Origin of the sequence: Bacteroides sp. 519 (assembly GCF_010500955.1) — a bacterium.
Lineage (GTDB): Bacteria > Bacteroidota > Bacteroidia > Bacteroidales > Bacteroidaceae > Bacteroides.
The window spans coordinates 115,344-173,014 of sequence record NZ_QVMJ01000004.1; the positions used below are offsets into that span (position 1 = coordinate 115,344).

48 protein-coding genes (2 of these 48 cut by a window edge) are annotated in these 57,671 nt (G+C 38.9%); 22 read left to right on the forward strand and 26 right to left on the reverse strand.

The features are described 5' to 3' along the window. The 3 genes from D0T85_RS05335 to upp form a co-directional block, all read left to right on the forward strand. Nucleotides 1-798, forward strand: the 3' end of a protein-coding gene (locus tag D0T85_RS05335) for a peptidase domain-containing ABC transporter (RefSeq protein ID WP_163210983.1). It extends 1,368 nt beyond the left edge of the window; 798 of the gene's 2,166 nt are visible here — the last part of the coding sequence; the start codon falls outside the window, past its left edge; it ends in the stop codon at nucleotides 796-798. Beyond that, on the forward strand, nucleotides 792-2,015 hold the full coding sequence (locus D0T85_RS05340; RefSeq protein WP_163210985.1) for a hypothetical protein: 1,224 nt from the start codon (nucleotides 792-794) through the stop codon (nucleotides 2,013-2,015). Before D0T85_RS05335 ends, D0T85_RS05340 begins: the two co-directional genes overlap by 7 nt. 884 nt (nucleotides 2,016-2,899) lie before the next feature. Next, nucleotides 2,900-3,553, forward strand: a complete 654-nt coding sequence (gene upp, locus D0T85_RS05345; RefSeq protein WP_163210987.1) for a uracil phosphoribosyltransferase — start codon at nucleotides 2,900-2,902, stop codon at nucleotides 3,551-3,553. 67 nt (nucleotides 3,554-3,620) lie between these two features. On the opposite strand, the gene D0T85_RS05350 is transcribed toward upp, so the two are convergent. The 8 genes from D0T85_RS05350 to D0T85_RS05385 all read right to left on the reverse strand — a co-directional run bounded on the left by D0T85_RS05350 (nucleotide 3,621) and on the right by D0T85_RS05385 (nucleotide 13,267). Then, nucleotides 3,621-4,328 (reverse strand): TatD family hydrolase, encoded by a 708-nt coding sequence (locus tag D0T85_RS05350; protein WP_239060646.1) that lies wholly within the window; start codon nucleotides 4,326-4,328, stop codon nucleotides 3,621-3,623. Then, nucleotides 4,286-4,507: a membrane protein insertion efficiency factor YidD gene (yidD, locus tag D0T85_RS05355; protein ID WP_163210989.1), complete on the reverse strand. Its 222-nt coding sequence runs from the start codon at nucleotides 4,505-4,507 to the stop codon at nucleotides 4,286-4,288. The genes D0T85_RS05350 and yidD overlap by 43 nt, the downstream gene beginning before the upstream one ends. Further along, nucleotides 4,504-4,887: a ribonuclease P protein component gene (gene rnpA / locus D0T85_RS05360; RefSeq protein WP_203558418.1), complete on the reverse strand. Its 384-nt coding sequence runs from the start codon at nucleotides 4,885-4,887 to the stop codon at nucleotides 4,504-4,506. Before rnpA ends, yidD begins: the two co-directional genes overlap by 4 nt. A gap of 151 nt (nucleotides 4,888-5,038) precedes the next feature. Continuing rightward, on the reverse strand, nucleotides 5,039-5,785 hold the full coding sequence (locus D0T85_RS05365; RefSeq protein WP_163210991.1) for a uroporphyrinogen-III synthase: 747 nt from the start codon (nucleotides 5,783-5,785) through the stop codon (nucleotides 5,039-5,041). A 4-nt stretch (nucleotides 5,786-5,789) separates the two neighbouring features. Next, the gene (locus D0T85_RS05370) at nucleotides 5,790-6,488 is read right to left on the reverse strand and encodes a DUF4271 domain-containing protein (RefSeq protein ID WP_163210993.1); all 699 of its coding nucleotides are present in this window, start codon (nucleotides 6,486-6,488) and stop codon (nucleotides 5,790-5,792) included. Between the two features lie 119 nt (nucleotides 6,489-6,607). Next, on the reverse strand, nucleotides 6,608-7,900 hold the full coding sequence (gene metK, locus D0T85_RS05375; protein WP_163210995.1) for a methionine adenosyltransferase: 1,293 nt from the start codon (nucleotides 7,898-7,900) through the stop codon (nucleotides 6,608-6,610). 321 nt (nucleotides 7,901-8,221) lie between these two features. Next, nucleotides 8,222-9,859, reverse strand: coding sequence for a SusD/RagB family nutrient-binding outer membrane lipoprotein (locus D0T85_RS05380; RefSeq protein WP_163210997.1), 1,638 nt, complete (start codon nucleotides 9,857-9,859; stop codon nucleotides 8,222-8,224). A gap of 33 nt (nucleotides 9,860-9,892) precedes the next feature. Then, nucleotides 9,893-13,267: a SusC/RagA family TonB-linked outer membrane protein gene (locus D0T85_RS05385; RefSeq protein WP_163210999.1), complete on the reverse strand. Its 3,375-nt coding sequence runs from the start codon at nucleotides 13,265-13,267 to the stop codon at nucleotides 9,893-9,895. A gap of 240 nt (nucleotides 13,268-13,507) precedes the next feature. Here D0T85_RS05385 and D0T85_RS05390 point away from each other — a divergent pair, with 240 nt between their 5' ends. Further along, on the forward strand, nucleotides 13,508-17,491 hold the full coding sequence (locus D0T85_RS05390; protein WP_163211001.1) for a hybrid sensor histidine kinase/response regulator transcription factor: 3,984 nt from the start codon (nucleotides 13,508-13,510) through the stop codon (nucleotides 17,489-17,491). On the opposite strand, the gene folK is transcribed toward D0T85_RS05390, so the two are convergent. The 8 genes from folK to D0T85_RS05430 all read right to left on the reverse strand — a co-directional run bounded on the left by folK (nucleotide 17,486) and on the right by D0T85_RS05430 (nucleotide 23,586). Continuing rightward, a complete protein-coding gene (folK, locus tag D0T85_RS05395; RefSeq protein ID WP_163211003.1) occupies nucleotides 17,486-17,929 on the reverse strand; it encodes a 2-amino-4-hydroxy-6-hydroxymethyldihydropteridine diphosphokinase in 444 nt (147 codons plus the stop codon). The two genes, D0T85_RS05390 and folK, sit on opposite strands and share 6 nt — an antisense overlap. An 80-nt stretch (nucleotides 17,930-18,009) precedes the next feature. Further along, nucleotides 18,010-19,065, reverse strand: a complete 1,056-nt coding sequence (gene queA, locus D0T85_RS05400; RefSeq protein ID WP_163211005.1) for a tRNA preQ1(34) S-adenosylmethionine ribosyltransferase-isomerase QueA — start codon at nucleotides 19,063-19,065, stop codon at nucleotides 18,010-18,012. A 130-nt stretch (nucleotides 19,066-19,195) separates the two neighbouring features. Then, nucleotides 19,196-19,879 carry a tRNA pseudouridine(55) synthase TruB gene (gene truB / locus D0T85_RS05405; RefSeq protein WP_163211007.1) on the reverse strand — a complete coding sequence of 228 codons (684 nt, stop codon included), beginning with the start codon at nucleotides 19,877-19,879 and terminating at the stop codon, nucleotides 19,196-19,198. A 240-nt stretch (nucleotides 19,880-20,119) separates the two neighbouring features. Further along, nucleotides 20,120-20,914: an undecaprenyl-diphosphate phosphatase gene (locus D0T85_RS05410; protein ID WP_163211009.1), complete on the reverse strand. Its 795-nt coding sequence runs from the start codon at nucleotides 20,912-20,914 to the stop codon at nucleotides 20,120-20,122. Nucleotides 20,915-20,917: 3 nt separating this feature from the next. Next, nucleotides 20,918-21,148, reverse strand: coding sequence for a DUF3098 domain-containing protein (locus tag D0T85_RS05415; RefSeq protein ID WP_203558419.1), 231 nt, complete (start codon nucleotides 21,146-21,148; stop codon nucleotides 20,918-20,920). Nucleotides 21,149-21,247: 99 nt separating this feature from the next. After that, the gene (locus D0T85_RS05420) at nucleotides 21,248-22,129 is read right to left on the reverse strand and encodes an ABC transporter permease (RefSeq protein ID WP_163211011.1); all 882 of its coding nucleotides are present in this window, start codon (nucleotides 22,127-22,129) and stop codon (nucleotides 21,248-21,250) included. Beyond that, nucleotides 22,119-23,027, reverse strand: coding sequence for a bifunctional 2-polyprenyl-6-hydroxyphenol methylase/3-demethylubiquinol 3-O-methyltransferase UbiG (locus D0T85_RS05425; protein WP_163211013.1), 909 nt, complete (start codon nucleotides 23,025-23,027; stop codon nucleotides 22,119-22,121). The genes D0T85_RS05420 and D0T85_RS05425 overlap by 11 nt, the downstream gene beginning before the upstream one ends. 145 nt (nucleotides 23,028-23,172) lie before the next feature. Next, on the reverse strand, nucleotides 23,173-23,586 hold the full coding sequence (locus tag D0T85_RS05430; protein WP_163211015.1) for a hypothetical protein: 414 nt from the start codon (nucleotides 23,584-23,586) through the stop codon (nucleotides 23,173-23,175). Nucleotides 23,587-23,688: 102 nt separating this feature from the next. Here D0T85_RS05430 and metG point away from each other — a divergent pair, with 102 nt between their 5' ends. Beyond that, nucleotides 23,689-25,728, forward strand: a complete 2,040-nt coding sequence (metG, locus tag D0T85_RS05435; RefSeq protein WP_163211017.1) for a methionine--tRNA ligase — start codon at nucleotides 23,689-23,691, stop codon at nucleotides 25,726-25,728. A 323-nt stretch (nucleotides 25,729-26,051) separates the two neighbouring features. Next, a complete protein-coding gene (locus D0T85_RS05440; RefSeq protein WP_163211019.1) occupies nucleotides 26,052-26,543 on the forward strand; it encodes a DUF3836 domain-containing protein in 492 nt (163 codons plus the stop codon). Between the two features lie 205 nt (nucleotides 26,544-26,748). On the opposite strand, the gene pckA is transcribed toward D0T85_RS05440, so the two are convergent. After that, nucleotides 26,749-28,356, reverse strand: a complete 1,608-nt coding sequence (gene pckA / locus D0T85_RS05445; RefSeq protein WP_163211021.1) for a phosphoenolpyruvate carboxykinase (ATP) — start codon at nucleotides 28,354-28,356, stop codon at nucleotides 26,749-26,751. Between the two features lie 230 nt (nucleotides 28,357-28,586). Then, on the reverse strand, nucleotides 28,587-29,354 hold the full coding sequence (locus D0T85_RS05450) for a hypothetical protein (protein WP_163211023.1): 768 nt from the start codon (nucleotides 29,352-29,354) through the stop codon (nucleotides 28,587-28,589). Between the two features lie 846 nt (nucleotides 29,355-30,200). On the opposite strand from D0T85_RS05450, the gene D0T85_RS05455 reads away from it, so the two are divergent. After that, nucleotides 30,201-30,803, forward strand: coding sequence for a DUF4294 domain-containing protein (locus D0T85_RS05455; RefSeq protein WP_163211025.1), 603 nt, complete (start codon nucleotides 30,201-30,203; stop codon nucleotides 30,801-30,803). Nucleotides 30,804-30,806: 3 nt separating this feature from the next. On the opposite strand, the gene D0T85_RS05460 is transcribed toward D0T85_RS05455, so the two are convergent. The 5 genes from D0T85_RS05460 to aroQ form a co-directional block, all read right to left on the reverse strand. Next, nucleotides 30,807-32,033, reverse strand: a complete 1,227-nt coding sequence (locus D0T85_RS05460) for an FtsX-like permease family protein (protein WP_163211027.1) — start codon at nucleotides 32,031-32,033, stop codon at nucleotides 30,807-30,809. Next, nucleotides 32,030-32,362 (reverse strand): 30S ribosome-binding factor RbfA, encoded by a 333-nt coding sequence (gene rbfA, locus D0T85_RS05465; protein WP_163211029.1) that lies wholly within the window; start codon nucleotides 32,360-32,362, stop codon nucleotides 32,030-32,032. The genes D0T85_RS05460 and rbfA overlap by 4 nt, the downstream gene beginning before the upstream one ends. 122 nt (nucleotides 32,363-32,484) lie before the next feature. Beyond that, a complete protein-coding gene (locus D0T85_RS05470) occupies nucleotides 32,485-33,105 on the reverse strand; it encodes an O-methyltransferase (RefSeq protein ID WP_163211031.1) in 621 nt (206 codons plus the stop codon). A gap of 99 nt (nucleotides 33,106-33,204) precedes the next feature. Continuing rightward, nucleotides 33,205-34,659 carry a pyruvate kinase gene (pyk, locus tag D0T85_RS05475; RefSeq protein ID WP_163211033.1) on the reverse strand — a complete coding sequence of 485 codons (1,455 nt, stop codon included), beginning with the start codon at nucleotides 34,657-34,659 and terminating at the stop codon, nucleotides 33,205-33,207. A gap of 134 nt (nucleotides 34,660-34,793) precedes the next feature. After that, nucleotides 34,794-35,213 carry a type II 3-dehydroquinate dehydratase gene (gene aroQ, locus D0T85_RS05480; protein ID WP_163211035.1) on the reverse strand — a complete coding sequence of 140 codons (420 nt, stop codon included), beginning with the start codon at nucleotides 35,211-35,213 and terminating at the stop codon, nucleotides 34,794-34,796. A gap of 240 nt (nucleotides 35,214-35,453) precedes the next feature. Between aroQ and xerD the strand changes: the two genes are divergently transcribed. The 11 genes from xerD (at nucleotide 35,454) to D0T85_RS05535 (ending at nucleotide 51,999) form a co-directional block, all read left to right on the forward strand. Continuing rightward, nucleotides 35,454-36,353, forward strand: a complete 900-nt coding sequence (gene xerD / locus D0T85_RS05485) for a site-specific tyrosine recombinase XerD (protein WP_163211037.1) — start codon at nucleotides 35,454-35,456, stop codon at nucleotides 36,351-36,353. Between the two features lie 152 nt (nucleotides 36,354-36,505). Next, nucleotides 36,506-38,203 (forward strand): tetratricopeptide repeat protein, encoded by a 1,698-nt coding sequence (locus tag D0T85_RS05490; protein WP_163211039.1) that lies wholly within the window; start codon nucleotides 36,506-36,508, stop codon nucleotides 38,201-38,203. 136 nt (nucleotides 38,204-38,339) lie between these two features. Further along, on the forward strand, nucleotides 38,340-38,765 hold the full coding sequence (locus tag D0T85_RS05495; RefSeq protein WP_163211041.1) for a PH domain-containing protein: 426 nt from the start codon (nucleotides 38,340-38,342) through the stop codon (nucleotides 38,763-38,765). A gap of 81 nt (nucleotides 38,766-38,846) precedes the next feature. Beyond that, a complete protein-coding gene (gene lpdA, locus D0T85_RS05500) occupies nucleotides 38,847-40,190 on the forward strand; it encodes a dihydrolipoyl dehydrogenase (RefSeq protein WP_163211043.1) in 1,344 nt (447 codons plus the stop codon). Then, a complete protein-coding gene (gene dacB / locus D0T85_RS05505; RefSeq protein WP_163211045.1) occupies nucleotides 40,187-41,593 on the forward strand; it encodes a D-alanyl-D-alanine carboxypeptidase/D-alanyl-D-alanine-endopeptidase in 1,407 nt (468 codons plus the stop codon). Before lpdA ends, dacB begins: the two co-directional genes overlap by 4 nt. A gap of 412 nt (nucleotides 41,594-42,005) precedes the next feature. Further along, nucleotides 42,006-44,003, forward strand: a complete 1,998-nt coding sequence (locus D0T85_RS05510; RefSeq protein ID WP_163211047.1) for a DUF3857 domain-containing protein — start codon at nucleotides 42,006-42,008, stop codon at nucleotides 44,001-44,003. Beyond that, nucleotides 44,000-45,877: a DUF3857 domain-containing protein gene (locus D0T85_RS05515; protein ID WP_239060647.1), complete on the forward strand. Its 1,878-nt coding sequence runs from the start codon at nucleotides 44,000-44,002 to the stop codon at nucleotides 45,875-45,877. The genes D0T85_RS05510 and D0T85_RS05515 overlap by 4 nt, the downstream gene beginning before the upstream one ends. A 156-nt stretch (nucleotides 45,878-46,033) precedes the next feature. After that, nucleotides 46,034-48,181, forward strand: a complete 2,148-nt coding sequence (rnr, locus tag D0T85_RS05520; RefSeq protein ID WP_163211049.1) for a ribonuclease R — start codon at nucleotides 46,034-46,036, stop codon at nucleotides 48,179-48,181. Between the two features lie 378 nt (nucleotides 48,182-48,559). After that, nucleotides 48,560-49,267: a succinate dehydrogenase/fumarate reductase cytochrome b subunit gene (locus D0T85_RS05525; RefSeq protein WP_163211051.1), complete on the forward strand. Its 708-nt coding sequence runs from the start codon at nucleotides 48,560-48,562 to the stop codon at nucleotides 49,265-49,267. Nucleotides 49,268-49,300: 33 nt separating this feature from the next. After that, entirely contained in the window at nucleotides 49,301-51,244 is a 1,944-nt protein-coding gene (locus D0T85_RS05530) for a fumarate reductase/succinate dehydrogenase flavoprotein subunit (RefSeq protein WP_163211053.1), read from the forward strand. Beyond that, the gene (locus tag D0T85_RS05535; RefSeq protein ID WP_163211055.1) at nucleotides 51,244-51,999 is read left to right on the forward strand and encodes a succinate dehydrogenase/fumarate reductase iron-sulfur subunit; all 756 of its coding nucleotides are present in this window, start codon (nucleotides 51,244-51,246) and stop codon (nucleotides 51,997-51,999) included. The genes D0T85_RS05530 and D0T85_RS05535 overlap by 1 nt, the downstream gene beginning before the upstream one ends. Here the strand turns inward: D0T85_RS05535 and rhuM are convergent. Then, nucleotides 51,940-52,905, reverse strand: coding sequence for a Fic family protein (gene rhuM, locus D0T85_RS05540; protein WP_163211057.1), 966 nt, complete (start codon nucleotides 52,903-52,905; stop codon nucleotides 51,940-51,942). The genes D0T85_RS05535 and rhuM overlap by 60 nt on opposite strands. A 235-nt stretch (nucleotides 52,906-53,140) precedes the next feature. Between rhuM and D0T85_RS05545 the strand changes: the two genes are divergently transcribed. Both D0T85_RS05545 and D0T85_RS05550 read left to right on the forward strand, forming a co-directional pair. Then, entirely contained in the window at nucleotides 53,141-53,560 is a 420-nt protein-coding gene (locus tag D0T85_RS05545; RefSeq protein WP_163211059.1) for a SufE family protein, read from the forward strand. A gap of 149 nt (nucleotides 53,561-53,709) precedes the next feature. Beyond that, nucleotides 53,710-54,393, forward strand: coding sequence for an energy transducer TonB (locus D0T85_RS05550; RefSeq protein ID WP_163211061.1), 684 nt, complete (start codon nucleotides 53,710-53,712; stop codon nucleotides 54,391-54,393). Nucleotides 54,394-54,596: 203 nt separating this feature from the next. On the opposite strand, the gene argS is transcribed toward D0T85_RS05550, so the two are convergent. Both argS and D0T85_RS05560 read right to left on the reverse strand, forming a co-directional pair. After that, entirely contained in the window at nucleotides 54,597-56,390 is a 1,794-nt protein-coding gene (gene argS / locus D0T85_RS05555; RefSeq protein ID WP_163211063.1) for an arginine--tRNA ligase, read from the reverse strand. A gap of 82 nt (nucleotides 56,391-56,472) precedes the next feature. Further along, nucleotides 56,473-56,745 carry an HU family DNA-binding protein gene (locus D0T85_RS05560; protein WP_163211065.1) on the reverse strand — a complete coding sequence of 91 codons (273 nt, stop codon included), beginning with the start codon at nucleotides 56,743-56,745 and terminating at the stop codon, nucleotides 56,473-56,475. Between the two features lie 220 nt (nucleotides 56,746-56,965). On the opposite strand from D0T85_RS05560, the gene D0T85_RS05565 reads away from it, so the two are divergent. Both D0T85_RS05565 and D0T85_RS05570 read left to right on the forward strand, forming a co-directional pair. Continuing rightward, nucleotides 56,966-57,652, forward strand: a complete 687-nt coding sequence (locus D0T85_RS05565) for a rhomboid family intramembrane serine protease (protein ID WP_163211067.1) — start codon at nucleotides 56,966-56,968, stop codon at nucleotides 57,650-57,652. Continuing rightward, a protein-coding gene (locus tag D0T85_RS05570) for a rhomboid family intramembrane serine protease (RefSeq protein ID WP_163211385.1) crosses the window boundary here: on the forward strand, nucleotides 57,627-57,671 show its beginning. It continues 855 nt past the right edge of the window; the window shows 45 of its 900 coding nt (coding positions 1-45); the start codon lies at nucleotides 57,627-57,629; its stop codon lies beyond the right edge, outside the window. Before D0T85_RS05565 ends, D0T85_RS05570 begins: the two co-directional genes overlap by 26 nt.

Genomic DNA, 57,671 nt, shown 5'->3' on the forward strand with positions numbered 1-57,671 from the left:
ATGGATTTAGAACGGGAAGAAGATGATTCGCAGAAAATAAACCTTGAGGCAGATATGGTAGGCGATATTACGTTCGATAACGTAAAGTTCCGTTACGGATCGCGCAAACAGGTATTCGATGATTTAAACCTCAAGATACAGAAAGGAAAAACTACTGCTGTTATTGGCGAAAGCGGATCGGGTAAAACCACACTGGTGTCGTTATTGCAACATATTTACCCTATCCAATCCGGACAAATAAGGATTGGCAATTACGACATTGCTCAAATCAGCAACGAAAGTCTTCGTAAAAGGGTGGGTACAGTTCCGCAACAAATAGAACTGTTTGCCGGAACAATTATCGAGAACATTGCTATTGGTGATTTGCAACCTGATACTAAAAGAGTAATAGACCTTGTTGAACAACTGGGATTGAAAGAGTTTGTTGAGAAACTTCCTAAAGGTTATATGACTCATATTGGCGAACATGGAGCATCGTTATCGGGTGGCGAACGGCAAAGACTTGCCATTGCCCGTGCATTGTATAAAGAACCCGATATTTTAATATTCGACGAGGCTACTTCGTCGTTAGACTCCATCTCCGAGAAGTTTGTAAAGCAAACATTGAACACCTTGGCTAAACAAGGAAAAACAATTATTGTGATAGCCCACCGTTTAAGCACTGTGAAAAATGCAGATAGTATAGTAGTACTCGAAGAAGGCAAAGTATCCGAAATAGGTACTCACAATGAACTGTGTAAGTCGGGTGGTATGTATAGCAAATTGTGGAATGAACTGATTAATTTTAAATTATGTTGAAGTCTTTTTTTACTATATTAGTTGCTATTTTAGTTAGCCAAACATCTGTTGCACAGAATATTGAGGAGAAAGAATATTCTTTTCTTTTAATGGATTCTCCTGCTCGGCTGTTCAGTATGAGGCAATTTGATGAGTCTTCTTTAAGCTTATATCGTTTGGGAATGGAACATTTAAATAAAATAACATCGCGAAAAATCAGTATGTTAATTCAGGCTGGTGTTTCCGGACTTTTCTTTATTCCATTCACCCATGAAGAAGGACATCGTAGTATACTAACTCATCAGGAAATCGGTTCAATTTCTAAACCCTATTTCAATAAAAATTTTGCAGCTTATGTCACAGGAGTATCGAATAATGATTTGCTTAATTTGCGAAATAATAACATGCCTGTTTTTATTCGCTTACATACTGCTGGTTTAGAATCCGATTATGCTATGTTGCAACGAGAAGCTACCTTATTGAACCTTCACAAAGAGAGTAAAGATGTACTATGGGTTGAATACTTTCTACGGAAAACTTCATTGGTAACCTATTATGCAATGGGACTATTTAAGACTAAATTCGATCTGAAAGAAGAAACAAATGAATTAAAACGAGATATTGTTGGACACGATATATATGGTGCTATACGGCACCTCCATCGACCTGATATGGAATTTTCTCGCTATACTGATTACAAAGATCTTACTAAGGAAGAAAAAAGATTTGCAAAGAGAGTGGGTTGGCGCTCATTGTTAAATTTAATCGACCCACTTATTATTGGAAAAACTGGATTTTCTCTACAAAATGGCTCTACAATGAATTTTGCTTTTGGTTATGGCATGGTTCCTTTTGGTGATTATATTGATGAGCATATTTGGATAAATACACAAAAAATCAAAACGCATATATACATTAGACAATTTGAAAATCACAGCACTTGGTTTCCTGCTATTGGTGCAAACTTTCCAGAAATAAAAATACATTCCAATATAATTGCAAATCTAGGTATACATGGATGGCAACAACCACAAAATATGGAGTTTATACAAAGCAAAGGCAAATGGGGTGGTGCTGTTGATATATTGGTGAAATATAGATTCTCTCTTATAAGTAGTAAATTGAAAGGAATATCAGCAAATATTGGAACAACATTCAAAACCGAAGGTTTCTTACTTGAAGAAATGAATCTGGATAAACATATAGGCATACGGTTAGGTACTAGTTTGTGGTTCTAATTATACTGATCAGCTATGGACCAGATAGAAAAGAAAATTTATTCCACAGTGCCAGATAACCCCATATATAAAACCTGCTTTGAAACGCAGGTAAGAGGCGCATATTGATAAAAACAGGACAGGCAACAGATTTAATATACAGATGAATAAGGTTCTTATTTCTAAAAATGCAAAGTTCGACAAATGAAGGAGTAAAAATATGATGTTGCTACAATAAAACACATGTTTTGTGTAGTGAATTCTAAAAGAATTAATCTTCGATTCATTTAAAGTAACTGCAATAATTAGACAGATTAAGAGTACTAGTGTGAGTATGAAAAATAAGAATGACCAACCAAAGAGAAATTGAAAACAACAATAAACAATTCCACAAAATGATGCTGTTATCAAGTTGCTTCTTTTTATAATCAAAGGGAGTCTGAACATTAATTCTTCAAATAGCGGTCCGATAATCACTAAAACGCAAAAAGCGTATTGTCCATATATAGATACTATGTTTTGCATACTCCCACCCCCATATGGTGGAAGTTCGAATCCTATTTTTCTAAAAAATAAAATAAGTATCGAGATAGGAATATATAGTGTTAGTAATAGAAGATAAATCAATATGGCTTTACCAAAAACAGAAATGCCATCTTTAAGAGATACAATAGGTTTGATCTCTTGAGGATGGCTAAATAGATTATATAAATCTTTGAAGATTTCCATGTTACAAATGTATGCAACTTCCATGAAGTATAATGCATGGAAGAGAAATATATTGAAACGAATCTCCATGTTTCTGTGTTTAAAAATACGCCGCAGGGCAAATTTGTTCAACGAAGATTGGGAAAAATTGGTTAGTTGGCGTTATCTTTGCAATTTATAACCCGCAACTTAAAAATATGAAAGTAATAAATCTCAGTGAAAACAATTCAGTGCTAAATCAATATATAGCCGAAATCAGAGACGTAAATATACAGACAGATCGTTTAAGATTCAGGCGTAACATTGAGCGTATTGGCGAAATCATGGCTTACGAGATAAGTAAAACCCTCAACTATGCCAACAAAGAAGTTCAAACTCCTCTTGGGATTGCTCCAGCCAGTATTGCTACCAATCAGCTTGTTATCAGTACTATTTTGCGGGCTGGGATTCCGTTCCATCAGGGTTTCTTAAGTTATTTCGATTATGCCGAAAATGCTTTTGTTTCGGCTTACCGCAAATACAAAGACACGTTGAAGTTCGATATTCATATTGAGTACATTGCTTCTCCGCGAATAGATAACAAAACATTAATTATTACCGACCCAATGCTTGCCACAGGCGGATCAATGGAGCTTACTTATCAGGCAATGCTTACCAAAGGTAATCCGGCAGAGATTCATGTGGCTTCGGTTATTGCAAGTAAGCAGGCTATTGAGCATGTTATGAAGAAATTACCTGCCGATAAAACTACAATATGGTGTGCAGCTGTTGATCCGGAAATAGACAGTCATTCGTATATTGTTCCCGGTCTTGGCGATGCAGGAGATTTGGCCTACGGCGAAAAAGAATAATTTATCCCGGTAGCATGAGGCCTTTGCCCCGGTAGGATAAAGGCTTCATCCCGGTAGGAGAAACCGTTTATCCCGGTAGGACAAAGCCATTGTCCCGGTAGGATAAAATGTTTCGAATGTTACTTTGCACTTTTTTTATCAAATCCTCTACATCCATTCTCAAACAAATTGCTGCGCGTTGGTATAACACATGAATATCAACCTCACTTTCATCTGTTTCTATAAACAACCTATCTAAAGGAGTGCCCTTTAAGCTTTCCTCCTGATACTTCTCTCCAAAAGATAAATAAAACCCATGATCCAATAGCTGTTTGGCTAACTCTTTTTTTCCACGGAAACCATGTATAACCCAGGCAACAACAGGATTGAGTTCCTTTTTATAGCGAATAATCTCATTAAACGATTTTACACAATGTATAATCAGCGGTTTGTTTAGTTGGGATGCTATCTCTGCTTGTTTCAGGAATGCCTCTTCCTGAAGTTTCCAATCGGCAGTGGTTAGTTTATCAAGGCCGGATTCGCCTATAGCCAGCACTTGCGGTTGAGATACAAGTTTCTTAAACTCTTCCCAGTTCTTGCTTTTATCGCCGGAAAGATACCAGGGATGAAAACCAACAGAGCAATAACCTTTAAAATGGGGAGATAAATCCCACGGCATACAGTTTAGTATGGCTTCGTGAGGGTTGTTGTATAAACGATGGGTATGTATATCCAGCAGTTCCATAGCACCAATCAGGGAACAGGATCGTATCCGGAGCCACCCCAGGGATGGCATCGTAGTAGTCTTCTTACAGTGAGATAGAACCCTTTAAACGGGCCATGCTTTTTGATTGCTTCGACAGCGTATTGTGAACAGGTTGGAGTAAAGCGGCAGGAAGGACCGAGCATTGGAGATATGAATGACCGGTAGAAATAAATCGGCAACAGTAATATATACGATAGTATTTTTTTCATTCCAGCTTCTCTCCTATCTTGGCTAAAGCAATCTTCATTTTCTCTTCAATAACCGACGAATCAAACTCTTCAGCCGACAAGTAGATGAATGCCATAGCTATACCAAATTCATATTGATTTAAAACGTCTAGCAGTGCATATTTGTTCTTCCGGTAGGCTTCACGGATCTGCCGCTTTATGCGGTTTCGCTTTACTGCCCGTTTAAATCTTTTCTTTGGTACACTTATCAGTATGGATGCTGGGATTTCCTGTTTCTCTACCTGCATAAATACAACCCTGATAGGATAAATGGAGAAAGATTTAGATCCTCCTTCAAACATTTTATCAATCAGTAGTTTACTTGAGATGCGTTCGCTTTTATGAAGAGTGTATATTTTCAATAGTTGGTAAAGTTAATAAAGCACGTAAAGTTAATAAAGTTATAAAGCATGTTAAGTTAATAAAGCATGTTAAGTTATTAATAAACAAAGGAGATAAAATAGAAAAACATTTACTTTATCTCCTTTACCTCCTTTATTTACTTTATCTTCTTTACTTATTATGTTCTTTAATAAACATTTCCAAAGCGGCCGTCATTGACGGAGCTTTCACGGTAGGAGCTTCAAGATCTAACCGAAGTCCGGCATCGCGTACGGCCTGTGCAGTGGTTGTTCCAAATGTTCCGATCTTGATATCTTTCTGGTCGAAGTTCGGGAAATTTTTCTGCAACGAAGTAACTCCTGCCGGGCTAAAGAACAATAACATATCATAGTCAAAGTCTTCACCATCGGTAAAATCGTTACTTACAGTGCGATACATAACTGCTTCTGTATGCTTAACCTTCAGTTTGTCGAGCATGTTTTTTATATCATCCGTGTGCACATCAGACATTGGTGTGAGATACTTCTCGCCATTATGTTTGGTAATAGAAGGTATAAGGTCTTCTATTTTTCCGGTAGAACCAAAGAAGATCTTACGTTTTCGGTATTGCACGTATTTTTGAATATATAAGGCTACGGCTTCGGTTACACAGAAATATTTCATTGTTTCAGGAATCGATACTCTCAACTCCTGGCATAATCCAAAGAAATGATCAATGGCATGGCGGGATGTAAAAATGATGGCAGTATATTCGGGAATCGACACTTTTTGTTGTCTAAACTCCTTTGCGGTTACACCTTCGACCTTAATGAATGGGCGGAAATTTATCTTTACGCCATACTTCTCCGCAATATCGTAGTAGGGAGATTTCTCAGAAGCAGGTTTGGGCTGAGAAACAAGTACTTTTTTAATCTTCAACGTCTTAAAATTTTATAAGCAACAAACTATTGATATTCACCAACACCCTATAGTATATAAAACAGGGCATGATTTCAAGGGCACAAAAGTACAAAATTAAAAGGGAAAGCCCATAAATATTATTGAAAAAAAACTTTATCCACTTGTATAGCATCAATAATTTAGCGATTATTAAAATAACAAAGCCAAACGTTAGCATTATTTCAATGTCAAAATTGAAGTAAACAAGGAGCAAAACATACGGAAAAAGTATAAATCCGGCGTAGTAAACAAGTGTAAAATAAGCTTCTAGCCACAATGTTGTTGCATTTTTACCGAAGAAAACCCAACCTAAAAATGCATATATTGTTCGCTTCAAAAACACATAAACAAGGAATAATCCGGCATATACTCCAATTGGTAAATACGATGGAATTCCTTGTGCAAAATCCGGACATTTAAAGTTGAAGTAGCTCAAAAAAACGATCCCGATAAGCAACGACGTTTGCAGTATTACGACTAAAGAAAAGTATCTGTTTACCGAGGTAGATGCACCAAAAAGATTGGCTCGTTCTTTGTGCTGAATAAAAATACGGGCTTGTTGTAGCAGGTATTTTTTATTGCCGGCAAATATAAAAGATAACAAGAAAAAGCAAACCAGAATGATAGCCGAAACCAGATCATCCGATTTTAATGAATATGGTATGGGCATGTCTGGGTTCATATTGCAGCAAACTTACGTATGGATATATTGTTCATTTCTCTTAAGTAGTAAGAATATAGAATTAAGTAGTAAGAATCCATGCGGTATTATTCTTACTACTTACTCCTATATTCTAAATTCTATAAACCAAACGCTTCCTTTACCTTTTCCACATAGTCCAGTTTTTCCCATGTAAACAGTTCTACTTCAACAATCTTTTCGGGTTGATAGCGTGAGCAGAATCGTTTGGTAACTGTTTGTGGCTGACGGCCCATGTGTCCGTAAGCAGCGGTTTCACTATAGATAGGGTTACGAAGCTTTAAACGGTCTTCGATTGCTTTGGGACGAAGGTCGAATAGTTCATCTATCTTCTGTGCAATTTCTCCATCGGTCATGTTTACATGGCTCCGTCCGAAGGTATTAACAAAGATATTGATTGGACGGGCAACACCGATAGCGTACGATACCTGTACCAGCATTTCGTCGGCAACCCCGGCAGCTACCAGGTTCTTGGCGATGTGGCGTACAGCATACGCAGCGCTGCGGTCTACCTTGCTGGGGTCTTTCCCCGAGAAAGCACCACCACCATGAGCACCTTTACCGCCATACGTATCGACAATAATTTTACGACCTGTTAAGCCTGTATCCCCGTGAGGGCCACCAATAACAAACTTACCAGTAGGGTTTACATGATAAGTAATATTGGTATCGAACAATGCCAACACTTCCGGATGAGTGATTGATGCAATAACCCTTGGCATTAATATTTCAATAACATCTTTGCGGATGGTTGCAAGCATTTCTTCATCGGCTTTCAGCTGGGCCTCCAAAGAACAATCTACTGGCCCAATAAAATCATCGTGTTGGGTTGATACTACAATTGTATCAATGCGCACGGGTTTACCGTTATCATCGTATTCAATAGTTACCTGGCTTTTTGCATCAGGCCGCAGATACGTCATTTGTGTACCTTCGCGACGTATGTCGGCCAGTACCAGCAATATGCGGTGCGACAAATCCAGCGAAAGGGGCATGTAGTTCTCAGTTTCGTTTGTAGCATAGCCAAACATCATTCCCTGGTCGCCTGCCCCTTGATTCATTGGGTCCTGACGTTCAACTCCCCGGTTGATGTCGGCACTTTGCTCATGTATGGCCGAAAATACGCCACAAGAATTTCCTTCGAACATGTATTCGCCTTTTGTATAGCCAATACGGTTAATTACCTGCCGTGCGGTTTCTTGTAAATCAACGTAGGCTTCGGATTTCACTTCTCCTGCAAGCACTACCTGTCCGGTAGTTACCAACGTTTCGCAAGCTACTTTCGAACTGGGATCATACGCCAGTAGTTCGTCAAGTATAGCGTCTGATATTTGATCAGCCACTTTGTCGGGGTGCCCTTCAGACACCGATTCGGATGTGAATAAATAACTCATCTCTTTTGTAGTTAAAAGTTAGTAGTTAGTAGTCAGAATATGAAAGGAATTAACTTGCAGATTAAAACAGAAAGGGAACTGTGTTTTAGCATTTTTTTCTGTGGTTGCAAGCTACTTTCAAATCTTTCCACATTATATTTTGCAAAGATATTACATTGAATTGAAATATTACATTAAATGAAGGAAATTAACCTTTTTAACCTGACAAAAAATAAGTTTTTAAAAAGCAATGGGCTACCCTATCCGGGCAACCCATCACTAATAACCAATTGGTTCTACTAATTTGGATTTAAGGTTATCATAGTGTTTATATGGAGTGAATTATTTAGCCCAAAATAACTTAGTGTAATAGCTATCACCATCAGGCATCGTTTGAACTTGTTCTTGATATTTAGCTGTATTGTAACTGCGTTCAGAATTTGGGTACATTACTCTGTTTGGAGTTTCTTTCAAAACCTGAGCGGTTGGATCGCTTGGGCAATAAAGAGATGGATAACCAGTTCTACGAACCTCATTCCATGCCTGTCCACCTTGTAAGAATCCAAAATTCAGCCATTTTTGTATACCAATAATTTCTTCTTTATTAGCCGCTTTGTCCCACATTTTTTCTGCAAAAGCAATTATATCACTTTCGTTTGGCATTTCTACTTTTTTTATAGGCGATGTTGTTAGAAATGTGTTAACGGCCTCATTGTTCTGGTCGTAATAGAATTTAACTGACTCTAATACACCATCAACAAAAGCTTGTTTGGCATCACCATTTGCCCATCCTTTTTGATAAGCTTCGGCTTTCATCAAATTTACTTCGGCAGCGGTGATTATAGGACTTTTCATATTTCTATTGTATATAACCGTAGTAGAGTCTATGCGAGAATATACACGTTCAGATTCGGCTATTCCACTGGTGTTAGTTACTTGTTCATCATAAGTTTCATGAGTTGAGTAGCCTTTATATTCTCCTTTTGCATTTGTTGAATACATTACAACCAAACGCGGATCATTTTCGCCCAGTTCTTCTTTGGTAAGCATAACATCTAGCATTGCCTGATTAGCACGACTGTGATCTTTGAAGCCATCAAAAAAAGCATCACCATAGTTTAAACCAGCAGGATCGGCTGTAGATGAGGCATCGCTGTCATCTGATAATACCTGAATGTTTTCGGTTAACTGTTCAACCAAAGGATAGTTGTTGCTTAAAATTTCATTAATAACCGATTGTCCTTTCGATGCCAAGGTTCCTTGAGAGGCAACGCGTGTAGCCAAACGCAAACGAAGTGAATTACAATATTTCATCCATTTTGTAAGATCTCCACCATTAATAAAATCCTGCGCTGTTAAGTATGAAGTTGTAAGTGATGACATACTGCTGCTGAGTGATTTTAGCTCGGTATAAAGAGTTCCAAGATTATCAAGCATCATAGTATACAAGTCGGCAGCATTATCATAAGATGGATACGAAGTAACTACATCACCAGTAATTGCCAAATAACCAGCAGTACTAAAAGGCACATCACCAAAAACATCGATCACTTGCGACAGATGATCATACACAAATATTTCGGACAGTATAGAGAATACCCTGAATGTTGTTTTTCCTTCATCAGTTAATTTATCATATGTGTTTTGTAATACTCTGAATTGAGTCAGCACTTTATAAAAGTTTATCCAACGGTCATTTGCATAACTGTCATTGATTGAATAGACGCTTCCCTCCGAATTTGTAAAACCAATAGTTTGTGCATATTTGGATAACCCATTGTTTTCCCATGTCCACATGCGCCAATAAGAATTGTAGGTATATTGTGCCCCTGTGAAAAACACTCCTGTCATGAGCTTTTCACAAGAAACAGTTGCCGTTTGGCCCGGATTTGCATACTTTTTGGTATAGTCATCATCAGAACAAGCACTGAAACCGCATACCATCATCAACCCTAATAGTAGTGAAAATATATTTTTCATTTCTTTGTTTTTTTAGTTAAATAAATTTCTTTGCTAGAAACTTGCACGTAACGATACTCCAAACGAACGGGTAGTAGCAGTAGAGCCCCCAAGTTGTGTTTGCGAAATCCAATTAGTTGCATCAGATGCTTCTGCATCAAATGCAGGCATGTTTCTATAGATGTAGAACAGGTTGCGTCCGTAAATTGACACTTGTAAACTTCTACAAGCAAATTTTGAAAGCAATTTCGATGGCAAATTATAGCCAATAGAAAGTTCGCGTACTTTTATATAAGAATTATCAAAAACAGATTGTCCATAATATACTTTTCCTGACGGATTAGAGCCTCCCCAACCATAAGTATATGTATAATAACTATCTGCTCCAATCATAACATCGTTAGGGGTTCCATCTTCTTTCACACCATTAAGAATTACACCGTTGTCATATACTTTTTGTCCATTAGGTCCGGTTGTTCCAGTGTGAGGCACACAAGTTGTTCCATCCAGATAATAAGTTAAACCACCATGTTTGGTATCACGATATTTCATTGACTCAACTAAAGTACCCTGTCTCATCATGTATTGATAAGGAGTATTCATTACAGCACCACCCACACGATAATCGAGTGATAAATCGAAGAAGAAATCTTTGTAAGTTACAGTGGTTGCAAAACCTCCTGTAAATTTAGGCAATGCATTACCTACTCTTACAACCTCATCAGTTAGTTTGTAATATCCATCGGAAGTTACAATGTTATTGCCATTTTCATCTTTGGCAGGCATCAATGCATAAATGTCTCCCATTGGACGTCCTACAATAGAGTACATATAGGCCGAGCCACCATCCAGGTTCCAATGCTCTAGTTTATCAATACCTTCATTCAATTTCGTAACTTTGTTTCTATACCAAGAGAAGTTGGTGCGAAGTTCCCAGTTGAAGTCTTTGGTGCGAATAGGGCTACCATATAATGAGAGTTCAAAACCTTTGTTTTGTAACTCACCCACATTCATCCAAATACTTGTTCCACCAGATGAGCCAGGCATTGTGGTTTTCAAAATCTGATCTTCAATTCTGTTTGTATAGAAAGATGCATCGAACCCTAAACGGTTACCAAAGAACTTACCTTCTAAACCAATTTCCCATTCATATTTCTTTTCTGGTTTAACATTCTCGTTTCCTAACTCCTGACCTATTGTATTGTAGATGTAACCACCTGCTGATTTTTGTGTATAACCTTGAGTTGCTTTATAAATCTCTGGAGCATTACCTACTACACCATACGATAAACGGATTTTTCCATAATCATGCCATGTAGGTTTACTGTCTTTCATCAGCTCAGTATATACAATACTGGCATTTGCCGATGGGTAAAAGAACGAGTTGTTTCCTTTGGCTAAAGTAGAAATTTTTTCTTGCCGTGCAGTACCTTCTAAATAAGCCCAGTTATCATAAGAGAGGCTTAATGTTCCTAGCCAAGCTGTTTTAAGGAATTCTGATTTATACATGCTTGCCCCTTTGGGAGAAGGTCCGGCGCTTGCGTTCAGGTGAAACCAGTTCTCTACAGACAAACCACCAGATGTACCCACAGTGCTACTGAACGCGGTTTCAGTTCTACCTGTCCAGCCTACCATTGCGCTTAAATCCAATTTGTCGGTAAGTTTCATGTCATAGTTCAACATTATATCACCAAAAACAGTTTGATAGCGTGCGTTTTCAAGACCATAGTATCCACTATAGTTACCAAAAGAGAGAGATTGTTCTGTGCTTTCTTTTTTCTCTATTTTTTCTGTAGTATAATCTGTAGCAATACGTCCACGCAAAGTTAAGCCATTAATAATTTGCCAACTTGGAGCAATACTGGCTATTAAACGGTTACTGGTTTCCAATTGCTCTTTAGCAAGGATATTCCAATAATACTCTGACTGCAAAGAAGAAATATATGGTGTATACTCCAAACCTTCGTTGGGTGTTAATTGAGTTTCTGCATTATATAGTTGATTGAGATAACCTAAGCTAGTTCTTGTACTATTTCTTAAATATGCAATATCATCATACGGTCCAAACATACCTGTGAAGTTATTCGTCAAACGACTGATACGATAGGGACGGTTTTTAATATCTTGCAGAATATAGTTTGCTGTATAGTCAACCTTTAATGTTTCTGATATTTTGTGACTACCTGTTAGGTTGAAATTGTGTTTTTTATATGTAGAGTTATACTGAGTAGGTAGATTGTCCACATATGTATAAGATAAACGCATATTGCCTTTATCTGTACCATTTGTTATGGCAACATTGTATTGTTGATTGTATCCGGTACGGAATAATTCTTTCCATGGATTTTTATTAATCACCTGATATGAACGCATTGTTCCATCATAATATAATACTTCTTTGCTGCTATCATATTTAGGACCATAATAGTAACCTGTAGCCATAATAGAGTTACGTTCAATTCCATTTCTGTCTTTACGCAAGTACCAACCATCTTCCCAATCAGTGTGTCCGCCATTGTTGGTACTGCGTGCATTTACACGTGTACCTGGTCCATAAGTTGTTTGGTATTCAGGCATATAAGCTACATAATCGGCTGTAATGCTAGCGTTAAGGTCTACGCCAAAACCTTTACTTCCTTTACCGTTTTTTGTTGTAATCATTACCACCCCATTAGCAGCTTCCGAACCATATAATGCAGATGCAGACGCACCTTTCAAGATAGAAAGCGTTTCAATATCTTCCGGATTAATGTCGGCTAAACCGTTTGAGTTAATACGTTGGTCTGTCCAGTAGCCACTTTCATTGGCATTACCATTACGAATGGGTACACCATCAACTATGATAAGTGGTTGGTTGTTACCTGTAATAGAGTTCAATCCACGTACGTTAATAGAGATAGATCCTGTAGCACCACCTGGAGCGGTTTGAATACGTACCCCTGATGCTTTACCATAAAGGGCAGAACCTAGATTCTGAGATGCTGTTTTAGTTAACTCGCCTGCACCAATAGTGCTAACTGCGTAACCCAACTTCTTTGCGTCCTTCTTGATACCCAAAGCAGTTACTACCACTTCGTCTAGCGTTTGGGCATCTTCTTTCATGTTAACAATAAGATTACTTTGCCCGTTAACTTGAATTTCTTGTGTCTCATAGCCTGTAAATGAAACAACCAGTATTTGATTGTCACTTACTTCGATAGAAAACTTCCCGTCAAAATTAGTAATAGTACCTGTTGAAGTACCTTTCACTAATACAGATGCACCAATAACAGGACCATAATCGTCCAGTACTGTACCTGTAACTTTCCGCTTTTTTTGATCGATGGAATTAATTCCGAAAGTTTGTGAGTCCGTAGCAAATACACTCCCGGAAAAGCACACTGCCAGAACCAGCAAAAGTGTGCAATAAAACTTTTTCACTTTAAGCATAATTAGATCTTAAGTTAATAATAGTATTAGATAAAACTGTTTAGAAAAAACAGCATTAATCAATTGCTGCATTCTTCTGCTCCAAAACTATGAAGTATTCTTTTTACGAACGCATAAGTAAGTTCTTTTTGCATAGCGCCACTGTTCGTCGAACGATTTTAGGGTATAATCGAACGAAACTGTTATATAAACAACAGTAATTAGTACTAAAATTGTATATAAATATCCAAATTAACCTATATGAAAGCACAGTCACTTGCATTTTTACTTTTGTTTTTGTGTAATACTTTCGCTCTGTCTCGTAACATATATTTCCAGCAATTGGGAAGTATTGATGGGCTCTCACAATCATCAGCAGTCTCAATCTGGCAAGACACATTGGGCAGAATGTGGATAGGTAATGATGCATTAAACTGTTACGATGGAGAAAATGTGGAAACCTTTCGCCTATCTACTTACTTTAGAGGCGTTGAAGATGCTAATGTACATGCAATAACCGGAAATCATTCTTCACTGTTTGCGCTAGTAGAAGATAAACTTATAAGAATGGATCTCGAAACCAAAAAACTTCATCTTACAGATATAAAAACCAATTCTATTTATTGTTTAAATAATAGGGTGTACTATTTCGGGAATGGTGGATTTAATGAATACAACTGGGAAACAGGCGAGGTGAACCAGTTAGTTGTAATGCCCGATCACATCACTGGAGTGAAAGATATACTTTATGTAGGAAACGATGTGTTTTGGCTCGCATCGCCTCAGGGCATATTTATTGTAGATGTTCAGTTGAGAACAATTAGAATGAGAATGCTCGAAAACGAAAGTACTGATTGCTTATATAAAGATTCGAACAATTATATTTGGATTATAACACGCTCTGCAAAAATATACACCACAAGACCAGGTTCGTATATACCACAACTGCTCAAGATAGATACTGCCGGATATCAGGAACCTAGTACCATTTTTTGTGTAATGGAAGATAAAATTGGTTCTATCTGGTTGGGTACGCTGTCGGGGCTGTATCAAATTAAGAAGGATATATATGGAAATAACGAGCAGGCAACCATTGTAAATCATGTATTGCCCGAATCGAACATTTACGCACTTTGTTTAGACCAGCAGGGCAGTTTGTGGGTAGGGTCTTATTATGGTAATGTAAGGTACTTCAACCCTGAGGTAGATAATTATACATATTATGCAACTGATGAAAACCACCGCAAACGTTTACACGGAGCTGTAATTGGTAAAATGATTGAGGATGATAATCAAATCCTTTACATTGCCACAGAAGGCAGCGGTATAAATATAAAGCATGCCGACTTTGAAAGCTTTTATCATTTAAAGAAAAAGGATGGCTTACGCAATAATAAAATCAGGAGCTTATGGCTGGATAGAATAAATAAGCGTCTTTTCATCAGCGAGTATATGCAGGGAATCAGTTACTATAATCTGGAAAAAAAACAAATCCATTCAATTAATGATTCTATTTTAAACAGTGCTTATAAGAGGATTATTGAAGAAATGATTCCCTATAAACAATATCTTATATTAAGAACACAAGATGGCATATTTTGCCTTCATACCGGAACCTTGAAAATCAGCAGGTTGTTTGATGACGAAGAACTTCATAGTCTATGCTCAGGTATTACAAGAACTATTTTTGTTGACAAGAATGATGTTCTATGGGTTTCGTCTTACACTCATGGGCTATTTACAGTGAACTTAAAAACAAACCAGATTCTCAAGTATTATGGTGACGGCATTAAAAATAAGCAGCATATTCCAAGTGCAGTAGTTGACATCTGCGAACATAGCAAAAAAGGAATATTTATGGCCACACTCAATGCTGGTGTGCTTGCTTACGATAATAAAAAGGATGAATTCATTAGCTACATAGAAGAAAATAATCAGATTATAAGCAATATTGCTTATAATGTAAGGTTTTCATGGTACGATAATCTGATTGTAACCACCAATAGAGGAATATCCATATTGAATCTCACTACACGAGATCAAGTAAACTCCATACATCATATTCCTCTTTCCAACTCATACCCATTGGGTGCTTTGAGTGGAGATTGTGGAATACTCTCATCGCGTTTTTCAGACAGAATATATATTGGTGGGTTGTATGGCTTGTTGTGCTTTTCTGAAAAAGATCTAATAGTAGATAAGTCCGAGTATTCGCTTTACTTTTCATCTCTTTCCATAAATAACATTCCTATTGAGGTTTCGTCTGGTATTCTCCCAAAGCCTCTATTTAAAGCATCAAAGATATCTCTGCCATACAAACACAACACATTTACTATTGATTTTGCTATAACTAATTATCTTTCTACTAAAGAAAATGTGTTTGAGTATAAAATGGATGGGATTGATGAGCATTGGAATATTACTCAATATAAGAGTATTACATATAATTCACTTCCTCCAGGAAAGTATACATTACTTGTAAGAGAGAAAAATAATATCAACAAGACGATTGAACTTGATATTCATATTCAATCATCAGCATGGACATCTTTCCCTGCAATTATTGCATATTTAATTTTACTGGGTATAGTACTACTTTTCATTGTTCGTTTTGCAAAAAACAGAACCATTTTGTTAGCATCGCTGGCCAGCAAGAAAAATGAAATAACACAGATCGAAGAGATTAATAAAAACCGGATGGATCTCTTTATCAATCTGTCTAACGAGTTTCGTACTCCAGTAACATTAATACTTTCGCAAACCGAACGGTTAATTCGTGAAATGCCACACAATGTCCAAAAAAAGTTGGATAAGATAAAGGTGCAGACACTGCGGTTACAAGATCTTATCTCAGAGCTGAACGACATACGGAGGATTGAGCAGAACAACCTCAAACTTAATGTTGTAGCAATAGAGCTGAATCTTTTTCTTGAAAAAATCTATGATATCTATGTTGATTTTGCCAGCGACAAAAAAGTTACTTATAAATATTTACAATCCGAAGAATATATTTATGCATTTATAGACCTCAAACTCTTTCAGAAGGTTATCTACAATTTGCTTGCTTTTGTTTTTGATTTTGCAACAAAAAAAGATTCTATTTCTTTGTGCCTTAACAGAAAAAACGAACAAATTGAAGTATCAATAAAGTATAATGGTTTGGCTCTGCAAAAAGAAACATGCGATTATTTAACCAAATTGATGAATAGTGACACTGTACATATCAGTGAATTTTCCTCGCTCACTGGTGGAGGTATGAGCCTGCTGTTTAGTAAACGAATTATTATATTACACAAAGGAGAGATTCAATTGGAGGTAGGCGAGAATGAGTTAATTTTCACTATCAGGTTGAATATGGGAAACTCTCATTTCAAAAATGAAGAGATTCAGATTAATCATCTAAACCAAGAAGATTATTCTGTTGTGCAATTAAATAAACTACCAGAGGAAGAAGAATTGAAATCAGAACAAGAATCACAAACAGGTAAGCAAAGAATTAAATTGTTGCTTGTGGAAAATAACGATGATATACGGCTTCTTTTAAAAGAAATGTTTTCATTTAACTATGAAGTGATTGAAATGGATAATGCGAAAGAGGCTTACGAGTACGCAAGCAATCAGGAAATAGATATCATTATATCGGAGATTATGATTCCGGAAACAAATGGAATAGAGTTGTGTAATATGCTAAAGAACAACATACGTACGTTTCATATCCCAGTTATTTTACTGTCTTCCCAGCCTTCCGAAAAACAAGAGATTGAAAGTATCAGGGTTGGAGCCGATGAATATATTGTTAAGCCGTTTAATGTTGACATCTTGATATTAAAGTGCAATCAACTGGTGAAGAAAACGCAAAAGCTTTCGCACTATCATAATAGTCATGTACAGCAAACTGATGAGGAAATGACTACCAATAAGCGCGATAGGGAGTTTCTGGCACTTGCGCGCCAAGTAGTAGAGAATAATCTGAGTAATCCAAATTTCGACACTTCAATTTGGAGTAAGGAACTGGGGGTTGGAAGAACACGTTTGTTTAGCCAGATTAAAAACATCACAGGAATGACGCCGAATGATTATCTGTTACAGATGAAACTCAATAAATGCTTGGTGTTATTGAGTGAAAACGGATTGACTATTGGTGAGATTGCCTATCAACTGGGCTTTTCTAGTCCGGCTTATTTCAGTAAATGCTTTAAAAATCATTATGGCATTACACCAGCCGACTACCGGAAGAAACTATAGTTCTTTCATTGTTTTTAATAATACCGGATGAATTACATCGGGAGCAATCTCCACAAGTGGTTCCATAACAAAGGAGCGTTGTGTCATTAACGGATGGGGCAATACCAGCTCGTTGGTGTTTAAAATAAGGTCGTTGTAGAGAAGAATATCAATATCGATTATGCGGTCGGCATAAGATTTATTTATGCTTTTGGCTGTTCTGCCCAATTGCTTTTCTATTTTTTTGGTTACAGCAAGAAGCTCGAAAGGCGACAGTTTGGTATCGACAGCTAAGGCCGCATTCAGAAAAGTGTTATCCGAGTCAAATCCCCAAGGCTCGGTTTCATAAAAAGCGGATAGGGATACAACATTCCCTACCCGCTTATTTATTTCGTCCACAGCATTCCGAAGATTTTCTTCTTTGTTGCCTAAATTGGTTCCTAGACTGAGGTATATCATAAGTTAGGAGTAGTGAGTTATGAGTTTTGAGTACTATGCAGAATAAAACTCATAACTCACTACTCATCACTCATTACTTTTTAATCAACAATCAACATTGCATCGCCATACGTACCGAAGCGGTAATCTTCTTTCAGGGCGGTGTTGTATGAATCCATAATCAGATCGTATCCTCCAAAAGCGGCAGTAATCATCAACAGGGTCGATAATGGCATGTGGAAGTTCGATATCATGCTGTTGGCCACAGTGAAGTCGTACGGTGGGAAGATAAATTTGTTTGTCCAGCCTTCGTACGATTTAAGATGCCCGTCGGTACTAACTGTACTTTCAATGGCCCTCATTACTGTTGTACCTACAGCACATACATTTTTATGAATGTCTTTTGCATTATTAATAATAGAAACTGCTTCGGGTGTTACAGTCATTTGCTCCGAGTCCATTTTGTGCTTCGTTAGGTCTTCTACATCAATATCGCGGAAGTTTCCTAAACCGGCATGCAAAGTTACATAAGCAAAGTTGATACCTTTAATTTCTAAACGTTTCAATAATTCACGGCTAAAGTGCAGGTTTGCAGTTGGTGCAGTTACGGCTCCTTCATTGCGTGCAAAAATAGATTGGAAACGGTCGGCATCTTCCGGCTCAACCGGACGGTTAATAATGGTACGTGGTAGTGGAGTTTCGCCTAAAGCATACAATGCTTTTTTGAATTCATCGTGTGGACCATCGTACAAGAAACGCAATGTACGTCCGCGCGATGTGGTATTGTCTATTACTTCGGCCACCATTGAGTCGTCATCGCCAAAATAGAGTTTGTTTCCTATTCTTATTTTACGAGCGGGGTCTACCAATACATCCCATAAGCGAAGTTCTTCATTCAGCTCGCGCAACAAGAACACTTCAATACGGGCACCTGTTTTTTCCTTGTTTCCATAAAGGCGGGCAGGGAATACCTTAGTGTCGTTAAAAACAAAGACATCATCTTCATTAAAATACTCCAGGATATCCTTAAAGATTTTGTGCTCTACTTTACCTGTTTTTCTGTGAACAACCATCAAGCGAGATTCATCCCTGTATTTGGTAGGATGCAACGCTATTTTCTCTTCGGGGAGCTTAAATTTGAATTGCGACAGTTTCATATTATTTAAGTTTTTGAGTTTATAGTTTTTAAGTTTATAAGTTGAGTTTATAGTTTTTAAGTTTATAAGTTTATAGTTTTGAATTGCCTTCTATGCCGCATCGTAACTTAAAAACTATAAACTTAAAAACTTATAAACTCAAAAGCCATTCGGCGAATTGATCAACATTCATACAATCATCCAGTTTAACATCTCCAATCCGCGTACGTATTAATCCGGTTAGATGGGCGCCACTGTTCAGGGCTTCACCAATATCTCTTGCCAGTGCACGTATATACGTTCCTTTGCTACAAACAACTCTTATTTTTATTTCGGGCAGGTTACATTCAAGTAACTCTATTTCATCAATAACCAATAGTTTTGGTTTAAGTTCAACCTCTTCACCTTTACGGGCAAGATCGTAAGCCCGTTTACCATCTATTTTACATGCCGAAAAAGCTGGTGGTACCTGCTGTATTTCGCCTATAAACTTCTTTAGAGTTTCTTCAACCATCTCACAGGTTATGTGTTCTGTGGGATATGTGGCATCTATCTCTTTTTCCAAGTCGAACGACGGGGTAGTTGCCCCAAGCCGCAGAGTAGCTATGTACTCTTTGGTATGATATTGAAACTCTTCTATTCGTTTGGTAGCTTTACCTGTACAGATAATCATTACACCTGTTGCCAGAGGATCGAGAGTACCTGCATGACCAACTTTCAACTTCTTTACGTTTAACTTTCTACACAACTGATACCGTATCCGGTTTACCAGATTGAAGGAGGTCCATTCGTATGGTTTGTCCAGATAGAGAACCTCGCCTGCTTTAAAATCCATTGTTTTTAATGTGCCAGTGTGCCAATATGCCAATGTGCCAATTGGCTGGCGCGTTATTATATTATTATACAATCTTACTATTACTAAAATTATTCATACTATAGAATGGCAGGAGTTATCGCTTCGCTAGGAGTTAAAGGAGTTAAAGCTTTAGATGCTCTGAAGTATCTTAGAGCTATAACTCCTAAGGAGCGAAGCTCCTGATAACTCCCTTTAACTACTTCCATTCTGGAATTCAGTTTAGAATAATGAATATACAAGGGTTACCACCCCTGCTATGGCACAGTAAATTGCAAAATAAATCAGTTTTCCTTTCTTCACTATATTAATCATCCACTTACAGGCAAAACAACCGGATATGAAAGCTGCCAGAAAACCTATCACTAACGATATAGTAGGTATGCCTGATGCTTCGGCACTGAAACCGCCTTTCATTAAATCGAGGAATGCTTCGCCCAGAATAGGAACCAATACCATCAAGAAAGAGAACTGTGCAATGTTTTCTTTCTTGTTGCCTAACAATAGGCCGGTTGCAATGGTAGTACCCGAGCGCGACAGTCCGGGAAATATAGCGCAAGCCTGTGAAATACCAATTATGAAAGCATCTTTCATTGATATTTTTTCTTTCTGCCGGGGTTTATAGTAATAAGAGAAAGAAAGCAATGCGGCTGTTACCAACAACATGCAACCAACTATCAATAAACCCTCGCCAAAGATGGCAGAAACTTCGTCTTTAAAAAACACTCCTACAATACCTATTGGTATCATCGAAATAATAATGTTTGTTACATAGCGGGTTTCGTCGTTCCACTGAAACTTAAATAAACCTTTAAACAACCATTCTATTTCTTTCCACAGAACTACAATTGTACTTAATACCGTTGCGGCGTGTACAGCTATGGCAAAGGTTAGATTCTCTTCTCCACTAATACCAAAAAGAGCAGAACCTATTGCCAAGTGCCCACTACTACTTACCGGAAGATATTCGGTTAACCCCTGAATAAGTCCCAGTATCAATGCTTCAAACCAACTCATGTTTTATTTCTTTGCTTTTGGTTTGCGCAAAATAGCGTATATCATTGAAATAAAACCCAAAAAGCAAACGGCAGGGGCTACTTTAATTCTTCTGGTACTGAAAATGTCTGGCTCAAACGCAGTTTCGGTAGAAGCTGGTCCGGTCATTAAAATAAAACCAAGAATGACAACAGCCATTCCTATTCCTAACAAAATAAAGTTAGTCTTGTCGAATGCAAATTTTTGTTTATCCATTATTTTAAGTTTTTGAGTTTTTAAGTTTTTGAGTTTTTGAGTTTTTGAGTTGTTAGGTCTATCTTCCTTAAAAACTCAAAAACTTAAGAACTCAAAAACTTATATATAGTACAACGTATTAGCCTTCATCCTCAAGTATTTATTGATGGAGAAGTAAGCACACAGAAAAGTAATAAGTATTCCGAATGCTAGAACTACCCCCATAACTATCAGCATGATATCCGGCGATATAACTCTTAATAAATCCGGTTCGTAGGTTATTAGCCAGTAGGCTGCACCTATCAGGATTGTGTTTGCCAATAGAGCTGCCAAAATACCGCTCCATATATTTTTCCAGATAAAAGGTTTCCGTATAAATCCCCAACTGGCTCCTACCAGTTTCATGGTATGAATAAGGAAACGCTTTGAATAAATGCCGAGCTTAATGGTGTTGTTTATCAGTTCGAAAGAGATGAGTGTTAAAACAACTGCGAATATCAGTAATATAATACTTATGTTGCGCATATTCTCGTTTACGGCATCAATCAATTCTTTTCTGTAGGATATTTCTTCAATGTTTGAGTTTTGCTTTATCAGTTTCTCTATTTTGGCAATACTGTCTGAGTTTGTGTATGCCGAGTTTAGTTTGATTTCCAGGGATGCACGGAATGGGTTATATCCCAGAAACTCTTCTGGATCGGTACCCATTGCTTCGGTATGTTCTTTTAAGGCCTGATCTTTGGATATATATATCGACTCTTTTACAAAAGGTTCTTTGTTGTACTTTGATTGCAGAATAAGTATATCTGCTTCTTTCATTTCGTCACTGATGAGTAGGGAAAAAGTGAGATTCTCGCGAACATATACCGACAGATTACCGGCTGCCAGGACAAAGAAAGCTACGAGTCCCAGTAGCAGTAACACCAACATAGTACTTATGGTCGAGGTTAGAAACTGCAAATCAAAATATGATGGTGCATTATTTTTCTTCTTACTTGCCATTACGTTTTTTTCTGAAAATGTAAATCATCGAACTACTTTTGTCCTTCTTTGCCAAAGTTTTCAAGCGGAACCAGGCACCCATGGACATTCCTTTAATAAACGCAGAACTGTTGCCCTTGTTCTTCTCACTTAGCATTGATATATAAAAGGCATCAAACGGCATGGCGTACCGTGATGCTAAAACAAAGTTATGTTTGGCGCCCCACTTCTGTATGGTGGCAGGTGTAAAATGCCACAAATGGCGAGGTACATCATAAGCTGCCCATTGCTCTTTATAGTACTCGGCATCGTACGATGCACAGTTGGGAACAGCAATGATCAGAAATCCTGTATCTTTGAGCAATGTATGAAGATTGGCCCATACTTGATCCAGGTTTTCCAGATGCTCCATAACATGCCAAAGTGTTATAACATCAAAAGTTTGAGGCTTGAAAGTGTTTAATGCGCTTTCGTTGTGTACATTAAGGTTGAATTTCTCTTTGGCATAAATGCGGGTTTGCTCATTCTTCTCAATGGCTTCAACATCCCAACCTTCTTTCTGCATTGCAGCAGGAAAATAGCCGGTACCGGTGCCTATATCTAATAATTTACCTGTTTTAAGTAGTGAGGTGGTAAGTACTAATTGGGTTTTCTTCTTTAGCATTTGTTTCCGCACACGATGATAGAGCCTGTTTACCAGGCCTTTATGGGTGTCGGAATGCGAGATGTAATTGGTAGAATTGTAATATTGGTCTATTTCGGATCCTTGTGGAAAATTTTGCGTAAACTTGAAGCCGCATTCCTTGCAACAGAACACGTCGAACTGTTCGCCTGACACAAAGCTGTCGGTACAGGTTAGTTCCTTTTCCAGACATGCATTATTGCACAGCGGACAACTTTTTATATTAAATTTATTCATTACCTACCTTCTGATACAGACCTGAATGTCAACCGACACACATGTACACTTTCTACCCTAATTTGGTGCAAAGAAACAAATAAATTACTATTTAAAGTTCTTTCGTTAAGGTCTTTTAATATATAGGTAGGTAAGTGAGCTATAACTAATCAACTCTTTTCCATACGGCAGTCTCGTAGAAACCTACAAGACACCATGCGCCTTCCGTTTCCGAATAATCGTATGTTTCATACAACTTATTCCCTTTAATAGTGAATTTAATGGCTGTGCGGTTACCGGGAACACCAAAGTAAACCACTCCTGACTCTAAGGTATATTCGGATTTAAAGCTCTCCCTGTCTGGATAATCAATATGGTACGTTCCGTCTGATTTAAACTCTTGTATAGTGCCAGGTGCATCTTTTTGAGTACCTTGCCCTCCGTATATACTCGATTCTACTAACTCCCATTTTCCATACAACGCCGAATCAGGATATATTTTTCCTTCATTATCACAAGAGAGAAACAGGCCAGACGCAGTAAATGCAAACAAAACAATAAATATCAACTTGATTTTCATAATACCAATTTATTAGTTACTATTAAATAAATGCAAGTTATTTGAAAGTACTGCATGAACTTTAATATTATCTTTGCATGCAGAAAAAAATGTTAAAGATATATGGAAAAGAAATTCAAACGAACCACCGTAACCTCGGCATTGCCCTATGCTAACGGGCCGGTTCATATTGGTCACATGGCTGGTGTATATGTTCCAGCCGATATCTATGTGCGGTATCTCCGGTTAAAGAAAGAAGATGTTATTTTCATTGGCGGGTCCGATGAACATGGTGTGCCCATTACCATACGGGCTAAGAAAGAAGGTGTAACCCCACAGGATATTGTTGACCGTTTCCATAACCTGATCAAAGACTCGTTCGAAAAATTCGGAATTTCTTTTGATATCTATTCGCGTACAACATCGAAAACACATCATGATTTAGCGTCGCAGATATTCCGTACTATATATGATAAGAACGGGTTTATTGAACAGACTTCCGAACAGTATTATGATGAAGAGGCACATCAGTTCCTGGCCGACAGGTATATCACCGGCGAGTGTCCTCACTGCCATTCGGAAGGGGCTTATGGCGACCAGTGTGAAAAATGTGGCACATCCCTCTCGCCTACCGATTTAATTAATCCGAAGAGTACCATCAGCGGAAGCAAACCAGTAATGAAAGAAACCAAACACTGGTATCTGCCACTCGACCAACACGAAGCATGGTTGCGCAAATGGATTCTGGAAGATCACAAAGAATGGCGTCCAAATGTTTACGGACAGTGCAAAAGCTGGTTGGATATGGGGTTACAGCCCCGGGCGGTAAGTCGTGATCTTGATTGGGGTATCCCTGTTCCGGTTGAAGGTGCCGATGGTAAAGTACTCTATGTATGGTTCGATGCGCCGATTGGTTACATTTCTAACACCAAAGAATTGTTGCCCGATTCATGGGAAACATGGTGGAAAGATGAAGATACACGCTTGGTACATTTTATAGGAAAGGATAATATTGTATTCCACTGCATTGTATTCCCCGCTATGTTGAAAGCCGAGGGTAGTTACATTTTGCCCGATAATGTTCCGGGAAATGAGTTCCTGAATCTGGAAGGCGATAAGATTTCAACTTCGCGCAACTGGGCTGTGTGGCTGCACGAGTATCTGGAAGACTTCCCCGGCAAACAAGATGTATTGCGTTATGTACTTACCGCAAATGCGCCCGAATCAAAGGATAACGACTTTACCTGGAAAGATTTTCAGGCACGCAATAATAACGAGTTGGTGGCTGTTTACGGTAATTTTGTTAACCGCGCACTGGTGCTTACACATAAATATTTTGAAGGCAAAGTACCCCAGAGGGGCGAACTTACCGATTACGACCAGGAAACGCTGAAAGAGTTTGCCGATGTAAAATTGGAAGTAGAAAAATTGCTTGATATATTTAAATTCCGCGATGCACAGAAAGAAGCCATGAATCTGGCGCGTATCGGTAACAAATATCTTGCTGATACCGAGCCCTGGAAGTTAGCCAAAACAGATATGGCCCGTGTTGCTACTATACTAAATATAAGTATGCAGTTGGTTGCCAACTTATCTATTGCTTTTGAGCCCTTCCTTCCATTCAGTTCGAAGAAGCTGCGCGAAATGCTTAATATGGAAACATTCGATTGGGCAACACTGGGAAGCACCGATCTGCTTGCTGCCGGACATCCTTTGAATAAAGCCGAATTGTTATTCGAAAAACTGGAAGATGATGTTATCGATGCACAAATTCAAAGATTAGCCGATATTAAAAAGGCGAATGAAGAGGCCAACTATAAAGCCAAACCCATACGCGAGAACATTGCTTTCGACGACTTTACCAAACTGGATATCCGTGTAGGAACAGTATTAGAGTGCCAAAAGGTTCCTAAGGCCGATAAGCTTCTTCAATTCAAGATTGACGACGGACTGGAAACCCGCACTATTGTTTCGGGAATAGCGATGTACTACAAACCCGAAGATCTTGTTGGCAAACAGGTGTGCTTTATTGCTAACCTGGCACCCCGCAAATTAAAAGGAATTGTTTCGGAAGGCATGATTCTAAGCGCCGAGAACAACGATGGTACATTGGCGGTTATCACTCCCGAAAAGCTTGTTAAACCGGGAAGTGAGGTGAAATAAGATTCAAGAATAGAAGGAGTTAATTGGAGTTATAGCGAAGCGATAACTCCTTTAACTCCAAAAGGAGAATTACTTAACCTAAACCTAACATTGCTTAACCTAAACTTAACGTAAGCTATTCAAGCAACAAAGCTACAAGCCTCCAAAAGCATTTTTCTGCAAAATCGCAATAAAATCACTACTAAAAGTACTACTAAAACAGGTAAAAACGGGCAAAAGTTTAACCTAAACCTAACGTTTGCTTAACCTAAAATTGTTTTTCCTTGCCATATCTTTGTCGTATAAAAATAAAACAAAAGTATTAATAAAAAAACGATAAAGTTATGAATCTATTTACAGCAACAATGGTAGCAGCGTCTATCTGGGCCGCAACAACAGGTATTGGTAGCAAATTTGCTTATAATGTAAAAACCGAAAACGAAGTAGTAACCGAACAATTTGTTTACAAAGTAGACGATAGCGGAAAGTATCTGACACAGCATTTAAAGTATAACTTCGAATATGATTCGGAAAACCGCTTAACACAGAAAACAACCCTCAGTTGGAATGCCTGGACAAACAAATGGGAGAACAGCAGGCGTCTTACTTACTCCTACAGTGACAATGTTTGCAGCATTGAATATGCCGAATGGAATAAAAACACAAACGATTTCTCAAAAATCTCGGAAAGAGTTTCATACTCCTTCGATAAAATGAATCAGTTAACAAGCTATCAGGCATTTAAGCTGAACGAAAAAACAAACGAATGGAATATGGTACAGAATCACGAAATCAATATCCCTCAAATAGACCTCTATTGGTTTGCTTTGAAATAATATTCAAGAATGGAAGGAGTTAAAGGGAGTTATCAGGAGCTTTGCTCCTTAGGAGTTATAGCTCTAAGATGCTTCAAACTTTAACTCCTTTAACTCCTAGCGAAGCGATAACTCCTTCCATTCTAAAAAATTGTTTTAGTTTTGATACTAAAAAGGGTGTGCCTGCGATAGGTACACCCTTTTTTTATTGTGAGATTATATCCTATTAAAGTTTAGGACCAGCAGCTACTAATGATTTACCAGCTTCGTTTCCTGTAAACTTAGAGAAGTTCTTGATGAAACGTCCTGCAAGATCTTCTGCTTTTTCGTTCCACTGAGCAGCGTCAGCGTAAGTATCGCGTGGATCAAGGATGTTAGTATCTACTCCTGGAAGTTCTGTTGGAACTACGAAATCGAAGTAAGGAATGGTTTTAGTTGGAGCTTTGTCGATAGAACCATCAAGGATAGCATCGATAATACCACGAGTATCTTTAATAGAGATACGTTTGCCCGAACCGTTCCAACCAGTGTTAACTAAGTATGCCTTAGCACCTGATTTTTCCATCTTCTTCACTAATTCTTCAGCATATTTAGTTGGGTGCAATGAAAGGAATGCAGCACCAAAACAAGCCGAGAATGTAGGAGTTGGTTCAGTAATACCACGTTCTGTACCAGCCAATTTAGCTGTAAATCCAGAAAGGAAGTAGTATTTTGTTTGTTCAGAGTTCAAGATAGATACTGGAGGCAATACACCGAATGCATCGGCCGACAAGAAGATAACTTGTTTTGCATCAGGACCTTTAGATACTGGCTTAACAATGTTTACAATGTGGTCGATAGGATAAGATACACGAGTGTTTTCTGTTACGCTCTTATCGCTGAAGTCGATTTTACCATCGGCAGCAACAGTAACGTTTTCAAGAAGTGCATCACGACGGATTGCATTGTAGATATCTGGTTCGGCTTCTTTGCTAAGGTTGATAACTTTTGCATAGCAACCACCTTCGAAGTTAAATACACCTTCATCGTCCCAACCATGTTCGTCGTCACCAATAAGAAGACGTTTTGGGTCTGTTGAAAGAGTTGTTTTACCTGTACCTGAAAGACCGAAGAAGATAGCTGTATTTTTACCTTCCATATCAGTATTGGCCGAGCAGTGCATAGAAGCCATACCTTGCAATGGAAGCAAGTAGTTCATGTACGAGAACATACCTTTTTTCATTTCACCACCATACCAAGTGTTCAGGATAACCTGTATTTTTTCGGTAAGGTTGAATACTACAGCAGTTTCTGAGTTCAAACCAAGTTCGGCATAGTTTTCAACTTTGCTCTTAGAAGCATTCATGATTACGAAATCAGGTTCGCCAAAGTTAGCAGCTTCTTCAGCAGTTGGGCGGATAAACATGTTAGTTACAAAGTGAGCTTGCCATGCAACTTCCATGATGAAACGAAGTTTCAAACGGCTGTTTGCGTTAGTTCCACAGAAAGCGTCAACAACGAACAGTCTTTTGCCTGAAAGTTGTTTTGTAGCCAAATCTTTAACAGCAGCCCAGCATTTAGCATCAACTGGTTTGTTATCGTTTTTGTATTCGTCCGAAGTCCACCATACAGTATCTTTGCTGGTTTCGTCCATTACGAAAAATTTATCTTTAGGAGAGCGTCCGGTGTAAACACCTGTCATTACATTTACGGCACCCAATTCAGTTACCTGACCTTTTTCAAAACCTTCTAAACCTGGTTTTGTTTCTTCTGCGAACAAAGTGTCGAAAGACGGATTGTGCACAATCTCAGTCACGCCGGTAATACCGTACTTGCTTAAATCTAAATTTGCCATTTTGTTTTTAATTAAATTGAGTTGATATAATTATTTATATTATAATCTATGAATGATTATCTTTCTGACAGAAATTGGCTGTGCAACCTCGGCACTAAACCGGGTACAAAAGTACTACTTTATGTGAGAAATGAATTCATTATTGGAGAAATTTTTCCCTAATTGAAGATGTTTTAGAATTAGATAACAATTACTGCAATCTGAATGTTGCAATTCCACTCATGACTCTTTCAATTCGATGCACTTTGCCTAAACTGTTCTATTTCCTTTTGTACTTTTTTCAATTCCTTTTGCAGTTTTTTCTGGTATCGTTTTTTGGTAACTGGGTTAAATTCCGATTCATCAAAACACAACAGATACTTAACACCACCCATTGCATTTATATCGTTAGCATCAATATTATCTCTTTTCATTAATTCTTGTTCGCTTCTGATTCTCCACAATCGGTACAATAGCTTGGCATTGGGCCCCATATTACCAGAGCTATAATTAAAAACCACAAACATGATATAGTTACCATAGGAGATATAGTCGTAAAACACATTTTGATAAGATCCCAATTCATTGGCATATCCCATAATAATAGGATAAGCAAAAGCATCTAAAGCAAATACGGCTTTCTTTAGGTCTTCTTCTATCAACGTATTTTTATGTGCTTCATTTTGTTCTTCGAAAAACGACAAATAAAGATTTCTTAAAGTATCGCCTATTGCTTTGTTTTTTCTATTTGATAAATCAGGCCATATCCGGCTTGCAGCAAACTGTAAAGCTTCGGGATGTTCATAAAGCAGGGTTGTACTTAGGTTCTTTTGTAATCGTTCAATGTTTTCGATCGTAATTTTTGCCTTTTCCCATTCGTTTGTTTGCACCATTGTTTGTTTTGCATAAAAAACCTGTGCCATAATAAAAAACAAAGAGATCAGGGTACCCACATAATAAAGATTTGGCAGCCAAACATTTACATTGAATATTGGTTTTTTCTTCTGTTCGTTTTGCATAGTTTCTATTCTATTTTCTACAAAGTTAGCACATTTCTAAGAAAAAGCACAGAACTCGGTTTAACATCAGGAGAAATGATGAGGAGAAAGACTGTTTAGCTAGTGAATCATTGCGATTGATTGCACATTCGTTGTAAATAGATTGATGATGTGTTGTACAACCACGGTTCACTCACTGTAGATAGAATGGAAAATGACAGCCTATTGATTTGATCAGAATATGCAACACGGTTTATATGCAATTACACCGTATATGCATTTTATTGCCATGAACCAGGAAAGAAAAGTTCCAACAAGCGAAAGGTACAAAAAAGCAACGGTCGTTGAATTTCGTTGCAACAAAAGAAAAGAAGAGAAAAGAAAAGAAAACATCAGTAGAAAAATATAAAAAAGAAACTGCTGCTGATACTCTAGTTGAGAGTTGAAAGTTGAGAGTTGAGAGTTCCATGCGGCATCGTAACTCTCAACTCTCAATTCTCAACTCTCAACTACTGTTACAAATGAACTGCATTTGCACCCTGAATGAACTGCATTTGCATGCTAAATGAACTGCATTTGAGGTATAAATGAACTGCATTTGAGGTGCAAATGAACTGCATTTTTTGATTATCCGCGTTCGTCCACGTATCCATACCATGGCAATTAGAAGCGATATTTGAGGGGTTTAGAGCTCCTAATGAATAATTAAATGACAATTTTTACCATTTTCGACCAAAATAAACCAAAATTGACCAAAACCTGCATGCCCCAATTGGCGGCTTTGTATCTTTGCTGTGTCCAAAAAGGATAATGGTAAAAAAACTTAAGCAGTGAAGCACTTAATAATTAATCATCTATTTTTGTAGTATGAACAAATGGTTTAACTTACTGATTCTTACTCTATTTGCCTGCATCTCTTCTCTTACAACCATGGCACAGAATACCCAAAGCCCCCAAGCCTTTAAGGTGCCCATGTGCGTTTACGAGGGAGATACCATTCCCTGTGTACAGCTACGCGATGTGTACATATTTAAACCAATGATCTTTAAAAACGAAAAAGAGAAGAGAGAATATGATAAACTGGTGCGTAACGTAAAAAAGACACTTCCTTTATCACGCGAGATATATCGGATAGTATTAGAAACATACGAGTACCTGCAAACATTACCCAATGAAAAAGCTAAGAAAAAGCATATAAAGGCTGTTGAGAAAGGACTGAAGGAACAATATACCCCAAAAATGAAAAAGCTTACCTTTTCGCAAGGCAAGTTACTTATAAAACTAATCGACAGGCAATGCAACCAATCTTCTTACGAACTTGTAAAGGCATTTATGGGACCGTTTAAGGCTGGATTCTATCAAACTTTTGCTGCCCTTTTTGGTGCCAGTTTAAAGAAACAGTATGACTCGCAGGGCGAAGACAGAGTAATTGAACAAATTATTTTGCTGGTAGATAATGGACAGATTTAATACCTACAGTAACCGCTTACTAAGATACCTAACCGGATACCAAACAGAAACAAAGCCTACTAGGAGCACAGTAACAAACACCAGCAAAATGTCTCCAGCACGCACACTGATGGGGTAAGCATCGACAAGGAAACTTGTTCCTGCCTGGCCTAAAGTTATAAAGCCAAATTGCTGTTGAAGCAAGCATAATATAACACCAACAACTATGCCGGCCATTGCTCCGAAAAGCGATATCATCCAACCTTCCAGCAAGAAGATGTGGGTAATCAGTTTATCGGATGCCCCCAACGAACGCAAGGTAGAAATGTTTTCGCGCTTATCGAGCATCAACATAGATAACGAACCAATTACATTGAAAGAGGCGATAACAAGAATAAGAATAAGGAACAGGTAAGATATATACTTCTCTATCTCCATAATCTTTAATGTTTCTTTTTGTTGTTCGTACCTGTTGAGTACAAGAAACTCTTCGCCCAGTTCTTTTTCTAATCTGGATTTAAAAGAAGGTAGATTTACCCCATCGGCCAGTTTTAATTCAATGGCAGACACTTCGGTTTCGTAATTGAAGAGATCACGGGCAAACTCCATGGAGGTAAGAATATACTGACCATCGTACTTGCTTTGGTTTACAATAAACAAACTGCCCGATGAAAACAGATAACCTTTTTTAAAGGCCGACGACGGATTAGCTATATTTATGCGCCCCTCACGCCGTGGAGCATAGATAACAAGCGGATCAACAAACTTTACTCCTGTACCCAACATAGATACAAGTTCAATACCCATAGTGGCATAATCAACAGCCTCATCGTGCAGTACAAGTTTATTGTTACCATGCATAATGCTTTCTATTCCGGATAGTTGTGCAAAGTTATCATCTACCCCTTTAATAATTGCCATAGCATGCCTGTCTTTGTATTCAACCATCGATTGTTCTTCGAGGGTATGGGTAAACACAGCTACCTCGGGCATAGAAGCAATGCGGGTTATCCGGGAATCGCGGCTATCGAAAACCTTTCCTGTTTTAGGAAGTATCTTGAGTTCGGGGTCGAAAGCACTGAAGAAACTTGCTGTTACATCTTGAAAACCATTGAACCCCGACAATATACATACCATAGCCAACGCCGCCAGTGCCACCCCGCAAACCGAAATGGCAGATATTATGTTGATGGCATTGTGCTTCTTTTTAGAAAAAAGATATCGCTTTGCTATGTAATATGGCAGATTCACTTCAGCAGAGAATCAATCTTTTCAAGGTAGTCTAACGAATCGTCCACAAAGAATTTAAGTTCGGGGATGATACGAAGCTGGTGCCGTACACGTGTACCCAATTCGTAACGAATGGATTTTGTGTTTTCGTTGATGTTAGCTACAATCTCTTCGCCTTTCTCGGATGGGAATACACTGAGATATACCCTGGCTATACTAAGGTCGGGACTGATGCGAACAACACTTACCGAAATTAGTGTACCTTTCATTGCTTTAGTTTGCTGAAGGAAAATATCTCCTAGTTCCTTTTGAAGCAAACGAGCAATCTTATTTTGTCTGGTAGTTTCCATATATTTGAGTTTTGAGTTATGAGTGTTGAGTAAGAAGTAAGAAGTAAGTAGTAAGAAGTAAGAATGCGATGCCGCATGGATTCTTACTACTTACTACTTAATTCTTACTTCTTACTCAAAACTCATAACTTTTTAATTATCGTTAACCCATCCCGTAGCGGAAGTATTACCTTCTCTGTTCGGCTATCGGCCGCTACATGGTCGTTAAATTCTTTTATACCAATAGTTTGCCTGTCGGTGGGGTGAGGTTCTTCCAGCACATGTCCATCCCACAGGGTATTATCGGCAATGATATATCCGCCTGGCGATAAATGTTTCAGCACCATTTCGTAATATTCTACATACTTCCTCTTATCGCCATCAATAAAAGCCAGATCGAAAGTGACTCCCAGTTCCGGAACCAGTTCAAGGGCATCACCAATGTAGAATTTTATTTTATCGGCAACAGGAGAGTTTTCCAGCCACGGCCGTGTAAAGTCTTCCTGTTCATCATTTATCTCAAAGGTATGCAATAATGCTCCATCTTCCAAACCTTCGGCAAGGCAAATAGCAGAATATCCACTATATGTACCTATTTCCAATACCTGCCGCGGACGAATCATGGAGACAAACATCTTCAATATCCGTCCTTGTAAATGACCGGAAGCCATGCGGGGCCTCAATAACTTGACGTGTGTGTCGCGATACAAAGCCTCCAGATAAGGTCCTTCGGGGTCGATATGCTGTTTTATATACCTTTCCATTTTGAGTTATGAGTTTTGAGTTATGAGTTTTGAGTTATGAGTTATGAGTTTCGATGCCGCATGGTACTCAAAACTCATAACTCAAAACTCATAACTCATTTATCTTTGTGTAAAAGTCGGCAACAAGTATTTCTCCTCATTGGCCAACACCTTACTCACTGTATTTATTTCGAGGAAAGTAGTGCCACCACCTTCGCCGAAGCTTCCGCTTAAGTAGGCTACACGGTCTTCCACGCCAATACGTTTGCTATCAAGTAATTCGTGAATGGCTTTGAAGAAATAAGTACGTGCGTTCTCTGTTTCTTCCAGGAATATAGGTAATACCCCATACGAAAGGGCCAGTAAACGCATTGTTTTTTCTTTGTAACACATAGCCATTACCGGATAACGACCACGGAAAGCAGCAACATTACGGGCAGTGCGTCCGGTGTAACTGTCGGTAATAATAGCCCGGATGTTTATTTTTGCTGTAGCCTTAACTGCTTGTTTGGCTAAGAAAGCAGTTACGTCCTGACTGTCCGGATCGAGTGGGATACGGATATCGTTTTCCGACAATTTATCTTTCTCTGCCTCTTCGGCAATTTGTGCCATAGTACGCAAAGCCTCTACCGGATATTTACCATAAGCTGTTTCGCCGCTAAGCATCAACGCATCTGTGCGGTAATAAATGGCGTTAGCAATATCGGTAACCTCGGCACGGGTAGGCCGTGGATTGTTTATCATTGTATGCAACATCTGCGTAGCTACAATAACGGGCCTTTTTGCCAGTACACATTTACGGATAAGCACACGCTGTATTCCCGGAATTTTTTCCTGTGCTACCTCAATACCCAAATCGCCACGGGCAATCATTATACCATAAGCAACTTCAAGAATCTCATCAATATTGTCTACTCCCTCCTGATTCTCAATCTTTGCAATGATTTGTATATCGCTGTTATGCTCATCGAGTATTGCCTGAATATCCAGAATGTCTTGTTTAGAACGTACAAACGAATGGGCTATGAAATCAATGTCTCTTTCAATAGCGTATAAGATGTTTTGCTTGTCTTTCTCTGTTAACGATGGCAGATTGATTCTTACCCCTGGTACATTAACACTCTTGCGACTTCCTAGTTTAGCCTGATTCAATGCTTCGCAAACCAGGTAATCACCCTGTTTATCAACCACGCGTAAATCAAGGTCACCATCATCAATAAGTATATCATCGCCTACTTTTACATCTTTAACAAAGTCGGGGTACGATACACAAATACACTCGCGTGTTGTTTTTTGATTTGGGTTTCCAATAACCTTCACCATTTCGCCTGTTTCAAAAACAATAGGCTCATCTAAAACAGTGGTACGTACCTCTGGTCCTTTTGTATCCATCAATATGGCAATCTCGTTGGATACAGCACGAGTGTTGTCAATAATCTTATCCAATCCTACCTTATCCAAATGTGCAGTGTTCATCCGAACAACATTCAATCCTTCGTGATAAAGGCGGTTCAGGAACTCTACTTCACATCTTTGATCCGAAATAGTAGCTACAATTTTTGTATGCTTCTTCATACTCTCAATACCTATTTAAGTTTAAAGTTCTAAGTTTTTAAGTTTTGAGTGATGAGTGATGAGTTTTGAGTAATGAGTGATGAGTTTTGAGTACCATGCGGACTCATTACTCAAAACTCATTACTCATAACTCATCACTCAAAACTCAATATGGCTAGATGATAAGATTTAAGGCCGAATCCGCAGATTACTCCTTTGCATACTCCTGCAATCATAGAGGTATGCCGAAAAGATTCGCGGGCATGAACGTTCGAAATATGTACTTCAACAACCGGAGAAGTAACTGCTGCAATAGCATCTCTGATGGCAACAGATGTATGGGTATAGGCACCAGCGTTCAACACAATACCTTTAGCCTCGAACCCATATTGGTGTATTATGTTAATCAGTTCTCCTTCCGAATTAGATTGATAATAGTCAAGTGTAACATCAGGAAATTGTGCGCGCAGAGTCTCCAAATATCCTTCAAATGATTCATCGCCATAAATGGAAGGCTCTCTTTTACCCAACAAGTTAAGGTTGGGGCCGTTAAGTATTACAATTCTATTTTCCATAATTTACTAATGTGACTAATGTGCCAATATGCTAATGTGCCAATGTGGCTAATGTGTCAATTACTAATGTGATAATGTGAACAATTAATTAATTATAATAATGTTTTATGCAATTTATTGCTTAACATTGCGCAGCCAATTAGCACATTGGCATATTGGCACATTAGCATATTAGTAATTGGCACATTGGCATATTAGCCACATTGGCACATTATCAGCGTGCAAAGGTAGAAAAAAATAATGAAAACAGATTCATTAGTAAGGATGTACCAACAGTATCTTAAGTTGGAGAAGGGTTTTTCGGTAAATACCCTCGATGCTTATATGCGCGATTTGGACAAGTTATTGAGCTTTTTGCAAACCGAAGATATTGAAGTACTTAATGTAACTCTTGACGATCTGCATCGGTTTGTTGCCGGATTGAGGGATATTGGCATACATGCCCGGTCGCAGGCGCGCATCATATCGGGTATAAAATCATTTTTCAACTTTCTTATTCTGGGAGATTATCTTGAGGCCGATCCTACCGAGTTGCTCGAAGGACCCAAAATTGGCTTTAAACTTCCGGAAGTGCTAAACCTCGAAGAAATTGATACTATAATTTCATCTATCGACTTAAGCAATACATACGGACAGCGAAACCGGGCCTTAATTGAAACTCTTTACAGTTGCGGGTTACGTGTATCGGAACTATCAAACCTTAAACTTTCCGAACTTTATTTTAATGAGGGATTTATTAAAGTAGAAGGCAAAGGAAACAAACAACGACTTGTGCCCATATCGCCACGAGCTATCCGAGAGATTGAACTTTACCTGATTGATAGAAACCAGATAACTATTAAACCGGGGTTTGAGGATTTTCTTTTTCTAAGCAAACGCGGAAAGAACATTTCGCGCATCATGGTTTTCCACATCGTAAAGCAACTTACCGAAGAGGCAGGAATTATAAAAAATATCAGTCCGCATACTTTCCGCCACTCTTTTGCTACACATCTGTTAGAAGGAGGTGCCAACCTGAAAGCCATTCAGGCTATGCTGGGACACGAGTCGGTTGCTACCACAGAGATATACACACACATAGACCGGAATATGTTGCGGGCAGAGATTATTGAACATCATCCGCGTAATAAAAGAAGGTAAAAAGCGGCCTCTATACTCTTTTATATTCTATTAGTAAATTTTTCATCTCAATATTTACAAAAAAACCTAAAATTCAATATCTTTGCGGGTAATGTGCAACCGTATAAACCAGGAAACACAAATATTGTATAATCTTAATTTACAAAAAGACAATGATGAAGAAATTCTATTTCCCGTTGCTTGTAACAGTGATTGTTGCAATGTCATCATGTAGCAGTAAGATGGGCGAACTTCCATCTGACTATTTCACCACCACTCCACAAGTTCTGGAAGCCATAGGAGGCCAGGTACCAGTAACAATAAATGGAAAATTTCCTGAAAAGTATTTTAATAAAAAGGCAGTTGTTGAAGTGACTCCCGTTTTAAGATGGAACGGTGGCCAAGCTAAAGGACAAACCGCTGTTTTTCAAGGTGAAAAAGTGGAAGGAAACGACCAAACCATTTCGTACAAGATGGGTGGTAACTACACTATGAAAACATCTTTCAACTATGTACCCGAGATGGCTAAGTCGGAATTATACCTTGAATTTAATGCAAAGGTAGGCGATAAATCTATCGCAATACCAGCGGTAAAAATAGCCGATGGTGTAATTGCTACTTCCGAACTGATTGGTAACACATTGAGCTCTGCTACTCCGGCTACTGGGCACGATACTTTTCAACGTATCATTAAAGAAGCTCAACAAGCCCATATAATGTTCCTTATTCAACAAGCCAACTTGCGTTCGAGCGAATTGAATTCGGAAGATATTAAAAAACTGAATGAACAGATTGCAGCAGTAGATGCAGCTCCTAACAAAAAAATCAGCAACATTGAAGTTTCTGCTTATGCTTCGCCCGATGGTGGAGTAAGCCTGAATACCAAGCTGGCCGAACAACGCGAATCGAATACTACCGATTATGTAAACCGTCAGTTGAGAAAAGCTAAAGTTGATGCTGCCTTAGAAGCCAAATACACAGCTCAAGACTGGGAAGGATTCCAGGAACTTGTTTCAAACTCAAACATTCAGGATAAAGAACTTATTTTACGCGTTCTTTCAATGTACAAAGATCCTCAGCAAAGAGAACAGGAAATAAAAAATATTTCATCTGTTTACAAAACGCTGGCCGATGTTATTCTTCCGCAGTTAAGACGTTCACGCCTTACCTTGAATTACGAGATCATTGGTAAGTCAGACGATGAAATAAGCAACCTGGCAACAAACAATCCTGCACTGCTCAATATTGAAGAACTTCTTTATGCTGCTACTTTAACCAACAACAGCACAAGACAAGAAGCTATCTATACACAGGCAACCAAACAATTCCCCAAAGACTATCGTGCATTTAACAACTTGGGTAAACTGGCTTACGAAACCGGCGATCTGGCTAAAGCCGAATCGTTTGTGAACAAAGCTGCTTCTTTGAAAGCCGCTCCCGAGGTTAATATGAATCAGGGTCTTATTGCTTTGGTAAAAGGAGATAAAGCAAGTGCCGAATCTTACTTCGGAAAAGCATCGGGAACCCCTGAACTGAACGAGTCATTGGGTAACCTGTATGTTGCACAAGGACAATACCAAAGAGCAGTAAACTCATTTGGCGATGTTAAATCGAACAGTGCAGCCTTGGCTCAGATTCTTTCTAAAGACTATAATAAAGCAAACAATACACTTTCGAATATTGAAAAACCGGATGCATATACCGAATATCTGAAAGCTGTATTAGGCGCAAGAACTAATAATACTTCAGCTGTTATCAGTAGCTTAAAAAAAGCAGTTCAGCAAGATTCTTCATTAGCCAAAAAAGCTGCTAATGATATTGAATTCGCTAAGTTACTTACCAACTCTGATTTCGTAAGTATTATACGATAAAGTTTTTCATAAACTTTTTTACCATGTAAGGATTGGGTTGCGCGATGTAACTCAATCCTTTTTTTATTATCCAAATACTGATTTATGCAGAATAAAATCCATACATTTGTATAGCATTTATATGAATTACTAAAGAATGAACCGTACTTTTCATGCCAATATAACATGGTATCAATATGTTTACCTTGTATTAATAGGGTTACTTGCTTTCTGGATGCTTTGGATAAAAGCCATTCTGTTGGCCGTTTTGTGTATGTTGCTACTTGTTTTTCTCATTGAGCGATTTATCCATACCACCTACACCATTACCACCGATAATTTATTAAAAATCTATTTGGGACGGTTTGCTAAAATCAGGCCTATCAGGATAGAAGATATCATTACCATAGAACGCCGACAATCACCCTTGGGTAAACTTACCAACACTAGTTTTGTTTTAATTCAATATGGAATAAATAAATACGTCTCTGTACTTCCGGTAAAAGAAGCAGAGTTTATTGAATTACTGGAGAAAAATAGATATCTACTTCGAACACAAAAACACACAGATACAGAGTCTTAAATACTGCATGAAAGTTTAAAACTCTGTGCCTCTGTGTCTCTGTGTTCGAAATTGTTTAACCAATTAAATAAATCAAAATCCATGAATTACGATGTTGCCATAATTGGCGGTGGACCTGCCGGTTATACAGCTGCCGAAGCTGCCGGTAAAGCCGGATTAAGTACTGTGTTGTTCGAAAAACAAAGCCTGGGTGGCGTTTGTTTGAACGAGGGTTGCATACCAACCAAAACGTTGCTGTACTCTGCAAAAACGTACGACTCGGCCAAGCATGCCTCGAAGTACGCAGTTACAGTTCCCGAAGTATCTTTCGATCTGTCTAAAATAATTGCCCGCAAAACCAAAGTGGTGCGTAAACTTGTGATGGGTGTAAAAGCCAAACTCACTGCTAACAATGTTACCATAGTTCAGGGAGAAGCACAGATAGTTGATAAAAACACCATTCGCTGTGGCGAAGAAACATATCAGTGCACAAATTTGTTAATATGCACAGGATCCGAAACAGCCATACCACCAATAAAAGGGGTTGAGTCCGTTCCGTACTGGACACACCGGGATGCTTTAGACAATAAAGAACTTCCCCAATCAATAACAATTGTAGGAGGTGGAGTGATAGGGATGGAATTTGCTTCATTCTTCAACAGTCTTGGTGTGAAGGTAACAGTTATCGAAATGCTTGACGAGATTCTTACCGGTATGGACAAGGAACTGTCGGCTGCATTGCGGGCCGATTATGCCAAACGCGGCATCAGTTTCTTGTTGAACACACGGGTAGTTTCTATGGAACAGCAAGCCGAGGAAATTATTGTTACTTACGAGAATGCCGAAGGACAAGGAAGTGTACAATCGGCCAAACTGATTCTGAGTGTTGGTCGCCGACCGGTTACCAAAGGTTTCGGATTAGAAAACCTAGGCTTAGAAACCACAGAACGCGGAACGGTTATAGTGAACGAAAAGATGCAAACATCTGTACCCGGAGTATATGTTTGTGGTGACCTTACCGGTTTCTCACTGCTTGCACACACAGCCGTGCGCGAAGCAGAGGTAGCTATTCATTCTATTTTAAAGAAGGATGATAAGATGAGTTACAAAGCCATTCCCGGAGTAGTTTATACCAACCCCGAAATTGCCGGAGTAGGCCAAACAGAAGAGAGTTTACAGGCTAAAGGTATAGCCTATAAAGTGGCTAAACTACCCATGAGCTATTCGGGTAGGTTTGTTGCCGAAAACGAAGGAGTAAATGGCATTTGCAAAATAATAATGAGTGAAGACGAAACCATTCTGGGTGCCCATGTATATGGTAACCCTGCATCAGAAATTGTAACGATAGCCGCTATGGCAGTAGAGTTAGGCATGAAAGCCGCAGAATGGAAAAAGATTGTATTCCCTCACCCAACTGTAGGAGAAATTTTTAGAGAAGCATTATGAGAAAAACAACCCTGTTGATAGTTCTATTTCTTATTGGTTTGTCCCCGGCCTGGGGACAAACTGGTTTACAACAACGCCTTGATAAACTGATCGAAGAGTTTTTACCTCCCGGATCGGAGATAGGTGTTTCGGTTTACGACTTAACCAGTAAGAAACAACTCTATGCATACAGGGATGATAAGCTGTCGCGTCCGGCATCGGTTATGAAACTGCTCACCACCATTACTGCACTCGATCTGCGGGGCGGCACAGAGCCTTTTCAAACTCATGCATGGTACAAAGGTGTAATTGAACAAGATACACTGCACGGTGATTTATATGTTGTTGGAGGATTCGATCCTGAGTTTGGAGACGCCGAAATGGACACACTTGTAAGCAGAGTAACCACTCTGCCCTTTTCTGTTATAACAGGAAAGGTATATGCAGATGTTACCATGAAAGACTCGCTGTATTGGGGCAGCGGCTGGGCGTGGGACGATACACCTTCTTCTTTCCAGCCCTATCTTTCGCCCCTGATGTTTCACAAGGGGATGGTTAAGATTACCGCCACCCCTACCATGAAAGGCGATACGGCATCTGTTGTGGCCGAACCTGTATCTTCATTCTATACACTTGTAAACCAAACCGAGAGTCGCACGCCGGCTGCCGGTAAGTTTGTGGTATCGCGCAACTGGCTCGAAAACGGCAACGAAATTGTTGTAAAAGGTAATGTAGCCAGCGAAAGAACCGGCGAAGTTAACATCTACCATTCGCAGGATTTTTTTATGCATACATTCATTGAACGCCTTCGCAATGATAGTATTGAGGTAGATAACATTTATGGCTACAAAGAGTTTATGGCAGACTCAACAGCTGTACTTATTACCCGGTTAGATTGTCCCATACAAAATGTATTAAGCCGGGTAATGAAAAAAAGCGATAACTTAAGTGCCGAAGCATTACTGTACAGGCTGGCTGCACAGTGCGAAGGGCGCAAAAGGGTATGTGCCGATGATGGACTGAAAGCTATAAACAGATTAATACAAAGAATTGGTCATAACCCCAAAGACTATAAAATAGCAGATGGATGTGGCTTATCAAACTATAACTACCTTTCGCCTGCGCTATTGGTGGATTTTCTTAAGTTTGCCTATTCGCGTACCACAATATATCAATACCTGTATAAAGCTCTTCCAACTGCCGGTGTAGATGGTACCTTGCAAAACAGAATGAAGGGAGAGTCTATTGCCCGCAAAAACGTATTTGCAAAAACCGGATCGTTTACTGCAATCTCCACACTGGCCGGTTATGCCAGAAATTCGAAAGGAAACGATATTGCATTTGCTATAATGAATCAGAATGTTATAAAACTGGCCGATGCACGCAAATTGCAGGATAAAATTTGTGAGATACTTTGCGAGTAATGAATTTAGTCGAAAGTCTCTATAAAACGCAAAGGTCAAATTTTATTCATTCGTAAATCATTACTATTTTTCATGCAGCAAATCGTCATTTCAAAATGCTGCATTTCGCATTGATGAAATGCTGCATTTTGAAAATTGCCTATAAAATCAACTCTACAGCGCGTATAACAAGGGTAACCGCAAGTATTTTTCATATTTACTGCTTTTTTAAGGTCGTGAAACAATTAAACAAGAGGACGTGTATTGGAACGTTATTTTATTTCCTGCTTTCACGCTTTCGCGCCTTCCTGCTTTCGCGCTTCACGCACTTCGTGCACCTTTGTATTAAGAAAAATTTGCTTTTTCATTTTATATTTATACCTTTATAAACTGGATTAGGCAACCTTATATATAACAACAAACGATAAAACGTATGAGAACAAAAGCTAAACAAATGATGCCTCTGATCATTTGCATCCTATTCACTACAATTGGCCTGCATGCACAACAAATTAGTACCCGTTATGGCAAAGTAACCAACGAAGAGTTGGAAATGACAACCTACTTACCCGATACCGCCGCAAATGCAGTGGTTATCTTTCACAAAGGCGAAACCAGATACGATTATGTACAAAACGGATTTCGCATTACATCATCTTTCGAAAAGAAAATAAAAATATTAAAAACCGAGGGAGCGAAATATGCTGACATAGTGATTCCTTTTTATAGCAACGAAAGCGAATTACGTCGTAAAGAAAGTATTATTTCTATTGATGCTGTAGCATATAATATGGAGAACGGCAAAGTTGAACGTACTAAAATGAAGAGCGAGTATGTTTTCAGAGAAAGAGTTAACAGCAATTATATGCAGGTTAAATTCTCCATCCCGGCAGTAAAAGCCGGCACAGTGATAGAGTACAAATACAAGCTGCTTTCCGATTATATCAGTTCCATAGATCCCTGGGAAGTTCAGGAAGAAATCCCTGTTATGTTTAGTCAATACGATATTGTTATTCCTGAATACTTTAAATTCAATCTCGATATGAGAGGTGGAGTAAAAGTACAAACCGAAGATAAAACCGTACCGCTTACCATTAGCTTGGGCAATGGCGAACTGTTGAGGTTGGATGGGCGGAACATGATTTTTACAGCCAATAACGTTCCATCTCTGAAGGCCGACTCGTATGTGTGGTGTCCGGAAGATTATACTTCTCGTATCAATTTCGAGCTACATGGTGTGCAATTCCCTCACGATATATACCGTTCTTTTACCAGCACATGGGAGAAAATTGATGAGCAACTATTAGAATACGAAGAGTTTGGGAAATTACTGAGAATGAAGAACCCGTTTCAGGCCGAAGTCTCTGCTTTGCCATTGGGAAACCTGTCTACTGACGAAAAGATATCTTTAATTCATGTACTGCTGAAACAAAAAATGTCGTGGAACAAAAAATATGCTATGTATGCCACCGATATTAAAAAAGCAATAAAAGAAGGTACAGGAACCAATGCCGAATTGAATTTTGTATTTATGAGTATGTTGCGCGATGCGGGTATTCAATCGGTACCCTTGGTTATGAGTCGGCGCAGCATGGGCTTTTTGCCACTGGCTCATCCTACAATGAGCAAATTGAATACAATGATAGTGGGAATTCAGAATTCGGACACCACCATGGTGTATCTGGATGGTTCTGTTGAACACGGATACATAAACACGCTACCGCCAGTATTGATGACCAACCAGGCACGCGTGATAAGTAAAAACCCCGGAAATAAATGGGTTGATTTAACTAACCTCGGAAAAAGCCAGCTTCGTGTAATGAGTAATATTGTAATTAATGAAGATGGAAGCATTACTGGTGATAGGAAAGCTTCGTATATTGGACAATATGCAGCCGAATACCGGCAGAAATTTAAAGATGCCAACAATATGGATGATTTTATTGAAAAGCTGGAAACAAAACACAACCTGAAAACAACAAACTTTAAACACGAAAAGCTAGAAGCTTTCTCGCCCGACCTTACCGAGGAATTTACCTTTGAAAAAACATCCGAAATGAGTGGAGATTATATCTACCTGAATCCATTTATTTTTAAACATATCAGCGAAAACCCTTTTACGCAAGAACAACGACAATTGCCTGTAGAATTCCCTTATGCTCATACGTTGCGCATAATGAACTCAATAACCATTCCCGAAGGATTCGAAATTGAGGAATTACCTAAAGGACAGAGCATAAAACTTAATGAGAACGATGCCAGTTGCAGGTATCTTGTGCAACAATCGGATAACAAGATAGTGATTAATTATACTTTTTCATTGCAGAAAACTTTTTTCGTACCCAACGAATACGAGCAACTGCGAACCATGTATATTACCTTAAGCGAGAGAAACAACGAAATGATTGTACTTAAACGAAAATCAGAATGAAAAAGCAGATAATTCTTGCATTTGCCATGTTTTCTTTTTGCGTTAACGGATATTCGCAAGCCATAAGCAACATCCCTGCCGAACTATTAGAAAACGCATACTCGGTAGTTGTGAATAACGAACTTGAATTTGTATGCGAATCGAACAGAAACGGCGTGCATAAAGAAACATATATCGTAACCATCCTCAACGAGAAAGGAAAAAATGCCGGACATTTTTTGGAATATTGCGATAAGTACACTTCGCTCCGCAAGTTCTCGGGCGAGGTTTTTGATGGAACAGGTAAAAGCATCCGCAAAATAAAGAAATCCGATTTGCAAATGAGTGAATACTCAAACGGATTGTCGACCGATGATTATATGTACTTTTACGAATGTAATGCCCCTTATCCGTACACCGTAAAATATGAGTGGGAAGTAAAACGCAATGATGGGATCATCTCCTATCCCATATTTGCCCCACAAACAGATTTCAACCAATCGGTTGTAAAGGCTACTTACCGGTTGATAGCAGCACCGGGCATCGAACCCCGTTACCATGTTTTTCATTCCGGCAACAAACCTCAGGAAACAAAGGTTGCTAATGGAACTCAATACGAATTAAGTTTCAATAACTTGAAAGCATACGAATCCGAGTCTTATGGCCCCTCATTAACCCAACTCAGCCCTTATGCTTTTTTCAATCCTACAGATTTCTTTTTCGATAACACTACAGGAACCATGAAGTCGTGGCAGGATTATGGAGTATGGGCATACAAGCTACTCGAAAATCGCGATGCATTACCAGCCCCTTTCCAACAACGGATTAAAGATATGACTGCAAACTGCGAAACGAATAGAGAAAAAGTAAAAGTGCTGTATGATTTTCTGGCCAATAACACCCGGTATGTAAGTATCCAACTGGGTATTGGCGGGTTTCAGCCCATCCCGGCTATGGATGTTAACAAAACCGGATTTGGTGATTGCAAAGGCTTATCTAATTACCTGAAAGCCATGCTCAATGTGATAGGCATTCCTTCGAACTATACAGAGATAAGCACGCGTAACCGTCGCATAATGAAAGATTATGTAAGCCTCAACCAAACCAACCATGTAATATTACAGGTTCCCCTTGAAGGAGATACACTTTGGCTGGAATGTACCAATGCTAAACTTCCTTTTGGCTATGTTCATAGTGATATTGCAGGCCACGATGCGATATTGATTACAGCCACAGGTGGCCAATTCTGCACACTTCCCTCTTATCCGGATTCGCTGAATATGCAAACCACTGTTGCCGAAGTAGTAATAGATGCCACTGGTAAAGCAATTATTGATGCCAAACAAACATCCTACCTTGCGCAGTACGAAAATACAATTGGTATTCAACAACTGGAACCTACCAAACAAAGAGATCGTATACGGGCAGGCATAAGTTTATCGCAGGCCACAGTAAGCAATCTGCAAATAACAGAACACAACAGTAACAACCCCTCTGTTGAATTAAGTTATAAGATCGATACTAATCAATACGGAAATAAAACAGGAAACCGTTTGTTTGTTCCTACTAATATATTCAGGCGCGGGTTTAAGAATCTGCCCAAAACACGGCAACACGATATCTATGTAAAATACGGCTATCTGGATACCGATAGTATCAACATAACAATTCCCGAAGGATATACAGTAGAGTCGCTAGCTGCACCATTTATTCTTGAAGGTAAATTTGGTAAGTTCGAGGCTATTCACAAGAGAGAGGATAATAAGCTAACCATTATTCATCGGCTTTACTTCAAATCCGGTAAGTATTCAAAAGCAGAGTATGGGCTGTTTAATGCGTTCTGTAGCATGATATCCAAACAATATGATGGAAAGATTGTATTGAGAAAAGAATAATACAAGATTATTTGTTTACTTTGTATATCTGATTCTTTTTTGAACCACAGAGTTCGCAGAGTTACACAGAGTTTTAAGTTTCCATGCGGCATCGAATTAAAAAACTCTGTGTAACTCTGTGAACTCTGTGGTTCAAAAAAATAAATAAGTAATAATATGGCAAAAAAGAAAGAAAAGAAAGCCGGTAAAAGGATGAACAAGAAGCAACTTGCTGAAAAGTTAATGCAATTCTTCTCGGAGAGGCCCAACGATGTATTTAGCCTGAAATATATATTTTCGGAATTGAAGTTAACCACCCATCCGTTAAAGATGCTCTGCATAGATATACTCCATGATATGCGGGCAGATGATTATATAGCCGAAATTGATAAAAACAAATTCAAGTTTAACAGTCACGGCAAAGAACTGGTTGGTACCTTCCGCAGGAAGAGTAACGGCAAGAACTTTATTGTACCCGAGGAAGGTGGAGATCCCATCTTTATAGCCGAACGAAACTCTGCACACGCCATGAATAACGACAAGGTGCGGATTATGCTATTTGCTAAACGGAGAAACCGCGATGCCGAAGGCGAAGTGATTGAGATACTGGAACGTGCCAACGATACCTTTGTGGGCACATTAGAGGTTGCCAAATCGTATGCATTCCTGGTTACCGAAAACCGCACACTGGCCAACGATATTTTTATTCCCAAAGAAAAACTTAAAGGGGGTAAAACAGGCGACAAAGCCATTGTAAAAGTGGTTGAATGGCCCGATAAAGCCAAGAACCCAATAGGGCAGGTTATCGACATTCTGGGTAAAGCCGGCGATAACACTACCGAGATGCACGCTATTCTGGCAGAGTTTGGTTTACCTTATGTATATCCGAAGAATGTTGAAACAGCAGCCGATAAGATTTCGGACATCATTCCGCAGGAAGAAATTGATAAACGCGAAGACTTCCGTGGGATAACCACCTTTACCATCGACCCGCGCGATGCCAAAGACTTTGACGATGCTTTATCCATCCGCAAGCTGAAAGATAATTTGTGGGAGGTGGGTGTACACATTGCCGATGTAACCCATTATGTAAAAGAAGGCGGAATCATTGACCGCGAAGGCGAAAAGCGTGCTACTTCTGTGTATCTGGTAGATAGAACAATACCGATGTTACCCGAACGCCTTTCGAATTACATCTGCTCCCTGCGTCCGGATGAAGAGAAGCTCACTTACTCCGTAATATTCGATATCACCGAAAAAGGCGAAGTAAAAGATTTCAGGATTGTACACACCATCATTAAGTCCGACAGAAGGTTTACCTACGAAGAGGCTCAACAAATTATTGAAACCGGCGAAGGCGATTTTAAAGAAGAAGTATTAACCCTCAATATGATAGCGAAAGCTCTGCGCGAAAAACGTTTCTCAAGTGGTGCTATTAACTTCGACAGGTATGAAGTGAAATTCGAGATTGATGAAAAGGGTAAACCTATCAGTGTATATTTCAAAGAGGCTAAAGACTCTAACAAGCTGATTGAAGAGTTCATGCTTTTGGCAAACAGATCGGTAGCCGAAAAGATTGGTAAAGTTCCCAAGAACAAAAAACCGAAAGTATTTCCTTACCGCATCCACGATTTGCCCGATCCGGAGAAACTGGATAACCTGGCACAGTTCATTGCCCGCTTTGGTTATAAAATCCGCACAAGTGGAACCAAAACAGATGTATCTAAGTCTATCAACCATTTGTTAGATGATATTCAGGGTAAGAAAGAAGAGAACCTCATTGAAACCGTATCCATACGTGCCATGCAGAAAGCCCGCTACTCTGTAGAAAATATTGGGCATTACGGTTTGGCATTCGAGTATTATACGCATTTCACATCTCCTATTCGCCGGTATCCGGATATGATGGTGCACCGGTTGCTTACTAAATACCTGGATCAGGGTGGCCGTAGCGTATCAGCTGTGAAGTACGAAGAGTTATGCGACCATAGTTCGAACATGGAACAGATTGCCGCCAACGCCGAACGCGCTTCCATCAAGTATAAACAAGTTGAGTTTATGATGGATAAGGTGGGGCAGGTATACGATGGTGTTATCTCGGGTGTTACAGAATGGGGACTCTACGTTGAACTAAACGAGAATAAATGCGAAGGCATGATTCCTATCCGCGACTTGGATGATGATTACTACGAATTTGATGAAAAGAACTATTGCTTACGAGGCCGCAAGAATAAACGAACCTATAGTTTGGGTGATGTGATAAGTGTTAAGGTTGCCCGGGCAAATCTGGAAAAGAAGCAACTGGATTTTGCGTTGGTGGACTAAACAAGAAAGATAAGCAATTACCCCGCAAGGGGTAAACTTTTAATAACCCCGGACAAGCACATTTGAAACGCAGATTAACGCGGATTAACGCAGATTGAAATATAAATAATTAAATAATCTGCGTTAATCCGCGTTAATCTGCGTTTCAAATATGCTTGTCTGGGGTTGCTCTTACCAGAGCAATTAAAGATGTTAGTAGAGAACTTAACAACCCTGCCCGATGGGGTGATGGCTTATTATAATTAACCCTGACTTTATTAAAGAAATATTTCTTTAATCCTTTGTTTAATATATCTATTTCCTGTACTTTTGCGCATAATTAGGTGTACGTAAAAAATTTATAGTTCTAACAATTAAATAATTTAAAAACGATCATTTATGTGGTTAATTAATTCATCTGTGGGAAGGAAAGTGGTGATGAGTATCACTGGTATCGCACTTGTCCTTTTTCTAACCTTTCACATGGCGATGAACCTCGTTGCAATTATTAGTCCAAAAGGTTACAACTGGATTTGCGAAATGTTGGGAGCAAACTGGTATGCGCTGGTGGCTACTGTTGCCTTAGCCGGTCTTGTTGTGCTTCACTTTATCTATGCAATTTGGCTTACATTGCAAAACCGCACAGCACGCGGAAACGAACGCTATGCAGTAACAGCACGCCCAAAGAAAGTAGAGTGGGCATCGCAAAACATGCTTGTACTAGGATTTATTGTTGTTGTAGGTTTACTACTACACCTTTTTAACTTCTGGTTCAAAATGCAGTTCTCGGAACTTCAGGGTATTCACACTGCCGTTGAAAATGGTGGAATAGCCCCTACCGATGGTGCAGGATTTATTCGTTACACATTTAGCAACCCAGTATACGTTGCTCTTTATGTAATTTGGTTAGTTGCTCTTTGGTTCCACCTGAACCATGGTTTTTGGAGTGCTTTACAAACGCTTGGCTGGAATAGCAAAGTATGGTTTGAACGTTGGAGAATTACATCTAATGTTTACTCAACCATCCTTATATTAGGATTTGCTTCTGTTGTTGTAGTGTATTTCTTATGTGCGCTAATAAACGGCAATGTTGCTTTGGCTTGGTAATCGTAAATTGTAAATCGTAAAATTGTAAATAACATGACTAAGATAGATTCTAAAATTCCTGAAGGCCAATTGGCCGAGAAATGGAGTAACTATAAAGCTCATCAAAAACTTGTAAATCCTGCCAATAAGCGTCGTTTAGATATTATTGTTGTTGGAACCGGTCTGGCGGGTGCGTCGGCTGCTGCTTCACTTGGCGAAATGGGATTCAGAGTTTTCAATTTCTGTATCCAGGATTCACCACGTCGTGCTCACTCAATTGCTGCACAAGGTGGTATCAATGCTGCTAAGAATTACCAAAACGACGGTGACTCTGTTTATCGTCTTTTCTATGATACTATTAAAGGTGGTGACTATCGTGCACGCGAAGCCAACGTTTACCGTTTGGCCGAAGTATCGAATGCCATCATCGACCAATGTGTTGCACAAGGTGTTCCTTTTGCACGCGATTACGGTGGTACACTCGATAACCGCTCTTTTGGTGGTGCTCAGGTATCACGTACATTCTATGCCCGTGGTCAAACCGGACAGCAGTTGTTGTTAGGTGCTTACTCGGCATTGAGCCGTCAGGTACACAAAGGAAACGTAAAACTGTACACTCGTTACGAAATGCTCGATCTAGTTGTTATCGACGGTCGTGCCCGTGGTATCATTGCCCGTAACCTGGTGAATGGTAAAATTGAACGCTTCTCTGCCCACGCAGTAGTAATTGGTACTGGTGGATACGGAAACGCATTCTTCCTTTCAACCAATGCAATGGGCTCGAACGGATCGGCAGCTATTCAATGCTACAAAAAAGGTGCTTACTTTGCTAATCCTGCATTTGCGCAGATTCACCCAACCTGTGTTCCTGTACACGGTGATCAGCAATCAAAACTTACTTTGATGTCCGAATCACTTCGTAACGACGGCCGCATCTGGGTACCAAAGAAAATAGAAGATGCCAAAGCATTACAGGCAGGAACCAAGAAAGCAACCGATATCCCCGACGAAGACCGCGACTTCTATCTGGAACGCCGCTATCCTGCATTCGGTAACCTTGTTCCACGTGACGTTGCTTCGCGCGCTGCAAAAGAACGTTGCGATGCCGGTTTTGGTGTAAACAACACAGGACTTGCCGTATTCCTTGACTTTAAATATGCTATCGAACGTTTAGGAAAAGATGTTGTTCGCGAACGTTATGGTAACTTATTCGATATGTATGAAGAAATCTCCGACGATGATCCATACAAAACCCCAATGATGATATTCCCTGCTATCCACTATACAATGGGTGGTATCTGGGTTGACTATGAACTGATGACATCAGTTCCGGGTCTGTTTGCAATTGGTGAAGCCAACTTCTCCGATCACGGTGCTAACCGTTTGGGAGCTTCGGCTTTGATGCAAGGATTAGCCGATGGATATTTTGTTCTTCCTTACACCATTCAGAACTATTTGTCAGACCAGATTCAGGTTCCACGATTCTCAACAGATTTGCCCGAATTCGCAGCTGCCGAAAAAGCAATCTACGACAAGATGGAAAAACTGATGGCTATCAAAGGACAGCATTCTGTTGATTCGATCCATAAAAAACTTGGCCATGTAATGTGGGAACTAGTTGGTATGGCTCGTACAAAGGAATCATTAACAAAAGCTCTGAAAGAAATTCAGGAAGTGAAGAAAGATTTCTGGAGCAATGTACGTATTCCGGGTGAAATAGACGACCTGAACATTGAACTCGAAAAGGCATTACGTCTGGACGACTTTATTGAAGTAGGTATGTTAATGGCTCTTGATGGTCTTAATCGTAACGAATCGTGTGGTGGACACTTCCGTGAAGAATACCAAACTCCTGAAGGAGAAGCTCTTCGCGATGACGAAAACTACTCGTATGTAGCTTGTTGGAAGTACACCGGCGAAGACAAAGAACCCGAATTAATTAAGGAGCCGTTGAACTACGAATTTACTAAAGTACAAACCCGTAATTACAAAGCATAATGGAAAAGAATATAAGCTTCACGCTGAGGGTTTGGCGTCAAAGAAACCCTAAAGCTAAAGGACAATTTGTTGAGTATAAGATGAAAGATATTCCAGGTGATACTTCATTTCTGGAAATGTTCGACATATTAAATGAAGAGTTAGTAAACAAGGGCGAAGAACCTATTGTATTCGACCACGACTGTCGCGAAGGTATCTGCGGTATGTGTTCGCTTTATGTTAACGGACATCCACACGGACCATCATCTGGTGTAACAACCTGTCAGATATACATGCGTAAGTTCAAAGATGGCGAAACAATTACTGTTGAGCCATGGCGTTCGGCTGGGTTCCCGGTTATCCGCGACTTGATGGTAGACAGAAGTGCCTTCGATAAAATTATGCAGGCAGGTGGTTATGTAAATGTAAACACCGGTGCTCCTCAAGATGCTAACGCAATCCTTATACCAAAGGATGTTGCCGAAGAAGCAATGGACGCAGCTGCTTGTGTAGGTTGTGGTGCTTGTGTTGCTGCATGTAAAAATGGGTCGGCTATGTTGTTCGTATCGGCTAAAGTTAGCCAGCTGAACATCCTTCCACAAGGTAAGGTAGAGGCCGATCGCCGTGCTAAAGCAATGCTTTCTAAAATGGACGAACTAGGATTTGGTAACTGTACCAATACAAGAGCCTGCGAAGCAGAATGTCCGAAGAGCATTTCAATCAGCCATATTGCTCGTTTGAACCGTCACTTTATCAAAGCAAAACTGAAAGACTAATAGTTTTAGTTTGATTAATATCAGCAAATCCCTCGCCGCAAAAGTGGTGGGGGATTTTTTATATAAAATGTTATTGCTATCTAAAAACCAAAGGAATAAAAAAGCAGCTATCCGTTTATTACCATCGCTGAACGAATGGTTTTTAACAACAAGATATAGTAACATTGCGGCCTTTTCTTCAATACTGGGATATAAATCCTCTCCTCCAAATGTTTGATATATAGTATTGATTGAACTCTTGAATGATTGATCTTTTTCGTTGGCAAATCCTCCGCTACCAAATTTTTCACGAAGTATCTTTATTGCTTCAATAGCATTATCATAGGTTGCCCTAAAAGTTTCTTCCTGGGTGGTATTATTTGCTTCCAGGGTCTGATAGTCATATCTATCCAAGGTATCTAAAGCATATGTAAAATCTTTAATTACCTGCAATATATCTTTTGCCTGTTCTATTGTATTTTCACTTCTGGTAGCTATTTCAGTAAGTACTTTTATTGAAGACAAAGCTTGTTGTAGTTGATCAACTTTGGCTTGTTGGTTAACAGCAAACCCTTTTATTAAATAATCTTTCAGAATTTTATTTGCCCAAATACGAAATTGAACACCCCGGTTTGATTTTACCCGGTAACCTATGGATATAATCATATCAAGGTTGTAATATTCAACTTGTCTTTCAACGAGCCTTTTGCCCTCTTTTTGAACTGTCGCAAAATTTGCGACAGTTGGAATTTCATTTAATTCCTCCTGTAGTGCATTCTTTATATGCTTTCCGATAGTTTTGACATCTCTGTCAAATAACTCTGCCATCTGTTGGCGGTTAATCCATACAGTTTCACCATCTAACTTAACATCCAGCTGTGTATTTCCATCTGGAGTTTGATAAATTATAATTTCTCCTTTGTTCATGAAGCAAAAATATGCAATAAATGTATTAGGCTGAAATAATTTATGTCCATTCGAATATAAAAAAACAACCGTCACTTTATCAAAGCAAAACAGAAAGACTAATATCAACAAATCCCTCGCCGCAAAAGTGGTGGGGGATTTTTTTTAAGACTAGTGCTTATTTGCGAAAACCAACTAAAATGTTGTAGCATTCATAAAGTATGATTATATTGGCAGATAAATTATTACTCATTATATGAATTCAATAAACGAAATACAAGACGAGATAATTACCGAATTCGGTGATTTTGATGACTGGATGGACCGCTACCAGCTATTAATAGACTTGGGAAACGAACAGGCACCCCTTGACGAACAATACAAAACCGATCAGAACCTGATTGAAGGCTGTCAAAGCCGGGTATGGTTGCAGGCAGACTATGTTGATGGCAAAGTTATTTTCAATGCCGAAAGCGACGCCCTTATTGTAAAAGGTATTATTGCTTTGTTAATCAAAGTACTATCCGGGCATACCCCCAATGAAATACTAAATGCCGATCTTTATTTTATTGATAAAATAGGATTGAAAGAACATCTGTCGCCAACCCGTAGCAATGGGCTATTGTCAATGGTTAAGCAGATGAGAATGTATGCTTTGGCTTATTCCTTAAAATAAGAAAAAAAGGTAGCGCAATCCTTAAAGAATCATTCAAAAAGAAACAACTAATTTAGTTAATACATATATTTACCATCGAAGCTAAGCACATGAGAAATAGTTTTTAATGATATACGTTCCCTAAATATTCATTTCTAAAAACTTTTATCATGGAAATTAAGAAATCGAACAAAGTAGATCTCGAGAGCCGTAAAGGCACTTGGTTCTCAATGGGGCTTATGATTGTGCTTGCTTTCATGTTTATCGCATTCGAGTGGACTGAATACGATAAGAAATATGAAACAGCATCATTAGCGAATGATCCCACTTTTGAATTGACATTGTTACCAGTAACTTATCCCGAACCGCCCAAACCGCCACCCCCTGCTCCGGCAGTAGTGGAAGAATTACATATAGTAGAAGGAACCGAAGAGGTTGACGATATTTATATGGAAAGTCCTGAAGATTTAGGTCAGGTTGTTGACATTAAGTATGTTCCTATCCTTATTGAGGAAGAGGAAGAAAAGGTTGACGAAACCGAAATCTTTGCGATTGCGGAAAAAATGCCGGAATTTCCCGGTGGTACTGCTGCTTTATTTGAATACCTGAACAAGAGTATCAAATACCCAACAGTTGCTATCGAAACCGGTACGCAAGGAAAAGTTATCACGCAATTTGTTGTTGATAAAGATGGGTCTATCAGTGACATTCAAGTAGTCCGAAGTGTTGACCCTTATCTTGATAAGGAAGCAATCAGGGTTATTAGAGCCATGCCCAAATGGAGTCCGGGCATGCAAAGAAACAAGGCTGTAAGAGTGAAATATACCGTTCCGGTAGTTTTCCGATTACAGTAATCTGGTTAATAAATACTTAAAATTTTAATTTACTAGGGAACCTGTCCGGTTACAAACAGAATCTTTCTCACTCCTGTTTGGTAACCGGACAGTTTTTTTAATGTGCCAATATGCCAATATGCTAATATGCCAATGTGCCAATTACCATGCGTATCTGCATAGCAATTGGCACATTGGCACATTAGCATATTGGCACATTATTATTACATGCGATCAGGAACTTCAATACCCAGCAATCCCATTCCTAAACGAACAACCTTGGCTATATTAGCCGATAAAGCTACACGGAATAATTTTACCTGCTCGTTCTCTTCTTTGAGAATACTGAAATCATGGTAGAACTGGTTATACTCTTTCACCAGATCATATACATAATTAGCAATAATAGAAGGGCTATAGTCATCTCCTGCTTGTTTTACAATGTTGGTAAAGTCGGCTGTTAGTTGAATCAGGTTCTTTTCCTTTTCATTCAATACCAAATCCGTAGGTAATTCGGCAGGAATCTCTATTCCGGCTTCGGCAGCTTTGCGCAATACCGATTGAATACGTGCATATGTATATTGAATAAACGGACCGGTATTACCGTTAAAGTCTATCGATTCTTTGGGGTTGAAAGTCATATTCTTGCGGGCATCAACTTTCAGTATGAAGTATTTTAATGCTCCAAGACCAACAATACGGGCAATGTTGTTAGCCTCCTCTTCCGAGCAACCATCAAGCTTGCCTAACTCCTGCGATGTTTCACGAGCTGTTTCGATCATGTCTTCAATCAGGTCATCGGCATCAACCACGGTTCCTTCGCGCGATTTCATTTTACCTTCCGGAAGTTCTACCATACCGTAAGAGAAATGAACCAGTCCTTTTCCCCATTCAAAGCCAAGCTTATCTAATAGAATAGACAACACTTGGAAATGGTAGTTCTGCTCATTACCTACCACATACACCATTTTGTTGATCGGATAATCATCAAAGCGTAGTTTGGCAGTACCAATATCCTGAGTCATGTAAACCGAAGTACCATCTGAGCGGAGCAACAATTTATGGTCGAGCCCTTCGCCGGTAAGGTCGGCCCATACCGAAGCATCTTCTTTTTTGTAGAAAACTCCTTTCTCTAATCCTTCCAGCACCTTATCTTTACCTTCCAGATAGGTTTCCGATTCGTAATATATTTTATCGAAGCTTACACCCAGCTTTTTATATGTTTCATCAAATCCTTCGTATACCCAACCGTTCATCATAGACCATAGTGCACGTACTTCCGGATCGCCGGCTTCCCACTTAACAAGCATTTCGCGTGCTTCGTTCATCATGGGCGATGCTGTTTCTGCTTCCTCCTTCGTCATGCCTCTTTCCATAAATTCGGCAATCTCTGCTTTGTATCGTTTGTCGAACACTACATAGTAGTCGCCCACCAAGTGATCGCCTTTCTTGCCCGATGATTCCGGTGTTTCGTTTCTACCGTACTTTTTCCAGGCAAGCATTGATTTGCAGATATGAATACCACGGTCGTTTACTATATTTGTTTTAACAACCCTGTTTCCGTTGGCAGCAATTACATTTGCCAAAGCATTACCCAAAAGATTATTGCGTACATGCCCCAGGTGAAGAGGCTTATTGGTATTTGGCGAAGAGTATTCAATCATTACCAGTGGCGAGTCGTTATTTGCCTCGGTAATACCGTAGTTATTATCTGCATGAACCTTATTCAATAATTCAATCCATGTACCCGAAGCAATAGTCAGGTTCAGGAATCCTTTTATGACATTGAATGATTCAACTGCCGGTTCATTTTGTTTCAGATATTCGCCAATTTCCTGTGCGGTTTGCTCAGGGCTTTTTCGCGATATTTTAAGAAATGGGAACACAACAAGTGTTAGATGTCCATCAAATTCTTTTTTTGTTTTCTGCAATTGTATTTGCCCGGCAGATACTTCCTGGCCGTATAACTCGTTTATACCGTTATAAACAGCTAGTTCAAGTTTTTTCTCAATATTCATACTCGTACCTATTTAACTGCCGCAAAGATATAAAAAAAGGAGGCAAAAACACCCCCTTTCCATATATTTCACAATGAAGTACTTATTCTACAGCAGTTGCTAATTCCATTCCTGGTTTGAATTTTACTACATTTTTTGCCGGAATCTGTATCCGGGCTTGCGTGGTTGGATTAATACCTGCTCTTTCATTTCTTAGCACAACAGTAAAAGTTCCGAATCCAACTAATCCAACCTTGTCACCTTTTTTTAGAGTATCCGATACAATACTTGTAAACGCTTCCAATGCTTTTTTTGCATCGCCCTTGCTAAGCCCACTTTGCTGAGCCATAGCTTCAATTAATTCTGCTTTATTCATAATACGTACTAATTGATTAATAAAATGTTATATGTTAAAATGACTTTCAGAAAACCCTAACACAAATATAGAAGATCAAAACAAAAGATCAAATTATTTATTAAAAAATAATTTCATAATATTGAAAAAGAATAAATACGGAACAGTTTTTCAGTACTTGAACAGAATTTATTCGTATTTTTGTTTCGACAATAAACAAATTTAGAAACAATAATGTTCTATGAATACAATGCCTGCGGTTACTAAAAACCTACTAATAATAAACGTTCTTTTCTTTTTTGCAACAGTTGTAGCTGAAAAATATGGTATTGACCTAAGCAGCATCCTTGGGCTTCACTTCTTCATGGCAGATAATTTCCATGTTTACCAATTATTTACTTATATGTTTATGCATGCGGATATAACACATATTTTCTTCAATATGTTTGCCGTGTGGATGTTTGGAAGGATTTTAGAGCAGTATTGGGGACCTCGCAAATTTCTTTTTTATTATATTATTTGTGGCATGGGAGCAGGCATTGTGCAAGAGATTGTACAATACATACATTTTGAAACAGTACTATCGGCATACACCAGTGTAAATACCGGTTCGGGCATTATACCTATGCAAGAATATCTCAACCTGATGGTTACGGTTGGAGCCTCGGGGGCTGTTTATGCTATTCTGCTAGGATTTGGTATGCTATTTCCTAATCAGCATTTGTTTATAATACCTATCCCTTTCCCTATCAAGGCTAAATATTTTGTTGTTGGATATGCATTACTCGAACTTATATCCGGTTTATCAAACAGGCCAGGAGATAATGTAGCTCATTTTGCACACCTTGGTGGTATGATCTTTGGGTTTATTCTTATTATGTATTGGAAAAAAAAGAAGAACAATTATGGACATGATAACCAATATTAAAAATAACTTCAAAAGGGGA

Excerpts from the sequence above, each read along its gene's own strand:
- D0T85_RS05340 (WP_163210985.1), top strand. The coding sequence starts at position 792 with ATGTTGAAGTCTTTTTTTACTATATTAGTTGCTATTTTAGTTAGCCAA.
- upp (WP_163210987.1), top strand. The coding sequence starts at position 2,900 with ATGAAAGTAATAAATCTCAGTGAAAACAATTCAGTGCTAAATCAATAT.
- D0T85_RS05350 (WP_239060646.1), bottom strand. The coding sequence starts at position 4,328 with ATGCCATCCCTGGGGTGGCTCCGGATACGATCCTGTTCCCTGATTGGT.
- yidD (WP_163210989.1), bottom strand. The coding sequence starts at position 4,507 with ATGAAAAAAATACTATCGTATATATTACTGTTGCCGATTTATTTCTAC.
- D0T85_RS05370 (WP_163210993.1), bottom strand. The coding sequence starts at position 6,488 with ATGAACCCAGACATGCCCATACCATATTCATTAAAATCGGATGATCTG.
- metK (WP_163210995.1), bottom strand. The coding sequence starts at position 7,900 with ATGAGTTATTTATTCACATCCGAATCGGTGTCTGAAGGGCACCCCGAC.
- D0T85_RS05380 (WP_163210997.1), bottom strand. The coding sequence starts at position 9,859 with ATGAAAAATATATTTTCACTACTATTAGGGTTGATGATGGTATGCGGT.
- D0T85_RS05385 (WP_163210999.1), bottom strand. The coding sequence starts at position 13,267 with ATGCTTAAAGTGAAAAAGTTTTATTGCACACTTTTGCTGGTTCTGGCA.
- D0T85_RS05390 (WP_163211001.1), top strand. The coding sequence starts at position 13,508 with ATGAAAGCACAGTCACTTGCATTTTTACTTTTGTTTTTGTGTAATACT.
- folK (WP_163211003.1), bottom strand. The coding sequence starts at position 17,929 with ATGATATACCTCAGTCTAGGAACCAATTTAGGCAACAAAGAAGAAAAT.
- queA (WP_163211005.1), bottom strand. The coding sequence starts at position 19,065 with ATGAAACTGTCGCAATTCAAATTTAAGCTCCCCGAAGAGAAAATAGCG.
- truB (WP_163211007.1), bottom strand. The coding sequence starts at position 19,879 with ATGGATTTTAAAGCAGGCGAGGTTCTCTATCTGGACAAACCATACGAA.
- D0T85_RS05410 (WP_163211009.1), bottom strand. The coding sequence starts at position 20,914 with ATGAGTTGGTTTGAAGCATTGATACTGGGACTTATTCAGGGGTTAACC.
- D0T85_RS05415 (WP_203558419.1), bottom strand. The coding sequence starts at position 21,148 with ATGGATAAACAAAAATTTGCATTCGACAAGACTAACTTTATTTTGTTA.
- D0T85_RS05420 (WP_163211011.1), bottom strand. The coding sequence starts at position 22,129 with ATGGCAAGTAAGAAGAAAAATAATGCACCATCATATTTTGATTTGCAG.
- D0T85_RS05425 (WP_163211013.1), bottom strand. The coding sequence starts at position 23,027 with ATGAATAAATTTAATATAAAAAGTTGTCCGCTGTGCAATAATGCATGT.
- D0T85_RS05430 (WP_163211015.1), bottom strand. The coding sequence starts at position 23,586 with ATGAAAATCAAGTTGATATTTATTGTTTTGTTTGCATTTACTGCGTCT.
- metG (WP_163211017.1), top strand. The coding sequence starts at position 23,689 with ATGGAAAAGAAATTCAAACGAACCACCGTAACCTCGGCATTGCCCTAT.
- D0T85_RS05440 (WP_163211019.1), top strand. The coding sequence starts at position 26,052 with ATGAATCTATTTACAGCAACAATGGTAGCAGCGTCTATCTGGGCCGCA.
- pckA (WP_163211021.1), bottom strand. The coding sequence starts at position 28,356 with ATGGCAAATTTAGATTTAAGCAAGTACGGTATTACCGGCGTGACTGAG.
- D0T85_RS05450 (WP_163211023.1), bottom strand. The coding sequence starts at position 29,354 with ATGCAAAACGAACAGAAGAAAAAACCAATATTCAATGTAAATGTTTGG.
- D0T85_RS05455 (WP_163211025.1), top strand. The coding sequence starts at position 30,201 with ATGAACAAATGGTTTAACTTACTGATTCTTACTCTATTTGCCTGCATC.
- rbfA (WP_163211029.1), bottom strand. The coding sequence starts at position 32,362 with ATGGAAACTACCAGACAAAATAAGATTGCTCGTTTGCTTCAAAAGGAA.
- D0T85_RS05470 (WP_163211031.1), bottom strand. The coding sequence starts at position 33,105 with ATGGAAAGGTATATAAAACAGCATATCGACCCCGAAGGACCTTATCTG.
- pyk (WP_163211033.1), bottom strand. The coding sequence starts at position 34,659 with ATGAAGAAGCATACAAAAATTGTAGCTACTATTTCGGATCAAAGATGT.
- aroQ (WP_163211035.1), bottom strand. The coding sequence starts at position 35,213 with ATGGAAAATAGAATTGTAATACTTAACGGCCCCAACCTTAACTTGTTG.
- xerD (WP_163211037.1), top strand. The coding sequence starts at position 35,454 with ATGAAAACAGATTCATTAGTAAGGATGTACCAACAGTATCTTAAGTTG.
- D0T85_RS05490 (WP_163211039.1), top strand. The coding sequence starts at position 36,506 with ATGATGAAGAAATTCTATTTCCCGTTGCTTGTAACAGTGATTGTTGCA.
- D0T85_RS05495 (WP_163211041.1), top strand. The coding sequence starts at position 38,340 with ATGAACCGTACTTTTCATGCCAATATAACATGGTATCAATATGTTTAC.
- lpdA (WP_163211043.1), top strand. The coding sequence starts at position 38,847 with ATGAATTACGATGTTGCCATAATTGGCGGTGGACCTGCCGGTTATACA.
- dacB (WP_163211045.1), top strand. The coding sequence starts at position 40,187 with ATGAGAAAAACAACCCTGTTGATAGTTCTATTTCTTATTGGTTTGTCC.
- D0T85_RS05510 (WP_163211047.1), top strand. The coding sequence starts at position 42,006 with ATGAGAACAAAAGCTAAACAAATGATGCCTCTGATCATTTGCATCCTA.
- D0T85_RS05515 (WP_239060647.1), top strand. The coding sequence starts at position 44,000 with ATGAAAAAGCAGATAATTCTTGCATTTGCCATGTTTTCTTTTTGCGTT.
- rnr (WP_163211049.1), top strand. The coding sequence starts at position 46,034 with ATGGCAAAAAAGAAAGAAAAGAAAGCCGGTAAAAGGATGAACAAGAAG.
- D0T85_RS05525 (WP_163211051.1), top strand. The coding sequence starts at position 48,560 with ATGTGGTTAATTAATTCATCTGTGGGAAGGAAAGTGGTGATGAGTATC.
- D0T85_RS05530 (WP_163211053.1), top strand. The coding sequence starts at position 49,301 with ATGACTAAGATAGATTCTAAAATTCCTGAAGGCCAATTGGCCGAGAAA.
- D0T85_RS05535 (WP_163211055.1), top strand. The coding sequence starts at position 51,244 with ATGGAAAAGAATATAAGCTTCACGCTGAGGGTTTGGCGTCAAAGAAAC.
- rhuM (WP_163211057.1), bottom strand. The coding sequence starts at position 52,905 with ATGAACAAAGGAGAAATTATAATTTATCAAACTCCAGATGGAAATACA.
- D0T85_RS05545 (WP_163211059.1), top strand. The coding sequence starts at position 53,141 with ATGAATTCAATAAACGAAATACAAGACGAGATAATTACCGAATTCGGT.
- D0T85_RS05550 (WP_163211061.1), top strand. The coding sequence starts at position 53,710 with ATGGAAATTAAGAAATCGAACAAAGTAGATCTCGAGAGCCGTAAAGGC.
- argS (WP_163211063.1), bottom strand. The coding sequence starts at position 56,390 with ATGAATATTGAGAAAAAACTTGAACTAGCTGTTTATAACGGTATAAAC.
- D0T85_RS05560 (WP_163211065.1), bottom strand. The coding sequence starts at position 56,745 with ATGAATAAAGCAGAATTAATTGAAGCTATGGCTCAGCAAAGTGGGCTT.
- D0T85_RS05565 (WP_163211067.1), top strand. The coding sequence starts at position 56,966 with ATGAATACAATGCCTGCGGTTACTAAAAACCTACTAATAATAAACGTT.